This window comes from Lentzea xinjiangensis (assembly GCF_900110955.1).
GTDB lineage: Bacteria > Actinomycetota > Actinomycetes > Mycobacteriales > Pseudonocardiaceae > Lentzea > Lentzea xinjiangensis.
Genome location: NZ_FOFR01000003.1, coordinates 168,029 through 223,915, shown reverse-complemented (window position 1 = coordinate 223,915; position 55,887 = coordinate 168,029). Strand labels below are relative to the sequence as shown.

The following is a 55,887-nucleotide window of genomic DNA, read 5'->3' as shown; positions in this document are numbered from 1 at the left end:
CTAGTCGTGGACGACAACGAGGTCTACATGTTCCGCCACGCGCTGCTGCGCGAAGCGGTGTACGGCGACCTGCTGCCCGGCGAACGGGTGCGGGTGCACGCCGCCTACGCCCGGCACCTGGCGGAGCACCTCGACGAGCGCGGCGCCGCCGCGGCACTGGCCCACCACGCCTTCCAGAGCCACGACCTGGCGCAGGCGCTGACGGCGTCGATCAAGGCGGCCAAGGAGTCCGAACGGGCGGGCGCGCCCGCGGAGTCGTTGGAGCACCTGGAGAAAGCGCTCAACCTGTGGAACGCCGTCGCGCCGGCGGACCGTCCGTCCGATGTGGACGAGTACGTGCTGCTGAGGCGGGCGTCGTGGGTCGCGGGCACGGCCGGGCAGCCGGAACGAGCCGTGGCGTTCGGCCGCAGCGCCAAGGACGCGCTCGACGGCCAGTCGCCGGAGGAGCAGGCGGAGGTGCTGCTCCGGCTCTCGCAGGCGCTGGCGGTCCTCGACGGCAACGAACGCGAGCACCAGGAGGTGATGACCGGGGCGTGGGAGCTGGTGCGCGACCGGGACCCGAGTCCCACCAGGGCCCGCACGCTGGCCGGCATGGCGTCGATGCTGCGCCAGCAGAGGAAGCACGCGCAGGCCAGGGACTTCGCCGAGCAGGCCATCGCGGACGGCCGCCGGGCGAACGCGCCCGGTGCCGTCGCGGACGCGCTGGGCACGCTCGGCATCCTCGACGACCACGCGGGCCGGCACGACGAGGCGAGGACGCACTTCGAGCGGGCGATCGAGAGCGCGCGCGAGGTCGGGGCGGTCAACACCGAACTGCGCGCCTGGTACTACTTCGGCCTGATGTACTACGACTCGGGCGAGCTGGCCGAAGCCGCCCGCGTCTACACCCTCGCGGGCGAGCGCGCCCAGGAGACCGGCCTGACCTGGAGCACGTTCGGCCTGGAGATCCGCATCCTGCAGGTGCTCGTGCACTACTACTGCGGCGACTGGTCCGCCGCGGAGTGGGCGAGCGAACCGCCCGGCATGTCCGTGTCCTCCACGGTCCACGCGCGTCTCGCCGCCGCGGGCACGCACCTCACGGTCTCGCGCGGCGACCTGGCCGAGTCCGAACGCGTGATCACCAAGCTGCGCCACGACTGGCACCGCGACATCCAGATCGCACTGATCACCGGCGGCACCGGCGGTGAGCTCGCGCTGTGGCGCGGCCGGCCGGAGCTCGCCGTCGAACGGGTCGCGGACGCGCTGGCGTGGACGGGCAAGCTCGGCGGGCCGTGGGTGCTCGCGGACATCCGGATCGGCGCGGTCGGCGTCGCCGGGTACGCCGACCTCGCGGCCAAGGCCCGCCGCAAACGCGACGCGGAGGCCGAGCAGCGCGCCGTCGAGTCCGGCCGCGAGCTGGCCGAGCACGTCAGGCTCACCGCGAAGAACGGCGTCCCGCGCTCCGGCGAGCTCGGACCGGAGGGCAGGGCGTGGCTCGCCCGCGCGCTCGCCGAGGAGTCCCGGCTGACCGGTGCCGGAGACCCGGAGCTGTGGCGGGCCGCCGTCGACGGGTTCGGCTACGGCCTGGTCTTCGAGCAGGCGCTGTGCCGGTGGCGGCTCGCGGAGGCGTTGCTCGGGGCGGATCGCCGCGACGAGGCCGCCGAGCAGCTCCGCCTGGCCGGTGAGGTGGCGACCGGGCTGGGCGCCAAGCCGCTCGCGGAGGCCGTCGCGGCGTGCGCCAAGCGGGCCCGGATCGCCCTCAGGGCGGACGAACCCGTGCGGGAGCGGGCCGACCTCTTCACCCCGCGCGAACGGGCGGTGCTCGGGCTGGTGGCCGCCGGGCGCACGAACCGCGAGGTCGGCGAGGAGCTCTACATCAGCGAGAAGACGGTCTCCGTGCACCTTTCCCGGATCATGGCGAAGCTGGGCGCGTCCCGGCGGGCGGAGGCGGTGGCCATCGCGTACGACCGGGGTCTGCTGGAATAGCGCCGGTTGTCATACCTCAGGCTGATGCGCGACGCGTCGCCGAGTTGATGTCCGCGCACCCGGCGGACTCCTAGCTTCTTCCTCAGCAAGGAACATCCCCTGTGAGGAAGGCAAGCGACATGTCTGCACTGGTGTCCGATGTCGGAGCCGTCGGCACTACCGCCGCGACAGCCCACAACCTGGTGAAGGTCTACGGCAAGGGCGACACCGCGGTGAGGGCGCTGGACGGCATCAACGTCGCGTTCCAGGCCGGACGGTTCACCGCGATCATGGGCCCGTCCGGGTCCGGCAAGTCCACCCTGATGCACTGCCTCGCGGGACTCGACACCGTGGACAGCGGAGCCATCCACATCGGACAGACCGAGATCACCAAGCTCAGCGACAAGGACCTCACCAAGCTGCGCCGCGACCGCGTCGGCTTCGTGTTCCAGGCCTTCAACCTGCTGCCGACGCTGACCGCCGAGCAGAACATCCTGCTGGGTCTCGAGCTCGCCGGCCGCAAGCCCGACAAGCAGTGGTTCGACACGATCGTCGACGTCCTCGGACTGCGCGACCGCCTCACCCACCGCCCGACCGAGCTGTCCGGCGGCCAGCAGCAGCGCGTGGCCTGTGCCCGCGCCCTCGTCGCCCGGCCCGAGGTGATCTTCGCCGACGAGCCGACCGGCAACCTGGACTCCCGCAGCGGCGCCGAGGTCCTCGACTTCCTGCGCATGTCGGTCCGCAAGCTGGGCCAGACCGTGATCATGGTGACGCACGACCCGGTGGCCGCGAGCTACGCCGACCGCGTGGTGCTGCTCGCCGACGGCCGCCTCGCCGGCGAGATCCACCAGCCCACCACCGAGTCCGTCGTGAACGCCCTCACGCACCTGGGGGCGTGAGGTAGATGCTGAAGACCATCCTCGCGGGCCTGCGGGCCCGCACGGCGAGGCTGGTGCTGTCCAGCATCGCCATCGCGCTCGGCGTCGCGTTCGTGACGGGCACGCTGGTGCTCGGCGACGCCGTCGAGGCGCAGACCAGGGACAACTTCGCCCGCAGCGCCCGCAACGTCGACGCCGCGGTGCACCTGTCGGAGAACAGCCCGGACCGCGACAACGGCATCCCCGCCGAGTTCGTGCAGAAGATCCGCTCGACGCGGGGCGTGGCCGGCGCGGACGCCCGCGAGTTCGGCAGCGCGGCGCTGCTCGGCAGTGACGGCAAGGCGCGCAACGCGATGGTGCAGCCGCTGCCGACGACCGAGAAGCTGCGCGACTTCAACCTGAAGGACGGCAAGTTCCCGGTCAAGGCCGACGAGGCCGCGATCGACGTCAAGACGGCGCAGGTCGCGAAGATCAAAGTCGGGGACCGGCTCAAGCTGCTCGACGAGGAGAACGCCGAGCGCGCGTTCACCGTCGTCGGCACCTACCAGCAGGGTACGAGCAAGATCTCGACGTCCGGCATCGACCACGTCGTGGTGTCGCCGGAGGGCCTGCGCACGGTCATCCCCAAGCAGCACGTCTACGAGATCGTGGCCGTTGCCCAGGACGGCGTGTCCCAGCAGCAACTCGTCGACAACATCAAGGCCGCCATCGGCACCGGCTACGCGGTGCAGACCGGTGAGCAGCTCACGCAGGAGACGCTCGCGCAGGTCGGCGACGCCGCCGGCGAGATCAGGACCTTCCTGCTCGCGTTCGCCGCGATCTCGCTCATCGTGGCGGGCCTGGTCATCTACAACACCTTCACGATCCTCGTCGCCCAGCGCACGAAGGAGCTCGCGCTGCTGCGCTGCGTCGGAGCGGACCGCGGCCAGGTGTTCCGCAGCGTGCTCGCCGAAGCGGTCTTCATGGGCCTCGCGGCGTCCGTGCTGGGCATCCTCGGCGGACTCGGCGTCTCGGCGGGCCTGCAGGGCCTCATCAGCACGGTGGGCGGCCCCAGCGGGGACGACGTCGAGATCCGCCTGCCGATCTCGTGGGTGACGATCGCCGCCGGCTTCGGCGTCGGTGTCGTCGTGACGGTGCTTTCGGCCGTGCTGCCGGCACGCCGCGCCACGAAGGTCGCCCCGGTGGCCGCCCTGCGCTCGCAGCCGGACAGCCAGGACGACGTGGCCCGCACCGGCAAGGTCCGGATCGTCCTCGCGACGCTGATCGCGCTGGTCGGCGGCGCCGCGGGCTACTTCGGCCTGCAGCAGGAGAAGGAAGAACCCGCGCTGTTCATCACCGGTGGCGCCACGATGGTGCTGCTGCTCGCGGTGCTGTTCCTCGGCCCTCTCTACGTGGGTCCGATCAACCGGCTGTTCGGCAAGGCGCTGCGCGGCGTCCCGGCCAGGCTGGCCTCGGCCAACGCGGGCCGCAACCCCAAGCGCACCGCCGCCACCACCGCGGCGCTGATGATCGGCGTGACCATCGTCGCGATGGTCACGGTCGTGGCGGGCAGTGGCCGCGAGACGATGAACCAGCAGGTCGACAAGCGGTTCCCGGCCGACTACGAGATCACCTCGAACGTCTACAGCCAGCCGCTGACCCAGAAGCTCGCCGACGAGATCGCCAAGGTGGACGACGTCGCGAAGATCGCGCCGGAGCTCTCCGCGTCCACCGAGTCGCCGCAGCTCGAGTACGCCTACGTGACCGGCTACCCGGCCGACGCGATCGGCTCGCTGGTCCGCGCGGAGACGACCACCGGGCCTCTCGGCGCCGTGAAGGACGGCGAGATCGCGATGCGCGAGAAGGACGCCAAGAAGGCGGGCCTCTCGGTCGGGTCGACGGTGCAGCTCGGCGGCAAGGACTTCAAGGTCGTCTCGCTGCTCAAGGACGACGGCTTCGGCACGGGCATCGTGACGCTCGGCTCCGCTCAGGGGCTGGCGGTGGACGGGCCGAAGGGCTACCAGAAGCTGCTGGTGAAGCTCGCGCCCGGCACCGACATCACGGCGGCCCGCGCCAACCTGGAGCGCGCCATCGCCTCGTCGCCGGTCGCGGTGCTGAACTCCGCGGCGGAGACCAAGGCCGAGCTGAACGCGCAGATCGACCAGGTCCTGCTGTTCATCTGGGCGCTCGTCGGACTGGCGCTGGTCATCGCCCTGTTCGGCATCGCGAACACGCTCACGCTGTCGGTGCTGGAGCGGACCCGCGAGTCGGCCCTGCTGCGGGCGCTCGGCCTCACCAGAGGCCAGTTGCGCCAGATGCTGGTGGTCGAGTCGATCCTGATGGCGCTGATCGGCGCGGTCGTGGGGGTGGTGCTCGGCGCCGGGTTCGGGTGGCTGCTGGTCGAGGCGATCTCCAACGCGGAGTTCCGGATCAGCTTCTCCGTCCCGTTCGGCCAGATCGGGATCATGCTCGGGCTGGCCGTGGTCGCGGCCGTCCTCGCGGCGGCCCTCCCCGCTCGCCGGGCGGCCAGGAACTCCGTGGTCGCGGGCATGGCGGAGGCGTAGGACACCCCGTCCGCCCCTCGCTGTCGGGGGCGGGGCCGGACGGGTTCGGGCGTGCGGAACAGGGGCCGCACGACCGGGGGATCGGCGGAGGTCCGGTGCTGTCGGGGCACCGGGCCTCCGCTGTGCGCGCGGTGGGTCCGGCGTCCGGCGGACCCACCTGAAAAAATTTCGGGGACACGCGTCATCTTCTGCGCGAAACCCCCTCTACCTGGGGTGGGGGACGACCGGAGCGAGGGCCCGGTCGTCCCTCTTCGTCGTTCCCGCCGGTGGCCGGGGCCGGTCCGGTTGAGACGCTCACCGATCGGGCGAAGGTTTTTGTTGCCTACCTCGACAAAGTTACGGAACGATGTCGACCGCTTGACACCCGCGCCTCGCCGGTTGAGTGTGAGAGCGCTCTCACCACAGTTAGCTGCGCCACACCGGCGCCGTCGAGGAGGACGGATGAGCACAAGGCTGGTCGGCAGCGTCGCTGCGACCCTCGTGATGGTTCTGGCTGCCGGGTGCGGCGGGAGTTCCGGGGCCGACGGCAAGATCGAGCTGTCGCTGGGCCTCTTCTCCGACTTCGGGTACGACAAGCTCATCGAGGAGTACCAGGCCTCGCACCCGAACCTCAAGATCGAGCAGCGCAAGGTCAAGATGGAGCAGCACAACACGCAGCTCGCGACCCAGCTCGCGGGTGGCCGTGGCGCCGCGGACATCGTCGCTCTCGAAGAGGGCGTGGTCTCGCAGTTCCGCGCCTCCAAGGACAAGTTCGTGAACCTCGCCGAGTACGGGGCGAAGGACCTGAAGGACCAGTGGGCGGCCTGGAAGTGGAACCAGGGCACCGCCGACGGCGGTGAGTTCGTGCTGGGGCTGGGCACGGACATGGGCAGCCTCGGGCTCTGCTACCGCCGCGACCTGTTCGAGGCGGCCAAGCTGCCGACGGACCGCGAGGCCGTCGCGAAGCTGTGGCCGACCTGGGCCGACTACGCGAAGGTCGCGGACCAGTTCACGGCCGCCACGCCGAACGTGAAGTTCGTCGACACCGGCCGCAACGTCTACAAGGCCATCCTCGACCAGACCGAGGAGGGCTACTTCGCGAAGGACGACTCGTACATCGCGGAGAAGAACGACAAGGTCAAGACGGCCTTCGAGACGGCGGCGGCGCTGGGCGTCAAGCAGCAGACCGGTGCCCTCGAACCGTTCAGCCAGGAGTGGAACGTCGCGCTGAAGCAGGGCTCGTTCGCCACCACCACCTGCCCGGCCTGGGCGCTCGCGCTGATCAAGGCGGGTGCCGGCGACGCGGCGGCCGGGAAGTGGGACGTGACGACGGCGCCCGGTGGCGGCGGCAACTGGGGCGGCTCGTTCCTCGCGATCCCGAAGCAGGGCAAGCACCCCAAGGAGGCCTACGAGCTGGCCAAGTGGCTGACGGCGCCCGAGCAGCAGAAGCGGATCTTCAAGGAGACCGGCAACCTGCCGAGCCAGCCGAAGGTCTACCAGGACGCCGAGGTGCAGGCGACGGTCAACGAGTACTTCAACTCCGCTCCGGTGGGCAAGATCTTCGCCACCTCCGCCGAGTCGCTCAAGCCGACCTACCGCGGCACGAAGGACTCGAAGGTCGGACCGGTGTTCGCCACCGCGCTGACCCGCGTCGAGCAGGGCAAGCAGTCCACCGCCGAGGCCTGGACGCAGGCGCTCAAGGAAGCGACGGACGCCGCCAAGTGACGGCTGTCCGCACGGAGACCGAGGCGGCCCCGGCCGTCTCGGTCTCGTCCTCCAAGGAACCGAAGCGCTTCAGGCTGAGCCACTGGGACGCCAAGTACACGCCGTACCTGATCATCGCGCCGTTCTTCGTGGTGTTCGGGATCTTCGGGCTCTACCCGTTGCTGTACACGGCGTGGGTGTCGCTGCACGAGTGGCAGCTGATCGACGGCAACCAGGGATTCGTCGGTCTCGCCAACTACGCCGAGCTGTTCGGCGACCCGAAGTTCTGGAACGCGCTGGTCAACACGCTCAGCCTGTTCGTGCTCTCGACGGTGCCGCAGCTGCTCGCGGCACTGGGCCTCGCGGCACTGCTCGACCGCGGCCTGCGCGGGAGCGCGTTCTGGCGCGCCGGTGTGCTGCTGCCCAACGTCATCTCGGTCGCCGCGGTGGCACTGGTGTTCGCGCAGTTCTTCGGCCGCGACTTCGGCATCGTGAACTTCCTGCTGGGTCTCGTCGGCATCGACCCGGTCGACTGGCGCGCGGAGACGTGGGCCTCGCACCTCGCGGTGTCCACGATGGTGATGTGGCGCTGGACCGGCTACAACGCGCTGCTCTACTTGGCGGCCATGCAGTCGGTGCCCAGGGACATGTACGAGTCGGCCACTTTGGACGGTGCGTCGCGCTGGCGCATGTTCTGGTCGATCACCGTGCCGTCGATCCGCCCGACGATCCTGTTCACCGTCGTCACGTCGACCATCGGTGGTCTGCAGCTGTTCGCCGAGCCCGCGCTGTTCGACCCCGGGTTCGCCGCGAACAACTCGACCGGCGGCTCCGACCGGCAGTTCCAGACGCTGGTGCTCTACATGTACGAGAAGGGCTTCCGGTTGTTCGACGCCGGGTACGCGGCCACGGTCGCGTGGATGCTGTTCGTGGTCGTCCTGCTGGTCGCGATCGTCAACTTCACGCTGACGCGGCGCATCGCGGGCAAGGAGTGATCGCTCGATGAAGAACGCCAAGGCAGGACCGCTGCTCTACGGGTTCCTGGTCGCCGTGCTCGCGGCGTCGATCTTCCCGCTGTACTACTCGTTCATCGTGGCGTCGAAGGACAACTCCGTCCTCGGCGACAGGGTCCCGCCGCTGGTCCCCGGTGGCAACCTGGTCGAGAACGTCACCCGCGTCTTCGACACCGTCGACTTCTGGCTCGCCATGCAGAACTCCTTCGTGGTGGCCTCGACCGTGGCGATCTCGAACGTCGTGCTGGGCACGCTCGCGGGCTTCGCGTTCGCGCGGCTGCGGTTCCGGGGACGCGACTCGCTGTTCCTGGTCGTGCTCGGGACCGCGATGGTGCCGACGCAGCTCGGCGTGATCCCGCTGTACATGCTGATGTCGGACCTCGACTGGTACGGCACGCTGCAGGCGGTCATCGTGCCGGTGCTGATCGGGTCGTTCGCCGTGTTCTGGATGCGCCAGGCCTGCGAGGAGACCGTGCCGTACGAGCTGATCGAGGCGGCGCGCGTCGACGGGTGCTCGGTGCTGCGGACGTTCTGGCACGTCGGTTTCCCCGCGGTGCGGCCGCAGGCGGCGGTGCTGGGCATGTTCACGTTCATGACCTCGTGGAACGACTTCTTCTGGCCGTTGATCGTGTTGGACCCCAACGACAGCCCGACCGTCCAGGTGGCGCTGTCGACGCTGGCCAGCGGCTACTACACCGACTACTCGCTGATGCTCGCCGGCGCCACGCTGGCGGTGCTGCCGGTGATCGCGATCTTCGTCCTGCTGTCCCGCCAGATCGTCGGCGGCATCATGCAGGGCGCCGTCAAGGGATGACACACAGCAGCGACCAAGCCACGAGGGAAGTGAACGTATGACGACCGACTCGGAGGTCGAGGTCGGGCGCGAGGTGCTGGCGTTCCCGCCGGACTTCCTGTGGGGCGCCGCGACCGCGGCGTTCCAGATCGAGGGCGCGACCACCGCGGACGGTCGCGGCGCCTCGATCTGGGACACGTTCGCGGCGACGCCCGGCAAGGTGCTGGCCGGCGACACGGGCGACCCGGCCTGCGACCACTACCACCGCTACCAGTCCGATGTGGACCTCATGGCGTCGCTCGGGCTCGCCGCGTACCGGTTCTCCGTCGCCTGGCCCCGCGTTCAGCCCACCGGCAGCGGCGCGGTGGAGGAGCGCGGCCTCGCGTTCTACGACCGGCTCGTGGACTCGTTGCTGGAGAAGGACATCCAGCCGCTGGTCACGCTGTACCACTGGGACCTGCCGCAGGTGCTGGAGGACTTCGGCGGCTGGCGCAACCGCGACACGGCCTACCGCTTCGCCGAGTACGCCACCGTCGTGCACGACCGGCTCGGCGACCGGGTGCAGGCCTGGACCACGCTGAACGAGCCGTGGGTCTCGGCGTTCCTGGGCTACGGCAACGGGATCCACGCGCCGGGCATCACCGACGCCGTGGCGTCCCTGGAGGCGGCGCACCACCTGCTGCTGGCGCACGGTCTGGCCACGCAGGCGTTGCGGGCGCAGGCGCCCGAGTCGCACCGGCTGTCGATCGTGCTCAACTTCAGCACGGTCTGGGGCGAGGACGACTCGGAGGCGTCGCGGGAAGCGGTCCGCAAGGTCGACGGCCTGCAGAACCGCATCCTGCTCGACCCGGTCTGCGGGCGCGGCTACCCGCTCGACGTCCTGCAGGACACGGCGTGGCTCGGCGACTGGACGAACGTGGTCCGCGACGGTGACATGGAGACCATCGCGACCCCGGTCGACTGGATCGGCGTGAACTACTACAGCCCGACCAGGGTCGCGCCGGCCGATCCCGGCTTCGTGCCGGCCGGGCCGCACGCGGGGCTGCGCGGTGCGGTTGTGCAGCCGCCGCGGGGAGAGCTCACCGGCTTCGGGTGGGAGCAGAACGCAGACGCGTTCACCGAGCTGCTCGTGCGGCTGTCCCGCGACGCGGGCGGGGTGCCGCTCGTGGTCACGGAGAACGGGTCCGCGTTCCCCGACGTCGTCGACCCTGCGGGCCGCGTCGTGGACGTCCAGCGGACGAAGTACCTGGTGGACCACGTCCGCGCGGTGCACAGGGCGATCGCGGAAGGCGCCGACGTCCGCGGCTACCTCGCGTGGTCGCTGCTCGACAACTTCGAGTGGGCGGCCGGGTACTCGCAGCGGTTCGGGATCGTGCACGTCGACTTCGAGACGCAGCAGCGCACGGTCAAGGAGAGCGCGGTCACGCTCTCCCGGATCATCCGGCAGAACGGGCTTCCCGCCCACGGTTACACCGTCTGACGCACCTCATGGGACCGAGGGGGTCCGGCGCTCTCACCCGCGGGCACGGCCGCGCCGCAGGTGAGAGCGCTCTCTCGGTTATCGCCTGCGCAGCACGCGCGGGTCGGCGTGCAGGTTCTCCGCGAGCCGGACGGTGATGAACTCGTTGTCGTCCGGCCTGCCCGGCGTGCGGCCCGACGACGACGGGAAGTTGTTGTCGTTGAGCACGGCGATCGTGCGGTCGTCGAGGATCGTGACGTCCTCGATCGTCACGAACGGGAACCTGAACGGGTCCGCGTGCCCGCCGAGGCGCTTCGGGTTCGCGAGGTTCAGCAGGTCGGCGACCATCGTCTTGTCGAGCACGCCGTCGCGGTCGCGGTCGCGCTTGTCGGCGAGGTAGACGCGCTTGACGAGCGCGTCCGCGCCCTGGGCGCTGTCGCGTTCGATGACGAGCAACCGGTTGGCGTCGACGGCGATGGCGTCACCGATCGCGAAGTTCGGGTCCTCCAGCCGGTAGCGCCACGTCTTGCCGGTGAAGGCGTTGCCGGCGACGTCGAACTCGTTGAGCCGCAGCGTGCCCGGCGCGTCACCGGCGACGGTGCCCTCCAGCAGCGCGTTGAGCGTCTTCCCGTCGGGGGAGAGGGTCAGCCCCTCGAAGCCCTTGCTGCCGCCCAGGTTGGGGCTGCCGGCCGGGTTCTCGGGCGCGCGTACGCCGGGCAGCGGCACCGGCGGTGCCAGCAGGCGCCCGGCGCGGTCGAAGTGCAGCAGGTACGGGCCGAACTCGTCGCCCATCCAGTAGGTGCCGTCAGCTCCCCTGGTGACCGACTCGATGTCGATGTCCGCACCGGTGATCACCCGGTCCGGCCTGGTCAGCGGGAACGGGATGTGGCCGTTCGGGTCGGTCAGCGTGATGCCGCCGAGCACGTCGACGGTGTTCTTCGCGAAGTCGGGCGCGATGCGGTGGATGCGCAGCAGGAAGTCCGCGCTGTTGGCCTTCGTGCCGTACCCGTTGTCGGAGATGGCGTCGAAGGTGCCGTCGCTGTTGCGGACGAGACCGCTGAAACCCTGGACCGGCTGGTCCGCGAACGGCGGCGTGACGCCGTTGACCGGCGTCGTCCCCAGTGCCGCGCCGCTCGGTTCGCTGCCGGGGACGAAGGTCTGCGCCGGCAGGAAGGCGAAGCCGGTCAACGCGGCCATCCCCCGGCCCTTCCCGCTCGCCGCTTCCTCGGCGGCGGCGGTGGTGGGCGTGGCCAGCGCGGTGACGGTGAGCAGGGTGAGGCCTGCGGCCAGAGTTCTCCTCATACCGCGAACCCTATGTCGATCGATTTACGCGTGGTTCGCGTCGCGGCAACAAGTTCCATGAACTCTTGGTGCATGACGACGACCTGGCGCATGCGCTTCGAACTCAGCGACAGCCCCGGCGCGCTCGCGCGCGTGACCGTCCGGCTGGCGGCGGCCGACTGCAACGTCCTCGCGCTGCACGTGATCCCCGTCCCCGGCGGAGTGCTCGACGAGATCGTCGTGCGGGCGGGCGAGGGCGTCCTCCCCGCCGACCTGGTCGAGGCCGTGCGCGGCGAGGGCGCCAAGAGCGTCGGTATCACCGGCGCCGACCTGCGGGACCTCGTGGACGAACCGACGGCGGCGTTGCGCGCCGCGAGGACGGCCTTGACCGATCCGGAGAAGACGGCGGACGCGCTGCGCCAGGTGCTGGCCGCCGACGCGGTGACGGTCGGCGAGGCCGGTGCCGGCCAGGTCCAGCTCGGCCAGTGGGCGGCCCGCCGCGGCTGGGCCGGGTTCACCCAGGTGGAACTGGCGCGGGCGCGGGCGTTGCTCGACGTCGTGGACGCGCCGGCGCCCTCGCTGCGGGGAGTGCTGAGCGACGACGGTGTGGCGCTGGTCCTGCGCCCCGGCGGGAGCTCCGACGAGGACGCCGTCGCCGACCTGCACGCCCGCTGTTCCATGAGGACGTTGTTCAACCGCTACCACTCCGGCATGCGCACGGTGCCGCGCCGGTGGCTGCACCGCCTGCTCAACCCGCCCCGCGGCACCACCGTCCTCGCCCAGTGCGCGGACCGGGTCGTGGCACTGGGCCAGCTCATCCAGACCGGCACACCGGACTGCGCCGAGGTGTCGCTGCTGGTCGAAGACGCGTGGCAGCACCGGGGTGTCGGCACGGCCCTGCTCGGCGCACTGGCGGCGGACGCCCGCGCCGCCGGCTACTCCGAGCTCGTCGCGTGGTGCCTGCCGACGGAGACCGCCCTGGTGCGCACGGCCGCGAAAGCGGGCCTGCCCGCCACGACACGCCGGGAGGACGGACTGCTCCGGGTTTCGATCGCGCCGCGAGGGCGTGCCCTGAAGACGCCGATCACGGCGGACGCGGCCGAAAAAACACGGTGAACAGCGCGGAAACCCTCCTCGGAGATCGCTTGCGGCTAAGCTGACCTGCGACTCAAAGGTTTTCATCGAGGAGTGGTGGTGCTCGTGTCCAACCACGCGCGTCCGACGCTGGAGGACGTTGCCGCGCGGGCTGGGGTTTCCCGCGCCACGGCGTCACGAGTGCTGAACGCGTCCCCGCGGGTCAGCCCCGAGGCACTGGAAGCGGTCAACGCCGCCGTCCACGCCCTGGGCTACCAGCCGAACCGCGCAGCCCGCGCGTTGGTCACACGTCGCACGGGCGCCGTCGCGGTGGTGTTCTCCGAGCCGGAGCCCAAGATCTTCGACGACCCGCACTTCGCCCGCCTGATCCGTGCCGGTGCCCGTGCGCTGGCCGACGCCGACGTGCAGATGGTGCTCATGCTGGTGCACTCGCTCGACGACCAGGCCCGCGCGCACCGCTTCCTGGCCGGTGGGCACGTCGACGGCGCCCTGGTGTTCGCGCCGCACCGCAACGACCAGCTCGTGTCGATCGTGAAGAAGCTGCCGCTGCCGGTGGTCTACGCCGGCAAGCCCTGGGGTTCGCTGCGGGGCATGCACCTCGTGGACAACGACAACGAGGGTGGCGCCGTGCTGGCCACCGAACACCTGAAGTCGTTGGGGCGAAAGAAGATCGTGCACGTCGCCGGGCCCGCGGACGAGCTGTCGGCCATCGACCGGCTCAACGGGTTCAAGACCGCCCTGTCGCTGGACGACAAGGGGATCGCCCGGGTCACCGAGGACGGCGGGTTCACCCGCGAGGGCGGGCGCAAGGCGATGGCGGCGCTGCTGGCCAAGGTGCCGGCGCTGGACGCCGTGTTCGTCGCTTCCGACCTCATGGCCGCCGGGGCGCTGGAGACCCTGCAGGAGGCCGGGAAGCGGGTGCCCGAGGACGTCGCGGTGGTCGGGTTCGACGACCACGTCGCCATCGCCGAGCACACGTCCCCGCCGCTGACCTCCGTCCGGCAGGACTCCGACGAGCAGGTCAAGCACATGGTCGAGCACCTGATGAAGCTGCTCAGGGACGAGACCGTCAAGACCAAGAAGGAGATGCTGCCCACCGTGCTGGTGCGGCGGGAGTCCGCTTGATGCCACTCGGCGGTTGAGCGGGTGGTGCCGGGGGTCTGCCCCCAGCACCACCACTACTTCGGAGAAGCCGTCCAGCGCCGGCGGAGGGCCTACCTGCCGTCGCCCTGGTTCTTGCAGGTCGGCGGTGGCAGCGGGTTCAGCGGGCTGCACGGCCAGCCAGAGGAGGGCGGCACCGTCGTCGTCGACGTCGGGGGTGGCGGTGGCGGTTCCGGGTTCGTCACGGCCGGCGGCGGGGTGGTCCTCTTCGGGGGCTGCTGCGTGCTCGGGGGCGAGCTGGTGGAGGTCACCGGGGCGTCGCTGCTGCTGGGGACCGGGCTCGGCGTCGAGCTCGGCGGGGTGCTGGACGTGGACTGGATCCAGGTGGAGTCGGGCGTGCGGCTCAGCGGGTCGTCGCCGGCGACGCCGTGGATCGCCATGCCGACCAGCACTCCGAGCAACGCGGACCCGAGCACGGCGGAACCACCTGCGGCCCACAGTGCGCGCACAGCAGTCCTCCTCAATGCTCACGGTTGGAAGTCAGGCGATCACGCTGCACGGCACATTAGCGGGTAAACCGGTCGCAGGAGAACGCTCACCTGCCTGCCTTATCGGCGCCCCGGGGTTCGCGGTTGAGTGGTCGCTCCCACTGAACTGTCATCCGGGCGAGCACCAGACTGGCCCCGGAAAGGCCTGCCACCAGCACGGTTCCGGTCAGGTGCCACGTCGGAGCGTCACCCGTGCAGGTGAACACCTCGGTGAAGCGCTCCGTGGAGCAGGTGACGAACGGGACCGACGAGAGGGCGATCGAGGAGGCCGCCACGCCACCCAGGAGTGCGGAGCCGAAGGTGCGCATGAGGGGGAACGCGGCGTTGGCGGTGCCGATGGCGGCGATCGCGAAGAGCAGCGGGACCGGTCCGGGGAACAGGCCCGTCAGGGGGCAGCCGACCATCAGGACCCCGAGCACGGCCTGGCCGATCCTCGCCTGCGTCGCCACGACTGGGACCCTAACAACTCCGTAAGCTCTTTTCGGTCCGGTTCGGGCCAGTATTTTCGGTATGCCGAATCGTCGATTCCTGATCCCCGTCGCAGTTGTGCTGGTCGTCGCGCTCGGCGTCGGGTTGTACCTCTTCCAGCCGTGGCGCCTGATCACCGTCCGCGAAACGAACGAAGCGCTGCTCGTCCCGGCGTCCGCGGACCGGTCGGCATCTCAATTGACGGCTCAGTCAACGTCGTCCGGTGCGTCGGCGCCCGTAGCGGAAACGGCACGAGAGGTCGCTGCGGGTGAGTGGCGCTCTTTGGAGCACACGACCACGGGTAGGGCGAGCCTCATCGCGCTGCCCGGTGGCGGGCATTCGGTCCAATTCGCCTCGCTGAACACCAGCGATGGCCCTGACCTGTACGTTTACCTCTCGCCGCACGCCTCGAGCTCGGCGGAGAAAACTTTCGGCGAGGGATTCACGAACCTCGGTAAGCTGAAGGGGAACCGCGGTGACCAGGTGTACGAAATTCCGGCGGGCGTGGATGTCGCGGGCATTCGGAGCGTGGTGATCTGGTGCCAGCGCTTCTCGGCCGGCTTCGCCGTGGCTCCGCTGGAACGGGTCTGAGAATCCGGGGCCGGCGCACTTCCCGGCACTATTGACTTTCCTGGTCTAGACCACATAGCGTGAAGTGCACGGACACAACATCGTCCCTTGCCGATGGACGTGCGGAAGCCCCGTTGGCGAGGTGCACGGCTCACTGGGTGGGCCCACTGCGGCGGTGGCGCGGCTCCTGCTCTCCCCGGAGCCGCGCCACCGCCGTTGGCGTTCTAGTCTTGTTCGTGCACTCCCGGACCGTGGCGATCCACTACGTGCGCGCGGCACTGCGCGCGTGTCCGGAGCCGTCCACCGTCCTGCGGGAAGCGGGCATTCCGGCGAGCCTGCTCGCCGACGACCGGGCGCGCGTGACGCCCGCCCAGTACACGAGGTTCATCCAGACGCTCTGGGAAGTCCTCGACGACGAGTTCATGGGGTTCGGTCCCCGGCCGTCGAAGCGCGGCACGTTCGCGATGATGTGCCTGCTCGCCGTGCACTGCCCCGACCTCGAGTCGGCGCTGCGCCGCGGGCTCGCCTTCTACGCGCTCTTCGACCAGCCGTTGCGCCTGGCGCTCGACGACGGGCGCTTCTCACTCGACCTCCCCGGCGACCCCGACCACTTCCTCACCGAGTCGCTCCTCGTGCTGTGGCACCGCTTCTCGTCGTGGCTCATCGGCCGCCGCATCCCCCTGCAGGGTGCCGAGTTCGGCTATCCGGAGCCCGCGCACGCCGCCGAGTACCACCTGATCTTCGGCTGCCCGCTGAGCTTCGACGCGCCCGCCACCGCGATCTGGTTCGACCGGAGGTTCCTGCGCATGCCGGTCGTGCAGGACGAGGCGGGGTTGCTGCGCTTCCTGCGGCATTCGCCGGCGGAGCTGCTGTCGCGCCGCGACCACGGCGCCGACACGGCCGCGCACGTGCGGCGGTTGCTCGGGCGCGGGGTGACCGGGCTGGAGGCCGTGGCGGCCGCGCTCGGGGTGTCGGCGCCGACGTTGCGCCGCAGGCTCGCCGCGGAGGGCACGTCGTTCCGCGAGGTGCGGGAGCAGTTGCTGCGCGACCAGGCGGTGGCGTCGCTGGTGCGCGGCGGCGAGTCGGTGGAGGAGCTGGCGCTGCGCCTCGGGTTCTCCGAGGCGAGCGCCTTCCACCGGGCCTTCAAGCGGTGGACCGGGTCCTCACCCGGCTCCTACCGCGCCTAGAACCTGTCGCGCTCCCGCAGCGAGGCCGGCGGGCGGAACCGCTCGCCGTAGGTGTCGGCGAGGTAGTCCGCCCGCTCGACGAACGCCTGGACGCCGCAGGAGTTGATGAACTGCAGCGTGCCGCCGCTCCACGGCGCGAAGCCGAAACCGAAGATCGAGCCGATGTTCGCGTCCGCCACGGACGTCAGCACGCCCTCGTCCAGGCACCGCACGGTCTCCAGCGCCTGCACGAACAGCAGCCGGTCGCGGACGTCCTGTTCGGACACACCGGCGTCGGCCTTCGCGTACCGGGCCGTGAGCTCCGGCCACAGGAACTTCTTGCCGCCCTCGGGGTACTCGTAGAAGCCGGCGCCGCCGGACTTCCCGGTGCGCCCCAGGGACACCATCTCGCGGATGAGGTCGTAGGCGGGGCTCTCCGAGACGAGCGACGGGTCGTCGGCGAGCGTCTGGTCGTGGATCTTCAGCTGCAACGAGAGCGTCACCTCGTCCGACACCGCGAGCGGTCCGACGGCCATGCCGGCCTTCTTGGCGACGTTCTCGATGAACGCCGGCGCCACGCCCTCGGCCAGCATCGTGATCGCCTCGATCACGTACGTGCCGAACGTCCGCGAGGTGTAGAAGCCGCGCGAGTCGTTGACGACGATCGGCGTCTTCCCGATCTGCCGCACGTAGTCGAGCGCGCGTTGCAGCGTCTCCTCCGACGTCTTCTCGCCGCGGATGATCTCCACGAGCCGCATCTTCGGCACGGGGGAGAAGAAGTGCAGCCCGATGAACCGCTCCGGCGCCGTCACCGCGGAAGCCAGGCCGGTGATGGGCAGCGTCGAGGTGTTGGACGCGATCACCGCGTCCGGGAGCGCCCGCGCCTCGGCGGCGGGCAGCACCTCGTTCTTCAACTCGCGGTTCTCGAACACCGCCTCGATGACCAGGTCGCAGCCCGCGAGGTCGTCGTAGGACGCGGTCGGCCGGATGCCCGCCAGTCCCGCGGCGCCCTTCTCGGCGGCTTCCCGGGTCACGTCCTTCAGGACCACCTCGATGCCCGCCTTCGCCGACACCTCGGCGATCCCGGCGCCCATCATGCCCGCGCCCAGCACACCCAGCTTGGCGACCTTGCGGCCGGTGGCGGACGCGCGGCCGTTGACCTCGTTGAGGTGGAACCAGAACGCGGTGATCATGTTCTTGGAGACCTGGCCGGAGGCCAGCTCCACGAAGTAGCGGCCCTCGATCTTCAACGCCGTGTCGAAGTCGACGTAGGCACCTTCGACGGCCGTCGCCATGATCCGCTGCGGCGCCGGGTAGGCGCCGTGCGTCTTCTTGCTCAGCACGGCGGGAGCGGCGGCGAGCAGGCCGTAGCCCGCGGGGTCGCCGAACTTCAGGTCCGGCACGCCCGCGCCCGGCACGTCCCACGGCTGCACCGGAGCGGGGTTCGCCAGGATCCACGCGCGGGCCTCGGAGATCAGCTCCTCGCGCGTGTCGACGAGCTGGTCCACGATGCCCGCCTGCAACGCGCGTTCCGGCCGCAGCTGCTTGCCCTCCATGAGCAACGGCAACGCCTTCTGCACGCCCAGCAGCCGCACCATGCGCGTGACGCCACCGCCGCCGGGCAGCAGGCCCAGCGTGACCTCGGGCAGGCCGACGCGGATGCCGTTGTCGTTCAGCACGATCCGCCGGTGGGAGGCCAGCGCGATCTCGAAGCCGCCGCCCAGCGCCGAACCGCCGATCGCCGCCACGACCGGTTTGCCGAGCTTCTCCAGGCGCCGAAGCTGCGACTTGAGCTCCTCGACGCCCTCCAGCGCCTGAGCCGCGTTCTCCGGCGTGATCGCGATCAGCACGTTGAGGTCGCCGCCTGCGAAGAAGGTCTTCTTGGCGGACGTGATGACCACACCGGTGATGTCGTCGGCCTCGAGCTTCGAGACGGCGTCGCCCATCAAGTCCCGGTACTCGTCGTTCATCACGTTGGCGGAGCCGGACATGTCCATCGTCAGGGTGACGATGCCGTCGGAGTCCTTGTCGTAGTGGAACGCGCCCTTGTTCGACACGGTCAGACCCTCTCGATGATCGTCGCGATGCCCATGCCGCCGCCCACGCACAGCGTGGCGAGGCCGCGGCGCAGGTTCCGGCGCTCCAGCTCGTCGAGCAGCGTGCCCAGGATCATGCAGCCGGTGGCGCCCAGCGGGTGGCCCAGCGCGATGGCGCCGCCGTTGACGTTGACCTTGTCCTCGGGGACGTCCACGTCGCGCAGGAACTTCAGCACGACCGACGAGAACGCCTCGTTGACCTCGAACAGGTCGATGTCCTCGACCGAGAGCCCCGCCCGGTCGAGCGCCTTGCGCGCGGACGGCGCCGGTCCGGTCAGCATGATCGTCGGTTCGGTGCCCACCACGGCCACGGACACGATCCGGGCGCGCGGGGTCAGGCCCAGCGCCTTGCCCGCCGCCGCGGACCCGATCAGCATGGCCGCGGCGCCGTCGACGATCTGCGACGAGTTGCCGGGCGTGTGGACGTGGGTGATGCGCTCGACGGTGGGGTAGCGGTCGATCGCCACCGTGTCGTAGCCGAGGTCGCCGTGGAACTGGAAGCTGGGCTTGAGCTTGCCCAGCGACTCCACGGTGGACTCCGGGCGGATCGTCTCGTCCTCCTTGAGCACCACCGTGCCGTTCTGGTCGACGACCGGCACCACGGACCGCTCGAACCAGCCGTTCTTCTGCGCCTCGAACGCGCGGGCGTGCGACCGGGCGGCCCACGCGTCGACGTCCGCGCGCGAGTGGCCCTCCAGCGTCGCGATGAGGTCGGCCGACACGCCCTGCGGCACGAAGGAGAGGTCGAAGTTCGTCCGCGGGTCGATCGCCCACGCGCCACCGTCGGACCCCATCGGCACGCGCGACATCGACTCGACGCCACCGGCCACCACGAGGTCCTCGAACCCGGAGGCGACCTTGGCCGCGGCGAGGTTCACCGACTCGAGGCCGGAGGCGCAGAAGCGGTTGAGCTGGACACCGGCCGGGCGCTGGTCCCACCCGGCGGCCAGCACCGCGGCCCTCGCGATGTCGCCGCCCTGCTCGCCGAGCGGTGACACCACGCCGAACACGACGTCGTCCACCGCGGAGGTGTCGAGGGAGTTGCGTTCGGACAGCGCGCGCAGCACACCGGCGGCCAGCTCGACGGGCCGGACGCTGTGCAGCGACCCGCGCTTGCCCTTGCCGCGCGGCGTGCGCACCGCGTCGAAGATCAAGGCTTCGCTCATGGCACCACGCTAGGCCCGCTCACCGGAGCTGGCCATGACCGTGGGGGGTGACCGATTAGCTCACCTGGAACTCCATGTGCTCGGGTTCCTCCGCCTCGACGAACCCCAGCTTCCGGTAGAGGCGCCTGGCCGGCAGGTTGTCCTCCCAGACGCGCAGCCGCACGATGCGCCAGCCCTCCTCGGCCGCCCACGCGAGCACGGTCCCGACCAGGGCCTCGCCGATGCCGCGGCCGCGGTGCGAGTCCCGCACCCACATCGAGTAGAGGTACAGCCCCTCGGGCTTCCCGGTGGCCGCGACCAGGGCGACGGGGCCGGGGTCGAGCGCGACGACCTTGAGGCCGTCCTCGACGCGGTCCCGCCACAGGTCCTCGCCGTACGCCTGCTCCCGCGCCAGCACCGACCCGAACTCCGCGGGATCGCTCGCCAGCGCCTCCAGGCGGACGTCGCGCCACAGCCGCCACTCGTCCGGCGTGACCCGGTGAATCTGCATACCGAGCAGTCTGTCCGATGTGGGTGGGAATTTCGCTCAGTTTTTCGGGTGAGGGCCTGGCGCGCCGGTCATGGTGCGGACCACCGCCCGGTGGTTTCGTGGACCGCATGGCAGAGCGTCGATCGCGGTGGATGGACAGCGACCTGGACCAGTTGCGCCAGCTCGCCCGCACGTTCATGGAGAAGGAGGTCGTGCCGCACCAGGAACGCTTCGCGCAGCAGAAGCAGGTCGACCGCGACCTGTGGCGCAAGGCCGGTGAGCTCGGGCTGCTGTGCCTGAGCATCCCCGAGGAGTACGGGGGCGGCGGCGGCACGTTCGCCCACGAGGCCGTGCTGCTCGAAGAACAGGCACGCGCCGGCGACAGTTCGTGGGGCAACAGCGTCCACAGCGGCATCGTCGCGCACTACCTCAACTCCTACGGCACCGAGGAGCAGAAGCGGCGCTGGCTGCCCAAGCTCGCGTCCGGCGAGTACGTCGGCGCCATCGCGATGACCGAGCCCGGCGCCGGCTCGGACCTGCAGGGCATCCGCACGAAGGCCATCAGGGACGGCGACGAGTACGTCATCAACGGCTCGAAGACGTTCATCACCAACGGCGTGCAGGCCGACCTGGTGATCGTCGTGGCGAAGACCGACCCGGCGCAGGGCGCCACCGGCATCTCGCTGCTCGTCGTCGAGAACGACATCCGCCGCGGCCGCGTGCTCGACAAGGTCGGCATGAAGGGCCAGGACACCGCCGAGCTGTTCTTCGACGACGTGCGGGTGCCCGCCGCGAACCTCCTCGGCGCGCAGGAGGGCCTCGGGTTCGTCCAGCTCATGCAGCAGCTTCCGCAGGAACGCCTGATCATCGGCGTCTGCTGCGTCGCGGGCATCGAGGCCGCCGTCGACGTGACGCTGAAGTACGTGAAGGAGCGCACGGCGTTCGGCAAGGAGCTGGTGAAGTTCCAGAACACCAGGTTCAAGCTCGCCGAGTGCGCCACCGAGGCGGCGGTGACCAGGGCGTTCATCGACGAGTGCGTCGAGAAGCACCTGAAGGGCGAGCTGGACGTGCCGACCGCCGCCATGGCCAAGTGGTGGGCGAGCGACCGGCTTGGCAAGGTCGTCGACGAGTGCGTGCAGCTCTTCGGCGGCTACGGCTACATGAACGAGTACCCGATCGCACGCGCCTGGTCCGACGCCCGCGTCCAGCGGATCTACGGCGGCACGAACGAGATCATGAAGGAAATCATCGCGAGGTCCCTGTGAGCGGGCCGCTGACCGGCCTGCGGGTCGTCGAGCTCGCGGGCCTCGCGCCCGCGCCGTTCGGCTGCATGGTGCTCGCCGACCTCGGCGCCGACGTCGTCCAGGTGCACAAGCCGGGCAGCAGCCCGACCGTTCCCGGCGACTTCCTCGGCCGCAACCGGCGCTCGATCGCGATCGACACCCGCAGGCCGGAGGGGGCCGAGCTGGTGCTCGGCCTGGTCGAGCGGTCGGACGTGCTGGTCGAGGGCTTCCGGCCGGGCGTGACCGAACGGCTGGGCATCGGCCCGGCGCAGTGCCTCGCCCGCAACCCGCGCCTGGTCTACGGGCGCATGACCGGGTGGGGCCAGGACGGGCCGCTCGCCGACCGGGCCGGGCACGACATCAACTACATCGCCGTCGCCGGCGCGCTGGACCCCCTCGGGCGGGCCGGCGGACCGCCGGTCTTCCCGTTGAACCTCCTCGGCGACTTCGGCGGCGGAGGGCTGCTGCTGGCCCTCGGCGTGCTGGCCGCCCTGTACGAGCGCGAGCGTTCCGGCCGCGGCCAGGTCGTCGACGCGGCGATGGTCGACGGGGCGGCGCTGCTGACGACGTTCCTGCACGGGATGCGCAACGCGGGCATGTGGCCGGGCGGGCGGGGCGAGAACATGCTCGACGGCGGTGTGCCGTTCTACGACGTCTACGAGGCCGCGGACGGGCGGTACGTGGCCATCGGCGCGTTGGAGGAGAAGTTCTACGCCGATCTGGTGCGGGTGCTGGGCCTGGCGGACGCCCCCTCGCGCAACGACCCGGCGAACTGGCCTGAACTGCGCGAACGCATCGCGGCGGCGGTGAAGACCCGGACCAGGGACGAGTGGGCGGACCTCGCCCGCGGCACGGACGCCTGTCTGGCGCCGGTGCTGACCCCCGCCGAGGCGGCGCGGCACCCGTACAACGCGGCGCGGGCCACGTTCGTGGACGTCGGCGGCGTGCCGCACCCGGCGCCGGCTCCCCGGTTCGGCCGCACGCCGGCCGCCGTTCCGGTGCCGCCGGTTTCCGCCGGGGTGAACACCGGGGAAGTGCTTGCCGACATGGGTGTGTCCGACGCCCGAATTATGGAACTGCGGCGGTCTGGAGTAATTGGATGAATGTTCGGGTGCGCATTAAATGCGCCACGACGGCGTGACGGAGCGTGATGCCGGGTGTTCGGCATCCGGGTGAGGCCGGGTGCACCGGGGTCCGTCCAAGCTGTGGGATGCGAGGGAGTCCGCGTTCACCTCGTGCCCAGGACATCGGCGCTGGACAGGAACCTCTTTAGCCGCCATTCGGGTGACATTGGGCGCCGTGCAGGCGTGTGCCGTCGGTTGATCCTGGCGTGCGTTGGGCGTGGTCGTTGTTCATCGCAAGGGTGAATGAGGGAGCATGTCGGGTGACACGGCGGTCCGCCGCCTCAGCTGTGAGCGACATGGACGGAGAGGTACCTGTGAACCTCAAGAAGGTGCTAGTGCTGGCGAGCGTCGCGCTGGTGCTGTTCCTCCTGATCACCCAGCCCGAAGAGTCCGCGGCAGCGGTGCAGCAGGTGCTCGGCTGGCTGCGCCAGGGCGCCGAGTCGATCATCACCTTCGTCCGGAGCCTCTTCGGCACGGCGACCCCCGCGGTCTAGTCACGATCGGTGATCCTCGGCCCTCCGCGTTGAGCCGGACGGGTGGAATGAGGCCAATCACGCACTGGTAACGGGTGTTCTGGGGATTCAGGGTCTGGCGATTGTCAGACCTACCGAATACCTTCCGCTGCAATGGCCGATCCCCGACCGACGAGGAGGCATGGATGGTCGAGGACTCCGGGGTCCACGAGCTCTTGAAGCAGTGGGCGGCTGAACGGTCTGATGACGCGGAGATGCAGGAGGTGAACCGGATCAAGAACGCGTGGCTCGCGGAGGCTCCCCCCGCGGCGCCCGGCATCCCCGTGCAGCGGGGAGGCGGCAGGGGCGGGTCGCGTGGCTTGGTCAAGGTCGAGTCGGCGGATCCGGCCTACGTGGCCGCGATGCGCAAGCGGGCGCCGGAGGCACCCGAGGCGTTGCTCGCCGCCGCGGCGAGCTACTGGCAGCTGGTGGGCGACGTCGCCGAGGCCGAGCAGTGGTGGGACGCGGGCATCAGCCCGTTGGACCAGCGCGCGCTCGACTACCGCGCGGCGGGTCTGACCCCTGCCGACCTCGGACGGCGCCTGGGACCGATGACGGTTCTCCAGCACCTTCGTCGTGGCTCCGCCGCGGCGTGGTGCGTCGCACGTCTGCAGAGGCAGCGCCGGGACGGCGTGGCGTGAGGCTGCTCCCGGACGGGAGCAGGATGCTCGCGGGACGCGCTCTGCGCAGCTCGGACCGCGTGCCCGGTGGGGGCCGAGCCCCCACACACCCCAACGGGTCGGCCTCCAGCTCGGAGGCCCCACCCAAGTAGTGTGGAGGCCGTGCGCGGCCTCCTTACCCCCCAGCGGATCCTGATCGGGTTTCTGTGCCTGGTCGCTCTCGTCGCGTGTTGTGGGCTCGCGTACTGGCAGTGGCAGCGCTTCGAGTCCGCCAGCGGCACGTTCCAGAACCTCGGGTACGTGCTCCAGTGGCCGCTCTTCGGCCTCTTCCCCCTCTTCATGGTGTGGCGGTTCCGCCGTCTGGCGCGTCAGCGCCGTGACGAGGATCCGGTTGCGCCCGCTCCGGAGCCGGTGGCTACGGTTGACGCCGTCAAACCCGCGCCTGTCGAGCACTTCGACGACGAAGAAGACGCGGAGCTCGCGGCCTACAACCGCATGCTCGCGGACCTCAACGCGCGGGACGGTCGTTGAGCGAAGGCGGGCAGATGAAGGGTGCGTTGACCCGGTTCCGGGTCATGGCTTACGTGGTCGGTGTCTTCCTGCTCCTGCTGGTCGTGGCGATGGTGCTCAAGTACGCCGCGGACATGGGCGGGATGATGAAGGTCGTCGGCCCGGTCCACGGCTTCCTCTACGCCATCTACCTGGTGCTTTCCGTCGACCTCGCGCTGAAGCTGCGCTGGTCGATCAAGGGCACCGCTCTCGTGCTGGTCGCCGGGACGATCCCGTTCCTGTCGTTCTGGGCCGAGCGCAAGGTGGTCGAGAAGACCGCGCAGGGCGTGCCGCTGTGACGTTTGGCCTGCTAGCGTCTGGGGCTACCAACTGAACACGGCCGTCGATGTCGCGCGGAAGAGACCCCTCCCGAAGGGGCGCCGAAGGAGCAACTCCTCCCCGGAATCTCTCAGGCACAGATACCGCACGACGAAGGCAACTCTGGAAAGCAGGCTCATCAGCCTCGCCCACGGTGCAAGTCACTTCGGTGGCGAAGCTCTCAGGCTCATGACAGAGGGGGAGGCTCGCTCTGGTGAGGAGTCTCCGATGGACCGTGTCATTCTTCTGATGCCTCAGCCGGCCTGGTCCGGCTCTTCGGCGCACCCTGGAGGACCGTTCTGATGTCCCGCCTCACGCCTCTGAACGCCGAGCACGAGCAGCTCGGCGCGATGTTCACCGACTTCGCGGGCTGGCGGATGCCGCTGCGCTACTCGAGCGAGCTCGCGGAGCACCACGCGGTGCGCACCACCGCGGGCCTGTTCGACCTCACGCACATGGGCGAGATCGTCCTGACCGGCCCGCAGGCCGGCGAGGCGCTCGACCACGCGCTGGTCGGCCACATCTCGGCGCTGGCCGTCGGCAAGGCGCGCTACACGATGATCACGCAGGCCGACGGCGGTGTGATCGACGACCTGATCGTGTACCGCCTGGGCGACGAGGAGTTCATGGTCGTCGCGAACGCCTCCAACGCCACCGTGGTGGCCGAGGCGCTGGTGGAACGCGCGGCCGGCTTCGACACCGCCGTGGCGGACAGGTCCACCGACTACGCGCTGATCGCGATCCAGGGCCCGAAGTCGGTCGAGATCCTCTCCGGTCTGACGGAGACGGACCTGGCGACGGTGAAGTACTACGCGTCTTACCCCTCCACGGTCGCGGGCGTCGACACCCTGCTCGCGCGCACCGGCTACACCGGCGAGGAGGGCTTCGAGCTCTTCGTCGCGCCCGCCGACGCCTCGGCCGTGTGGGCCGCGTTGCTCGAGGCGGGCTCGCCGCACGAGCTCAAGCCGTGCGGTCTCGGCTGCCGCGACACGTTGCGCCTCGAAGCCGGAATGCCGTTGTACGGCAACGAGCTCACGACCTCGCTGACCCCGTACCACGCCGGTCTCGGCCGCGTCGTGAAGCTCGACAAGCCGGGCGACTTCGTGGGCCGCGACGCGTTGGCGAAGGTGTCGGAGTCCGGTGTGGACTCGGTCCTGGTGGGACTGAAGACCCCGGAGCGCCGCGCCCCGCGCCACGGCTACGCGGTGCTGAACGGCGACGAGGTCGTCGGCGAGGTCACCTCGGGCGCCCTGTCCCCGACGCTCGGCTACTCGGTGGCGATGGCCTACGTGACCCGCGCGAGCTCGGAGCCGGGCACCCCACTGCTGGTCGACGTCCGCGGCAAGAAGCAGCCGGTCGAGGTCGTCGCACTTCCGTTCTACAAGCGCGCCAAGTAGGGAGATCCTCCAGATGTCCGACCAGTTCAACGCCTCCCTCGCGGAGTACGACCCGGAGGTGGCCGAGGCGGTCGCCGCCGAGCTGGCGCGCCAGCAGGGCACCCTCGAGATGATCGCGTCCGAGAACTTCACGCCCGTCTCGGTCCTGCAGGCCCAGGGCTCGGTGCTCACCAACAAGTACGCCGAGGGCTACCCCGGCCGCCGCTACTACGGCGGCTGTGAGCACGTCGACGTGATCGAGCGCCTGGCCATCGAGCGCATCAAGGCGCTCTTCGGCGCGGGCTTCGCGAACGTCCAGCCGCACTCGGGCGCGCAGGCCAACGCCGCCGCCATGTTCGCCCTGCTCCAGCCCGGTGACACGATCCTGGGCCTGGACCTGGCGCACGGCGGCCACCTGACCCACGGCATGCGCATCAACTTCTCCGGCAAGCTCTACAACGTCGTGCCGTACCACGTGTCCGACTCGGACGGCCGCGTCGACATGGCCGAGGTCGAGCGCCTGGCCGAGGAGCACCGCCCGAAGCTGATCGTGGCGGGCTGGTCCGCGTACCCGCGCCAGCTCGACTTCGCCGAGTTCCGCCGCATCGCGGACGCGGTCGAGGCCTACCTGATGGTCGACATGGCCCACTTCGCCGGCTTGGTGGCGGCGGGACTGCACCCGTCACCGGTGCCGCACGCGCACGTGACGACGACCACGACGCACAAGACCCTGGGCGGGCCCCGCGGCGGCGTGATCCTGTCCAACGACGCCGACATCGCCAAGAAGATCAACTCCGCGGTGTTCCCCGGCCAGCAGGGCGGACCGCTGGAGCACGTGATCGCGGCCAAGGCCGTGGCGTTCAAGCACGCCGCCTCGCCCGAGTTCGCCGACCGCCAGCGCAGGACCCTGGAAGGAGCCCGGATCCTCGCGGACCGGCTGTCCCAGGCCGACGTCGCCGCGGCCGGGGTCAAGGTGCTCACCGGGGGCACCGACGTGCACCTGGTGCTCGTCGACCTGGTGTCGTCCGAGCTCGACGGCAAGCAGGCCGAGGACGTGCTGCACCGCATCGGGATCACGGTCAACCGCAACGCCGTGCCCAACGACCCCCGCCCGCCGATGGTCACCTCCGGGCTGCGGATCGGCACGCCGGCGCTCGCGACCCGCGGGTTCGGCGAGGTCGACTTCGCCGAGGTCGCCGATGTGATCGCCGAGGCCCTGAAGCCCGGGGCCGCTGTGGAGGAGCTGCGGGCACGGGTTGAGGTGCTGGCGGCCAAGCACCCGTTGTACCCGACGCTCTGACTGGTTGGGTTGTCGTTTGTGATCTTGTCGGACCCCCTGAGTAGCGTTTGGGCTCAGGGGGTCTTCGTTTTGGGGGGACGCCTGCGGTCGCTTGCCTTGGTGGGGTGGCGGTGTGTGGGTTGGGGCGCGTCGGTTTGGGTGGCTGCCTGTTGCGTTGGCGGGTGGCGCTTGGGTGGGTGGTGTTGGGGGCGCTGCCCCCAGGCCCCCGGCACTCCCGAAGGAGCCGGCCAGCGCCGTGGGTGGGCTGATGGCACGCCTGTTGGGTTGGGCGGGGTGCTGTTGCGTGGGTGGGTGCGTCTGCGGTGTGGCTCCCCCGTCCAGCGCACCGGAGGCAGCCACACCCGAGGGGTTAGGTCAAGTCGACGAAAAGCGTGTCGACTTGACCTAACCCCTCGGGCGCGGCAAAGGCTTCGGAGCGCTAGACGGGGGAGCCACACCGCCAGGTCGTGTTGCGGACGGCTCGCCTTCGGCATCGCCGGGGCTCGGCATCGCCGGGGCTCGGCTTCGCCGTCGCGGAGCTTGCCTTCGGCATCGCGTGGAGGAGGCTCGCCATCGCCATCGCCATCGCCATCGCCATCGCCATCGCCATCGCCATCGCCATCGCCATCGCCGTCGGCGTCGCGGGGGCGGCCCGCGCTTCGGAATCGCGGCGGAAGCGGTGCTCTGCTGCTGCGAAACGACGAGGGGCGCCACCGGAGTCGGTGGCGCCCCTCGTGCGACCCTGGAGCGAAGACGACGGGAACCCCGGCCCCTTCCCCAGGGCCGGGGCTTCACCGTGTCAGGGTGTTGTGTGTCTCAGATGGACCGTCCTAACGGGAGACTTGGGGTTACGCCGCCGGTGCCGTCACGCCGGGGGGCAGGCACTCGACGTTGCGCTTGCCGTCCGGCTGGATCACGAACCACGTGCCGCCTACGCCCTGGCCCTTCCAGGCGCCCGGCTTCGGGTCCTGGGAGTAGGCGTAGAGCGCCCAGCCGTCGATCGCGACCTGCTTCTTGCCGTCGGCGCGGGTGATCAGCGAGACCAGCTTCGAGTCGATGCCCTCGACCTGGGGGATCGTGTCCGACAGGAGCGGCGGCCAGGTCACGGCGCACTGGTTGTTGCAGTTGGACTTGCCTTCGGGCTTCGGGGTGTCCTTGTCGAAGCGGTACATCGTGCGGCCGTCGCCGTCCTGGACGACCAGGCCCATCTTGTCGACCGCCTTGCCGACCAGCTTCAGCGAGCTGGCGGGGGCGGCGGCGGGGGGCTGCGCGGCAGGGGGCTGCGCGGCGGGAGCCGGGGTCGGGGTTTCCGGTGCCTGTTGCTGCACAGGGGTTTCGGGCGCCTGAGCGGGCTCCTGGAGTACCGGGGGCTGACCCACGTCGCCGTAGTCACCGAGGACGCCCAGGTCGGTTTCGGTCTGTGCCACCGGCTTGGAGCTCGTGCCACCGCCCGTGGCGCTCCAGACACCCAGACCCAGCACAACTGCCAGTCCCGCGGCGAGCCCGATGGCAATGCGGTTACGTCGGATCACACTCATGTCCTCCTTGTCCATCTGTTCGCTCTATCGAAGCCATACGGGCGCGGTTGCGTCCCGGTTCAGAAACGAACCGAACCTCGTCCCGTCTCGAACGTCCGGCGGAGCCGGGGCGTGCGAGGGGTGCGGGGTGGTCGTCGCTGGTCAGTCGGCCGGGACGGCCGGGAAGGTGCCGGGGGATCGGGGTTCGGGTCCGGGGCGGAAGAGCGCGCGCCGCGGACGCGTTCGCCGATCGAGGCGCCGGCGGGTGCAGCCGGTCCGGGGTGCGGGGTGATCGCGGCAGGTGAGGCGTGTCGCGCGCGGCCACACCGGTGCGGGCGGGCGGGTTAGTGTTGGCGGGTGGGCAACGACATCTCCTTCCCGCGCCAACAGGCGCGCACCCAGCGGTTCACCGTCGGCGCACCGAGGACCTTCGCGGTGTCGGCGGACGGCGGTCGTGTCTTCTTCCTGCGCCCGGCCACGGCCACGAGTCGTGCGAACGGGCTCTGGGAGCTGAACACGGCCACCGGCGTCGAGAGGCTGCTCGCCGACCCGGCGGCGCTGCTCACCGACCCGGAGGACCTGCCGGCGGAGGAGAAGGCCCGTCGCGAGCGCACGCGTGAGTCGGGCGCGGGCATCGTCGGCTACGCCCTGTCCCGGGACGCGAAGGTCGCGTCGTTCGCGCTGTCCGGCCGGCTGTTCGTGGTCGACCTGCTCAACGGCGAGGCTCGTGAGCTGCCGACCGGCGGCGGTGTCGTCGACCCGCGCGTCGACCCGACGGGTGAGCGCGTGGCGTACGTCTCGCGCGGCACGTTGCGGGTGGTCGAGCTCAGCTCGGGTGAGGACTTCGCCGTCGCCGAGCCGGACGGCGAGGACGTGACGTTCGGTCTCGCCGAGTTCATCGCGGCCGAGGAGATGTCGCGCTACCGCGGCTACTGGTGGGAGCCGGACGGCAAGCGCCTCATCGCCGCGCGGGTGAACAACTCGCCGGTGCAGCGCTGGTACATCGCCGACCCGGCGAACCCCGGCACGGCGGCCACCGAGATCGCCTACCCGGCGGCGGGCACGGCCAACGCCACGGTGTCGTTGCACGTGGTGTCGCTGGACGCCACCTTCGTCCCGGTGCTGCTGGAGTTCGACTACCTCAACGACGTGCACTGGTCGTCCGGCGGAGCTCCGCTGATCACGACGCAGACCCGCGACCAGCGCACCCGCCGGATCCACGCGCTGGCCCCCGACACCGGCGCGGTCACCGAGATCGCCGTCGAGACCGACCCGGTCTGGCTCGAGGTCACCGACGGCGCCCCGGCGTGGACGCCGGACGGCCGTCTCGTGCGGATCGTGGGCTCCGGCGACGAGTACGCGCTGCAGGTCGGCGACGACGTCCTCACCAGCGGCCTCCAGGTGCGCCGGGTGCTCGACATCGCCGACGACTCCGTCCTGGTCGCGGCGTCGGCGGAGGACCCCACCCAGACGCACGTCTACTCGGTCGGCGCCCGGACCGAGCGGCTGTCCACTGAGGACGGTGTGCACTCCGCCCTGCGGGGCGGTGACACGGTTGTGCTCATCTCGTCCACTTTGGACAGGTTTGGCGCCAAGGTCACCGTGGGCGACCACGAGATCGAGTCGTACGCGGAGACGCCGGTGCTCAAGGCGGCACCGCGCATGCTGACCCTGGGGGAGCGGTCCATCCGCGCCGCGCTGCTGCTGCCGTCCGGTCACGTGCCGGGTACCAAGCTGCCCGTGCTGATGGACCCGTACGGCGGCCCGCACGCGCAACGGGTCATGTCGGCCCAGAACGTCTTCCTCGCTTCGCAATGGCTCGCCGACCAGGGGTTCGCGGTCGTCGTCGCGGACGGTCGCGGCACCCCGGGCCGCGGCCTCGCCTGGGAGCGCGCCATCGCGTACGACTTCGCCGGCGCCACGCTGGAGGACCAGGTCGACGCCCTGCAGGCGGCCGCCGCCGTCGAGCCCGACCTCGACCTCACGCGCGTCGCGATCCGCGGCTGGTCCTACGGCGGCTACCTGAGCGCCCTCGCCGTCCTGCGCCGCCCGGACGTCTTCCACGCGGGCATCGCGGGCGCCCCGGTCACCGACTGGCGCCTCTACGACACCCACTACACCGAGCGCTACCTCGGCCATCCCGACGACAAGCCCGAGGTCTACGACTCGAACTCCCTCATCGCCGACGCGGACAAGCTCTCCCGCCCGCTGATGATCATCCACGGCCTGGCCGACGACAACGTGGTGGCGGCGCACACGCTGCGCCTGTCCAACGCGCTGCTCGCCGCCGGTCGTCCCCACACGGTGCTGCCGCTCTCGGGCGTCACGCACATGACCCCGCAGGAACAGGTCGCCGAGAACCTGCTCCTCCTGCAGGTCGACTTCCTCAAACAGGCCCTGGCCTGACCGGGGCGGCCCGGCCGGTCCCGCGGCACGCCGGGGGCCGGCCGGAAGGTGGTATCGGCGAGTCCTGGTTGCCCCGCCGCACGAGGACCATGCTGGAGACGTGGCCCGCGACCGCCGGTCGCGGTGCTCACCGCGCTGGCTCGCGCGCTGCGGCTGACGGTCGACGAGCGCGACCACCTGTTGCGCCTCGCCGGCCACCACGCCCCGCCACGCGTCTGGGGTGACGGGCACGTCAGCCGCGGCCTCCTCAGGCTGCTGACCGGGCTGCGCGGTCTTCCCGCGCTGATCGCCTCCGACCTGGACGTCGTGCTCGCCCGGAACGCGATGGCCGATGCGTTGCTGGGGGAGCAGACCCGCTTTCCATGCCGCTGCCTACCTGAACAACGGCGCCAACCTGAGCGGCGAAGACTCGAGCCTCCTGTTCGCGGAGCTGCGGCCGGCAGCGGAAAGGGGCGCCTTCCCGCAGGAAGACGCCCCTCTCACGAACCCGGCTCAGGCCAGCGACTGCCGCACCCGGTAGGGCGGGATGCTGTTGCCCACCAGCGCCAAGTCGTCGATCGACTCCGGCTGGTAGCCGGCCGTCTCCAACCGCTCGACCATCAGCGCCGTCGGGTCCTCCACGACGTCGGCGCGTCCGAACAGGTACGCCCACTCGTGCTCGTCGGAGCCGTAGTAGGCGACGGTGTCGAACACCTCGTTGAACCGCTGCCACGAGCGGATCAGCGTGGTGTTGCGCCACATCGTCTGGCAACCGGACTGGTTGACGACGACGCCGCCGGGACGCAGCAGCGCCTTGCACATGCGCAGGAAGTCGGCGCCGTACAGGCGGTTGTGCTGCGCCTCCTCCTCGCGCTCGTCAGGCAGGTCCACCAGCACGATGTCGTACTTCTCCGACGTCGTGCGGATGTACTCGAACCCGTCGATGTACTGCACGCGGATCGGACCCTCGCCCTTCTCCGCGAGAGCCAGCTCTTCGAGCGTGTAGCCGTACGGCAGGTGCTCCGCGCACAGCTTCACGGCCTGCTCGTCGATGTCGATGTGGTCGACAACCGTCGCGCCGTGCTGCACGGCCATCTGGCACACGACGCCCTCGGAGGAGCCGATGACCAGCACGCGCTCGACGGTGTCGGCGAGCAGGAGCGCCGGCACCATCAGGGCCTCGTGGTAGGTCAGCTGGCTGAACTCCGTCGACTGGCGGTCGTTGTCGCAGAAGAGCGACACGCCCTGCGCCGTGCGGGCGATCACCAGGTGCTGGAAGTCGGTCTTGGTGTCGACCAGCACCTCGTCCACGCGCCAGTGGCGGGTCATGCCGTCGGCGAGCGGCTCGTTGATGGTGTTCACGCGGCGTGCTCCTTGATGCCACGAGTGACGAGGTCCGTGCTCACGTGAGCGGCGCCCAGGGCGTCAGCGAGTAGCTGGACGGCGAGCGCGGGTTTCGCACGAGTACCGCAGGTGAACACGTCGACGAACACCGAACCCACTTCGGGGTAGGTGTGGATCGAGGCGTGGGACTCCGACAGCAGGGCCAGCACGGTGACTCCTTGGGGATCGAACTTCTTGGAGATCACCTCCAGCACGGTCGCGTCGGCCTGCGTGAGAACCTCACCGAGGGCGTGTCGCAAGAACTGCTCGTCGTCGAGCAGATCGGCACTCACACCCGAAAGCTCTGCAAGTACGTGCTGTCCCGCGAACAGGCCGACGGTTTCCTCAGCCTGACAGGGCGCTTCGGACATCAATCACTCCAAACTATGTGAATTGCAACGGACTTCAGACGCAGTACGTGGCCAGCGGCGGGAAGCCGTTGAAGCACACGGACGAATAGGAGGAGGTGTAGGCGCCCGCGTGGAGGATGTCCACGTGGTCACCGGCTTCCAGGTCGAGCGGCAGGTCGTAGCGGGTGTGCTGGTAGATCACGTCGTCCGCGTCGCACGTCGGGCCGGCCAGCACGATCGGGCCCACCGGGCCGCCGTCGCGCGAGGTGCGCAGCGGGTAGGCGATCGCCTCGCCCTCGGTCTCGGCGAGCCCCTGGTAGCGGCCGATGTCGAGGTACACCCAGCGGCGTTCGTCCGAATAGGACTTGCGTGACACGAGCACGACGGAGGAGCGGATCATCCCGGCCTCGGCGGAGATCGCCCGGCCCGGCTCGATCATCACACGGGGACGCGCGGCGCCGAAGTGCCGTGTGACCGAGGCCTCGATGGCGGCGGCGAAAGCGTCGAGCGACGGCGTCGAGGCCTGGTACACGGCCGGCAGCCCGCCGCCCAGGTTCACCGTTGACGTCTCGATGCCTTCGGCGCGCAGCTTCGCCGCGATCATCGCGGCGTCGGCGATGCCGGAGTCCCAGCCGTCCACGGACAACTGCTGCGAGCCCGCGTGGAAGGCGATGCCGAGAGGAACGAGCCCCAAACCGTGCGCCAGCCGCAAGAGATCCGTCGCCATCTCCGGATCGCAACCGAACTTGTTGCCGAACGGGTAGGTGGAACCCTTGCCGTGGACGAGAATCCGCACCAGGACGGACGAACCGGGCGCGTGCTCGGCGACGAACCGCACGTCCTGCTCGCTGTCCGACACGAACATGCGCACCCCGCGTGAGAAGGCGTACGCGATGTCCGCGGCCTTCTTGATGGGGTTGCTGTACGAGATGGACGACGGTGCGGCACCGCGGGCCAGGCACAGGTCGATCTCCGCCGGCGACGCCACGTCGAAGTGCGCGCCCTCCACGACGAGCGTGCCGACCACGTCCGGCTCGGGGTTCGACTTGACGGCGTAGAAGATGTCGACGGACGGCAGTGCCGCGTGAATCGCCTGGTAGCGCGCGCGGATGGTCTCGAGGTCGATCACCAGACACGGTGTCGACGGGTTCTCCTGGTCCAGGAAACGCCGAATACGAGCCTCTGCCTCGTAACGCCGGTCAACGGCGAAGCTCTCGGTCATTTCCCCAGGGTTCCCCCTTCATCCGCCTCGCGGTCCGTACGCGGGCACGGCCGTCCACTCTACGGCCTGGATGGCGAAAGTGCGCAATCCAGTTCGGCGAGTGTGACTTACCCGGCAGAACGCAGCTCGACCACCGTGATGTCCGGAGGCGCGCCCACCCGCACCGGTGGTCCCCAGAAACCCGCGCCACGACTGACGTACAGCCACGTGTCGTCCACCTTCGACAACCCCGCGACGCTGGGTTGCTGCACCGGCACGACGAAGTTGAACGGCACCATCTGTCCACCGTGTGTATGACCGGACAACTGGAGGTCGACGCCGCGTGAAGAGGCGTCGCCGACCTGCACCGGCTGGTGTGCCAGCAGGACGAGCGGGTTGTCGGGGTTCCTGCCGCTCAGCGCGCGGTCGAAGTCCGGTCCGTCGGCGTAGGCCTTGCCGGTGACGTCGTTCACGCCGGCCAGCTCGATGCCGCCGGCGACCGTCAACCCCTCGTTGCGCAACGGGTTCACGCCCAGCCTGTCCAGCTCCGCGATCCACTGCTCGTGACCGGAGAAGTACTCGTGGTTACCCGTCACGAAGAAGCTGCCGTGCTTGGACACGAGGTCCCGCAGCGGCGCCGCCGCCTCGCCGAGCTCGGCGACCGTGCCGTCCACCAGGTCGCCGACGATCGCGACGAGGTCCGCCTCCTGCTCGTTGATCATCCGCACGATCCGCTCGGTGTGCGAGCGGCCGAGCAGCGGGCCGAGGTGGATGTCGCTCACGACCGCGATCCGGAAGCCCGACAGCGAGGGCCGGAGCTTGTCCAGCACCACCGGCACGTTCAGCAGCTTCGGGTCGCCGAGCGCCTGCGTCATGCCGTAACCGACCACGCCGCCGGCGGCGATGCCCGAGCCGATCGCGACCGACCGCGAGATGAACAGCCGGCGCGACGGGTCCGGCACGACGTCGGCCGGTTCGGCGGGCTCGGAACCGGTGCCGGCGGCCACCGGCGCGACGCCGGCCCGCCTGAGCAGGACCCGGCGCGGGACCTCCGCGATCCCGAGCGCGATCACCAGGTAGAACAGCACGGCGAGCCACACGAACCCCGGCCAGGCGAAGAACTTCCCGTACTCCGGCGGTACCCGGCGCGTGACGACCAGCGCGCTCATGAGCACCAGGAACGCGCCGATGACCGCCAGCGTGCCGATGCGGCGACCGAGCGTGCGCGGCCGCGTCGTGTCCACGACCAGCCGGCGCCACAGGTACAGATGGCCCAGGGCGGTCGGAACTCCGAGGAGCAACAGGAAAATCACGGCACAAGTATGCGTTTCCGCAAGTGCGTGCAACCTGCCAGGCCCCTGGTGGCGTGACTGACCCGGCACCGCAGAAGGAGGACACCTGATGAGTGACCGGAACGCCGCGTTCCAGGAGTACTTCGCGGCGCGTTCCGACGCCATGCGCGGCACGGCGTAACTGCCGTGCGGGGACTGGCACCGCGCGGAGGACCTCGTGCGGCAGGCCTTCACCAAGCTGTACCTGGTGCGGACGTTCCTGTCCGGGCGGCGGCGCGGGTGGTTCCGGTTCGAGTCGGCGAGCGACGACATCGCCGACTCGGCTGCTCCGCCAGGGGTCCGGCCCGAGGAACGGATCGTGCTGCTGGAGGCGCCGGCGAAGGTGCCTCCGAAGCAGCGCGCGTGCTCGTCCTGCGGTACTGGGAGGACATGTCCGTCGAGCAGACGGCCGCTGTTCTCCGGTGTTAGGAGGGAACGGTCAGAGCCAGGCCGCGCGGGGGCTGCAGGCGCTGCGCGGCCTGCTCTCACGGCAGGAGAGGGTTCGTTGAACGAACAAGACCTCAAGAACGCTTTCGAGCATGTGCTGGTGATCGGGTTCGGGGTCGGCTCGGCCTTCGCGCTGAACCCGGTCTCGGCCGGCAGCTCGCGAAGGGGGCGGGGCAGCTCCTGCCGTCGTCGGTCTGGGGACCGGAGTGGCCGGCCGGGCAGACCGATCGCACCGCCACGAACGGGCCGCAGACCGACCGGGCGCAGAGGTTGCCCGGCGAGCTGAAGGGCGTGGTGCCGGCCGGGTACGAGGCACCGCAGCTCAGGTCCCGCGAGTCCGGTCAGACCTACGACCTGCAGAGGACCCGGGGACAGGTGGCGTCCGACCACGGTGACGCCGTCGAGGTGTGGGAGTACATGGCCCAGACGCCGGTGCGCAAGGACGGCGGGGTGGGCTGGCTGCTCGTCGAGGTGTCCACGCCGAACCCGGCGCTGCCCGCTGACCCGTGTGCGCTCGCCAGGGGGTTCTGGAACATGGGCGGCCCCTGCCAGGTGTACGACGTCCGAGGTCTCCGGGTCGGCGTCGTGCTGAGCAACCCGAGCGGGCGCGACCAGCTCGACAAGTGGGCGACCTACCGGGCGCAGGACGGCTCGACCGTGACGATCGCCCAGGACGACGCGTACCGGGGCAGCGGTCACCCGGCGCTCGGCGGGCCCGTCTTTACCGAGCGGGAGCTGGCCGAGCTGGCGACGGACCCGCGGTTCCGCGTCAGCGGCTGAGCTCACGCCGGGACACGAGGGCGGCCACGGTCCGTGACCGCCCTCCCTCGTTCCTCCGATCGGGTGTTTTGCCAGGTAGAGTGCCGTCCGCAATGCGGACTCTGCTCATCGACAACTACGACTCCTTCACGTTCAACCTCTTCCAGCACCTGGCCGAGGTCAACGGGGTCGCGCCCGTGGTCGTCCACAACGACGACCCGCGCTTCCGGCTCGCCTCGCTGCGGTCGTTCGACAACGTGGTGATCTCGCCCGGCCCCGGCCGCCCCGGCAACCCCGCCGACTTCGGGCTCTGCCGGGCGGTGATCGAGCACGCCGAGCTCCCGTTGCTGGGGGTGTGCCTCGGCCACCAAGGGCTGTGCCTGTCGTACGGCGCCGTCGTGGGACCCGCACCCGAGCCTCGTCACGGGATCGTTTCCCCGGTCACGCACACGGGCGCCGACCTGTTCGCCGGGCTGCCGTCGCCGTTCGACGTGGTGCGCTACCACTCGTTGGCGGTCACGGAGCTGCCTTCTTCTTTGGAGGCCATCGCGTGGAGCGATGACGCCGTCCTGATGGGTGTGCGCGCTCTCGACCGCCCGGCGTGGGGCGTCCAGTTCCACCCCGAGTCGATCTGCACGGACTTCGGGCGCGAGATGCTCGCGAACTTCGGCGCCCTGACCCCCACCCGGACCGCCGCCGTGCCCGAACCGGTGGTGGTTCGCCCGAAGCCCCAGAAGCGACCTGTGCACGTGCGGAAGCTCGACGTGGCCGCGGACGCGGAGGAAGCGTTCGCGGCTCTCTACGGGGCTTCTCAGACCGCGTTCTGGCTGGACAGCGGCTCCGGCGGCCGCTTCTCGTTCATGGGGGACGCCTCCGGGCCACTCGCGCGCGTTGCGCAGTACTCCGTGCCCGACCAGGTGCTCACGCTCGACGGCGCACGTCTGCCGTGTCCTTCGTTCTTTTCCTGGCTGGACGAAGACCTCTCATCGTGGGGTGTGGAGCAGCCCGACGTGCCGTTCGACTTCGCGCTGGGATGGGTCGGATACCTCGGTTACGAGCTGAAGGCGGAGTGCGGCGGCGACTTCGCACACCGAGCGGAACAGCCCGACGCGTCGTTCCTGTTCGCGGACCGTGCCGTCGTCTTCGACCACGTTGATGAGCACGTCTATTTGCTGTCGTTGGTCGACGACCCGTGGTTCGACGAGGTTTCGGCGGTTCTGGCAGATCTGCGGCATTTGGCCGAACCTTCACAGCCTGTCGTGTCCGGCGTGACGTTGCGCCATCCCCGCGCGCACTACCTGAAGCTGATCAGCGCGTGCCAGGAAGCGATCACGGCGGGGGAGACGTACGAGGCTTGCTTGACGAACATGATGACGTGGCGAGCCTCGCTCGACCCGTGGGACACTTATCGGCTGCTTCGCGCCGCAAATCCCGTTCCGTTCGGCGCGTTGCTGCGTTTCGGTGACCTGTCCGTGCTCAGCACGTCACCCGAACGATTTATCCGGATCGACCGGAGTGGTGTCGTGGAGTCATCCCCGATCAAGGGGACGCGCCCCCGGGGTGGTGATCCGGCGGCCGACGAGATGTTGCGCACAACGCTGGCCCGTTCGGTCAAGGACCGGGCGGAGAACCTGATGATCGTGGACCTCGTCCGCAACGATCTCGGCACCTGCGCGGAAGTGGGCTCGGTCGAGGTGACGCGGTTGTTCGACGTCGAGACCTACGCGACCGTGCACCAATTGGTGAGCACCGTGCGGGCCCGGCTCCGGCCCGGCAGTTCCGCGGTGCGTTGTGTTCGAGCCGCGTTTCCCGGTGGTTCGATGACCGGTGCGCCGAAGATCCGGACCATGCAGATCCTCGATGGCTTGGAAGCCGGTCCACGTGGGGTGTACTCGGGAGCGCTCGGTTACTTCTCGCTCAACGGAGCGGCCGACTTCAGCATCGTCATCCGAACGCTGGTCGCGAACGGCGACCAGGTGAGTTTCGGTGTCGGCGGAGCAGTCATCTCGCTGTCCGGCGCCGACGAGGAATTCGAGGAGACGGCGGTCAAGGCCACTGCGGTGTTGCGCCTGTTCGGAGCGGACTTTCCTGGTCGTTGATCCCACGTTCCGGGGATGGTGTGAACGAACCGGAACGCCTTTGCCGCCGACGGGTCCACACGCCGGCCGGAACACCGGCCGGCGTGGGAAAACCTCGCTGTTGGCGCAGGTCAGGAGGCGTGGGCTTCCTGGAACTGCACGACCAGGTTCTGCGGAATGCGACCGCGGTCCGAGATCTGGTGCCCCTGCGCGCGAGCCCAGTCACGAATGCGCTGCGCCTCGGCCTTGTCGCTGGCCTTCACGGTGGACTTGCCGGTGCCCTTGCGCTGCTTGCGGCCACCCGCACGACGAGCCTTGGCGACGAAGTCCGCCAGCGACTCACGAAGCCGCTCCGCATTTCCCTTCGACAGGTCGATGGCGTACTCGACACCGTCAAGTGCGAAGGTCACGGTCTCGTCGGCTTCTCCGCCGTCGAGGTCGTCGATGAGTTGGACGACGGTCTGCTGTGCCACTGTTCCTCCGTTGGGTACTCACATAGCACGCGGATCCTCGACGTAACCGCGTGCTCCGGCAACACCATAGTCCACACGACGAAAAACGGCGAACCTTTCGCCGCTAAAATGTGACCCCAACCGCCCGGTCGGGTCATTTCCCCGGTAAACCACAGGGGTGTTATGGGTCCAAAATGTGAGCTAGTGGGTCTCACTTCGTCCCGTTGCTGGGCTTGCTGGACGCTTCGACATTCCCGCTGACGGAGCAGCGCCGGACATAACGCGCCCCCATCCGGTGCGGGTATCCTCGACATACCCGCCAGGGGTAGGGAAGGTCAGGAGCCGATGCACGGGTACACCTCGGACAAGGACGCATACCTCAAGCGACTGCGCCGCATCGAGGGACAGATCCGCGGCCTCCAGCGCATGGTCGAGAACGACGAATACTGCATCGACGTGCTCACCCAGATCAGCGCCGCCACGAAGGCGCTGCAGGCGGTGTCGCTGGGCTTGCTCGACGAGCACCTGAAGCATTGTGTGGCCCAGGCGGTCGCCGAAGGCGGCCCGGTGGCCGAGGAGAAGCTGGCGGAGGCGTCGGCGGCGATCGGCCGCCTCGTCAAGTCGTAGGGGTCCACGAGAAACTCGCTGGGGAGATCCGCTAGAGTTCACCTCGCCACGCCCCCGTAGCCCAATCGGCAGAGGCAGCGGACTCAAAATCCGTCCAGTGTGCGTTCGAGTCGCACCGGGGGCACTTAACTGATCAAGAATTTTTGCAGCTCAGGCCTGTTCCCCCTGCTGAATTGCTGGAACCTCGTCCGAGCGTGCCGCGGAGCGGGCGCGTTCGCTCCGCGTTCGCTCCGCGGCACCCGAAGCACCGCCGGGCTCAACGCCGCCAGGGGCGGTAGGCGTCGTTCACGTCGACCGGGCTGCCGCCGCCCGCGGTGCCGCCACCGGGGATGTCGATAGTGCTGCCCACCGCGACGGCCGCCGTGCCGTGGCGTGGCACCGCCATCGGCGTGAGCCGCTGCCACCGGTCGCGCGTGGTGTCGTAGGCCTCGTTCTCGGCGAAGACGCTGTTCGAGCCCTCGGCGGGGTTGCCCTCGCCGCCGAACGTGTAGATCGTGGTGCCGACGAGCGCGGACGCGATGCCGCCTCGGGCGGTCGGCATCGGGGCGCGCTCGGTCCACCGGCGGTCGCGGAAGTCGAAGGCGTAGACGGTGTCGCGTACGTTCACCTGTCCGCGGTCTCGGCCGCCGAGCACGTAGAACGTGTTCCCCACGACGGCTCCGCCGACGTGGTCACGTGCCTGGGGCAGGCTGGGCAGCGTCTCCCACCGGCCGGTCACGACGTCGTAAGACGACACGGTGTCCACGGTGTCCTGCAGGCCGCCCGAGCCGGGCGTCAGCGTTCGCATGCCGCCTGCCAGGTAGATCTTCATCCCGCGCACGCCGATCGCGGCGCTGCCCCGTTCGGTGCCTTCGGGCATCGGGGCGATCTCGGTTCACCGGTCCGTTCGGGGGTCGTAGGCGTAGCTGTCGCGCAACGCCTGCCAGGACGCCCCGCCGGACAGCCCGCCGATGACGTAGATCCGGCCGTCGACGGCAGCCACATTGGGGTGGTTCATCGCGATCGGGAGGGGCGCAGCCTGCGACCAGATTCCACGCCGACCGCGGGTCGCAAGGCAAGCACCTCCGGGCTGTTCCGCTCCGCCCTCGCCGGTCACGGCATCCGGCCGTCGGTGGCACGGGCCGGGTCGTGCTTCGATAACGCCGTCGCGGAGTCGTTCTTCGCCACCCTCAAGACCGAGATCGGCACGGCGGTCGAGGACACCCGTGACGACGCCCGCCGGGATGTTTCCGCCTACCTGGGCTACTACAACCACGACCGTCTACATTCGACACTCGGCTACCGCACCCCGCACGAAACCCGCATCAGCTATCGTCATGGCCTCGCCCTCGCGGCATGAAATCCGGTGTCCGGTCTCCGGGGACAACCCCAATCCGACTACGTGTCGGACCGTTCGCAACCACGCTGGGCAGTACGACTAGTCGGGGTGCGGCGTGAACTCCTGGGTGCCGATGACAGCGAGCAGCTCCAGTTTGTCGACGCTGTCGGTGCCCAGCGCGGGGGTGAACCACAGCAGGCGCTGACGACCGTCCTCGCTGAACAGGGTGAGGCAGTTGACCTCGACCAGGCCGAGCACGGGATGGTCGATGCGCTTGCGGTCGTCGCGGCGGAACGCCACGTCGTGCTCTGCCCACAGCCCGGCGAACTCGGCGGAGCGGTCGAGGAGTTCGGCGACGAGCTCGCTCGCCCCGGTGTCCTTGGCGTCCCGGCGTGCGGCGGCGGCCCGCAGGTCGGCGGCGAACGCCCTGGACTGGGTCGGGTGGTCCTCCTCGGGGTAGAGCCGCCGCGCCTCGGGGTCGGTGAACCAGCGGTGCACGAAGCTGGCTTCCTTGCCCCGGAAGCGGGAGTGGTCACCGAGCAGCGCGATGGCGAGCGGGTTCTGCACGAGCGTCACGTGCAGGTCGGTGATCACCTGCGCGGGGGTGGAGGTCAGCCGGGTGAGCAGGTCGAGCATTCCGGGGTGCACGTGCGAGCCCGCGCCGCCACGCGGCACCGGCCGGTTGGCCAGGTGGTAGAGGTGGTCGCGCTCGTCGGCGGTCAGGCGCAACGCACGCGCCAGCGCCGCCAGCATCTGTTCCGACGGCTGCGCCCCGGCTCCGCGTTCCAGCTCGTTGTAGTAGTCCGCCGACGCCCCGGCGAGGTGGGCGACCTCCTCGCGGCGCAGTCCCGGCACGCGCCGCCGCGGCCCGGAGACCAGTCCGACCTCCTCGGGGCGGATGCGCTCGCGCCGCGAGCGGAGGAAGGCGCCCAGCTCGGCGTACTTCATCGAGTTCATGTACTCCAGTCTGCAGCGGAACGGGCCACGGACACATGGGACGGCGTCCCCTGTCACCGGTCCGCACGGTCCTGCACGGTGGAGACATGACAAACACCGACCCCACTGTCGGACGAGTCGCCATCGTCACCGGGGGTTCGCGCGGTATCGGCCGGGCGGTCGCCCGCAGACTCGCCGCGGACGGCCTGGCCGTCGTCGTCAACTACGCCGGGGACGACGACGCCGCGGCGGAGACCGTGCACGCGATCACCGCCGCGGGTGGGAACGCGACCGCGGTCCGCGCCGACGTGGCCGACGAGACCGCGGTGGCGAAGCTGTTCGACCGCACCGAAACCGAGTACGGGGGCGTTGACGTCGTGGTCAACTCCGCGGGCCGCCTCGCCCTGTCCCCCATCGCCGAGCTTGACCTGGACGTGCTGGACCGGTTGCACCGCGTCAACATCCGCGGCACCTTCGTCGTCGCGCGGCAGGCCGCTCAACGGTTGCGCACGGGCGGCGCCTTCGTCAGCTTCTCGACCTCCGTGGTGGGCACGCAGTTCCCCGGCTACGGGGCGTACGTCGCGAGCAAGGGCGCTGTCGAGGCGATCACCCTGATCCTCGCCCGCGAGCTGCGCGGACGTGGGATCACCGTCAACGCGGTCGCGCCCGGACCGACGGCCACCGAGCTGTTCCTGGACGGCAAAACCGAGGAACAGGTGGCGGCGCTGGCCAAGGCGCCGCCACTGGAGCGACTGGGCACCCCGGAGGACATCGCGGGCGTCGTCGCCTTCCTGACCGGTCCCGAGGGCCGCTGGGTCAACGGCCAGGTCCTGCGCGCCAACGGCGGCCTGGTTTGACACCGCACTGAACAACAACGAGGAGAACACCTGTGCCATTCGCCAACTTCAAGGTCCCTTCGGGCACCATCAGCGCCGAGGACAAGAAAAAGATCGTCGAACGAACCACCGAGCTGTACGTCGAGATCTACGGAGAACGCGCCCGGCCGACCACGGTCGTGCTCGTCGACGAGGTCGAGGACGGTGGCTGGGGCGTCGGCGGCAACGTCCTGACCGCCGCGATGCTCAACAGCGACGCCTGACACGCCCCCACGTACGAAGGCGGACGGCCCGACGTCCCACCTGACGCCGGGCCGTCCGCCGTCGGCTCGCCCCGTTTGACGGACACCTGAGATCAGGGACGCGTGTGTTCCCGGGATGGGATGTCCATATTGGAAGCTATGGGCAAGAAGAAACCTCGGCGCAGGGCCCGGCGTGGATTCACGCCGGAGGATCTCGTTCGCTCGTGGACGTGCCCGACCGTCTCCCGCCATCGACCGCGCTCCATCATCAGCGGCACGCGTGTTGCGATGACCAGCGGTTTCTTAGTTGGGCTGGGCCAGGACACCCGCGGTTGAGTGGGTCTTGTGTCCGTGTGCTTCCTGTCGGAGCCGGACCGGGGGCATCGTTCGACCAGGCGGTCGCCGTTCACGGAAAACGTGAACGGCGACCGCCTGAGTGCTTTCCGGGGTGCCGTCCCCGGCGGATGCCGGGGACGTGTGGTCGTCGCGGCCCGCGACACCGGGTCATCGGCGCGGCTGCTCCCGTTCGGAGGACGCGCCCCCGCCGGTTCCCCGTGCACGGCCCTGGGACTTCCCGGCTCCCGGCAGCGACGCGCTGCCGAACACCTTCTCGCCCTCGACGGCGAAGCGCGGCAGCAGCCGCCCGAACACCGCACGTTCCTCGGGCGTCCAATCGGCGCAGATGCGCCGGATCAACGCCCGGTTGCGCACCCGCATGTCGTCGAGGAAGTCCTGGGCCGCCGGGGTCAGGCTCGCCACCAGCGCGCGCCGGTCCCGCTCGTCGGGCTGCCGGGTCGCCAGGCCGCGGGACTCCAGGTCGTCGAGGTGGCGGGTGACCGTCGTCCGGTCCAGGCCGAGCTCCTCGGCGAGCTGCGACACGCGCAGTGGTCCGGTCCGGTGCAGCACGAACAGCGGTGAGGCGGTGCCGCGGCGCAGTCCCGGCGAGATGCCGCCGGCCGTCCGCTCGAAGAAGTCCTCCGTGGTCCGCGTGAGCAACGCCATCGCGTCGAAGACCTGGTTCTCGAGTGTCTGGCGCGCCATGACCTGCTCCGCTCTCCTCCGTCCCGGCCCGTCGAGGACGGCGGGGCAGGGGCCGGAACAACCTGTGCCCTGATGCGAATTCACGTGTACCTCGCCGCACAAAGCAATGTACGCGCGCGCCGGTCCCGATCCGCGGCCGACTCGGCCGGCGGCGCCGGGCCGCCACCAAGATGCGTGTAGACCGCATCATAAATTGCGTGTACTGTGCCTCCTATCTGAACCGCGGTCGCCGCTCTTGACGACCATGCCGGAGCACGTCACCACTCGCGCCACCACGGAAGGAAACCGCACGTGGAACCGAACTACCCGCTGCACCTGCCGGACTTCTACATCGGCGACCCAGGACCGGCCTACCGGGACCTGCGCCACAACTCCCCGGTGCACTGGACCAGCGCCAACGGTGGGTTCTGGGGCATCACGCGCTACGCGGACGTCAAGTTCATCGGCTCACGGCCGCACCTGTTCTCATCGGCGAACGGGGTGCTGATGCCCGACGGCAAGCCCCGGACGGCCGACCCGCGCCCGATGCTCATCACGACCGACCCGCCGCGGCACAAGGCGATGCGCACGCTGATCTCGAAGGGCTTCACCCCGAAGCACATCAACGCGATGGAGCCCGAGGTCCGCGAGATCGTGCGCGGTGTGCTGGACTCCGCGGAACCGGGCATCGAGGTGGAGTACGCCGAGGGGCTCGTGGCGAAGGTCCCGGTCCGCATCATCGCGGACCTGCTCGGGGCGCCGGCCGAGGACTGGGAGCAGTTCCGCGCCTGGTCCGACGCCTCCGTCGGCTCGGCCGACCCCGGCGTCGAGCTGAGCTCTCAGGAGGCGTTCGGGGCGCTGACCACCTACTTCCGCCGGCTGATCGCCCTGCGCGAGCAGCACCGCACCAACGACCTCATCTCGCTCCTCATGGACGCCGAGGTCGACGGTGAGAGCCTGTCCCACGACGAGCTCATGGCGTTCCTGCACCTGTTGCTCGTCGCCGGCAACGAGACCACGCGCAACCTGATCGCGTTGGGCACCATCGCCCTGATCAACCACCCTGAGCAGCTGCGGATGCTCGTCGACGACCCGAGCCTGATCCCGGCCGCCATCGAGGAGATGCTGCGCCACATCTCCCCGGTCACGCACATGACCCGCTGGGCCACCGAGGACGTCGAGCTGCGCGGCAAGACCATCAGGAAGGGGCAGGCGGTCGTGCTGCTCTACGGTGCCGCCAACCGCGACGAGGACGTCTTCGGCGAGACCGCCGAGCAGTTCGACATCACCCGCCGGCCCAACCCGCACCTGGCGTTCGGCACGGGTGAGCACGCCTGCCTGGGCCTGTCGCTGGCCCGGCTCGAGGCCAGGGTGTTCTTCGAGGAGCTGCTGGCCCGCTTCGACCGCATCGAGCTCACCGGTGAGGTGCTGCGGATGCGGTCCACCATGGTGCCCGGTGTCCGGACCATGCACGTCCGCCTCGGTGCCGCGGACGACAGGGCCGGTGTCCGATGAGGATCGTCCTGGACCGGGCCAGGTGCACCGGTATCGGAATCTGCGAGTCCTTCGCGCCCACCGTGTTCGAGGTGGACGACAACGGTGAGCTGGTCGTGCTGTCCGCCGAGGTGCCCGAAGGCGCCTTGGACGAGGTGACCGCGGCCGTCGAGGGGTGCCCCGCCCTGGCGCTGAGGCTGGAGCCGTGAGCGCCACGACCGTCCACACCGGACCGAACTCGCTCGTGGTCGTCGGCGCCTCGCTCGCCGGCCTGCGTGCGGTCGAGGCCGCGCGCAAGGCCGGGTTCGCGGGCCGCGTCACCCTGATCGGCGACGAGCCCCACCTGCCCTACGACCGGCCGCCGTTGTCGAAGCAGTTGCTGGCGCCAGGGGGTTCGACCGACCCGGTGACCTTCCGCAGCCGTGCGGAGCTCGTCGACGAGCTGGGCGTGGAGCTCCTGCTCGACGCCCCGGCCACCGGACTCGATCCGGACGCCCGGATCGTGCACGTCGGGGGCGCGGAGGTGGCCTACGACGCGCTGGTCATCGCCACCGGCGCCGTGGCCCGCGGCTTGCCGGGCACCGAGAACTTGGCGGGTGTGCACGTCCTGCGCACGCTCGACGATGCCCGCGCGGTCCGCCGTGCCCTCGACGAAGGTGCCCGCACCGTCGTCGTGGGGGCCGGTTTCATCGGGTCCGAGGTCGCCTCGGCCGCCCGCGCGCGCGGCTTGCCGGCCACGGTCGTGGAGGCGCTGCCGGCCCCGCTGGTCCGGTCCGTCGGGTCCGGCCTCGGTGCCGGGCTGTCGGCGCTGCACACGCGCAACGGCACCGTGCTGCGCTGCGGCCAGGCCGTGGCCGCGGTGGAGGGCACGGGCCGGGTCGAGCGCGTCCGCCTCACCGACGGCACCGCGATCGAGGCCGATCTGGTCGTCGTCGGTGTCGGAGCGGTGCCCGGCACCGGCTGGCTCGCCGGTAGCGGACTGCCCGTGGCCGACGGCGTGGTTTGCGACGAGTTCCTCCGCGCCGGCGCCCCCGGTGTGTACGCCGCGGGAGACGTAGCCCGTTGGCACAACCGCCTGTTCGACCGCTCGATGCGGGTGGAGCACTGGTCCGCTGCCGCCGAGCAGGGGGCGCTCGCCGCGCGCAACGCGGTGTCACCTGCGGACGCCGTGCCCTACGTGACGGTCCCGTACTTCTGGTCGGACTGGTACGGCTCGCGCATCCAGTTCGCCGGTGTCGCCGGCGGCGACGGTCACGAGATCGTCTCCGGCGACCCGGCCGGTGACCACTTCGTCGCGCTGTACCGCGAGGGCGACCGCCTGACCGGCGTGCTCACGCTGAACGGGCAGCGCCACGTCATGAAGTACCGCCGGCTCATCGCTCAAGGCGCCTGCTTCGACGAAGCCGTCGCGTTCGCCCGGACGCCGGCGCATGGCGCGACCGCCGCTTCCTGATCTTCCTCCGCCAACGCCGGGACACCGCCGGAAAGGACGAATCGACCATGCCCGAGTTGCAGCAGCACGACACGATGGACGACGACGACACGATCTCACCCGCAGGCACGGCTCCCACCCGGGAGGAAGCGCTGCTCGCCCGCATGGGAACGCGGATGGGCTTCGTCTACTCCGCCATCCCCGTCGTGGTGTTCGTGACAGCGAACCTCTTCCTCCCGTTGGCGGTGACGCTCACCGTCGCACTGCTGGCGGGGGCCGGGCTGATGGTGTTCCGGCTCGTGCGCGGCGAGCGCTGGATCTCCGCTGCCGGCAGCCTGGCCGGTGTCACGATCGCCGCGGCGGTCGTGGCCCTGACCGGGTCGGCGAAGAACTACTTCATGGTGGGGATCTGGGCCTACCTGGCGGGCTTCGTGATCACCCTCGGCTCGGTGCTGCTGCGCAGGCCGGTCACCGGCGTCATCTGGAACTTCGTGCACGGCGGCAAGCACCCGTGGCGGACCGATCGGAAGGTCCTGCGCGCCCACATCGCCGCCACCCTCGCCGCCGCCGGGGTGCTGGGCGCCCGGTTCGGCCTCCAGCAGTGGCTCTACCTCAACGACAACACCAGCGCGCTCGGGGTCGCCCGCGTCGCGATGGGCACGCCGCTGTCGGCGCTCGTCGTGGTCGTCATCGTGTGGGCCTTCCGGCGCAGCAGCAAGCGGTTGCTCCCGAAGACCGCGGATGCCGGCGAAGGCATCGCAACCCCCGCTCACAAGCCGGCGGAGTGATCCCGTGAGCCGGCCGGAACCCGTGACGTCGCCACCGAGGGCGCTCATCGTCGTGCTCGCATTCGCGGGGATCACGGTGTCGTTGCAGCAGACCTTCGTCATCCCCTTGCTCCCCCGGTTGCCGGCGTTGCTGCACGCGACGCCCGACACCGCCTCGTGGGCCGTGACGGCCACGTTGGTCGCGGGGGCGGTGTCCATCCCGATCGTCGGGCGGCTCGCCGACATGTGGGGCAAGCGGCGCGTTCTGCTGTTCTGCCTCACGTTCCTGGCCGCGGGTTCCGCGGTGGTGGCGCTCAGCACCTCGCTGGGCTGGTTCGTCACCGGTCGCGCCGTGCAGGGCACCGCCGCCGGTGTGGTGTCCCTGGGCATCAGCATCCTCCGCGACCACCTGCCCCCGCACCGGCTGGCGTCCGCGGCGTCGGTGATGAGCACCTCGCTCGGCGTGGGGGCCTCGCTGGGCATCCCGCTGTCGGCGTTGCTCGCGCAGCACACCGGCTGGCGGGTGCTGTTCTGGACCGCGGGCGGGCTGGCCGTCGTGGCTGGTGCGCTCGTCCTGCTCGTCGTGCCCCGTACGGAGCGGCCGGCGGGCGGCCGGTTCGACCCGCTGGGGGCGCTGCTGCTCTCCGGCGCGCTGGTCTGCCTCTTCCTCGCCGTTTCCCGGGGCGGCGCCCAGGGGTGGCCCGGCGGCCTCGTCCTCGGATCGTTCGCGGGCGCGGCCGCCCTGCTGGTGCTGTTCGGTGCGTGGGAGCTGCGCACCCCGCAGCCGCTGGTCGACCTGCGGGTGAGCCGCCGGCCGCAGGTCCTGCTCACCAACACCGCCTCGCTGGTCTTCGGCTTCGCCATGCTGACCAACGCGCTGGTGTTCACCCAGTTGGTGCAGATGCCCGTGGCGGCGGGGTACGGGTTCGGCGAGTCGATGCTCGTCGCCGGCCTCCTGCAGGCTCCCGGCGGGATGTGCATGGTCGCCATGTCACCGGTGTCGGCCAGGCTGACCGTCCACTTCGGACCAAAGACGCCACTCGTGGTCGGTGCCCTTGTTCTCGCGGGCAGCTACGGCTTCGCGGCGCTGCTGCACACCGAGCTCTGGCAGTTGCTGCTGTGCACCGTCCTCGTGGGATCCGGTATCGGGCTCGCCTACGGGGCGATGCCCTCGCTCATCATGAGCGCGGTCCCGGCCGGTCAGACAGCGGCGGCCAACGGCCTGAACAACCTCTGCCGGTCGCTGGGCACGTCCGCCGCGGGCGCGGTGACGGGGCTGCTCCTCGCCGCCACGACCACGACGGTGAGCGGACACGTCGTCCCGGACCCGACCGCGATCACCACCGTCCTGGTGATCGGCGCCGCGGCGGCGCTGCTCGCCTCGGTCATCGCCGCTTTCCTCCCGCGCAGCCGCCCGGCGGCGACGGCTGACCTCCCGTCCGCCTTGCGGCACGAACCGAGCACCGCGTGATGCCGCGCTGTCCCGGCCGGCGTCACGCGCCTGCTGTGAGCTGATCTGCCCACAGCAGAGAAAACGGCGAAGGCCCCGCCGGACCCGGCATCGTCGGTGCCATGACGAACAACGAGAAGCTGTTCAGCCCTGGGCTGCGCGAACGGTTCTTCGGTCAGCGGGTGCTGATTCTCGACGGCGCGCTCGACGACGACAACGGCACGGTGCTGGCCACGCAGATGCTGTCGCTCGCGAGTGAGGACCCGCGGCAGGACATCGCGCTGTGGATCCACTCGCCGGGTGGTTCGGTACCCGCGATGCTGGCCATCCGCGACGTCATGCGGCTGGTCCCGTGCGACGTGGCGACGCTGGCGCTGGGACTCGCGTGCAGCGCCGGGCAGTTCCTGCTGTCGGCGGGCACCAGGGGCAAGCGGTTCGCCCTGCCGCACGCGCGGATCCTGATGCACCAGGGGAGCTCCGGGATCGGCGGCTCGGCGGTCGAGGTCGAGGTGCAGGCGGACGACCTGCGGCACACCAGGGACACCGTGCTCGGGCTCATCGCCGAGGACACCGGGCAGCCGTTCGACCGGATCTTCACCGACTCGCTGCACGACCGGTGGTTCACCACCGCGCAGGCGCTCGAGTACGGGTTCATCGACCACGTCGTCAGCGACCTCGGCCAGGTCGTCCCCGTCCGGATGCACAAGCTGGGCCTGCACGCGGGAGCCGTCGCATGAGCACCTACACCATTCCCAACGTCATCACCCGGGACGCTCGCGGCGAGCGGGTCATGGACGTCTTCTCGCACCTGCTGTCCGAGCGGATCGTCTACCTGGGCACCGGGATCGACTCCGGCGTCGCCAACGCGCTGATCGCGCAGCTGTTCCACCTGGAGGCGGACAACCCGGACCTGGAGATCAACCTCTACATCAACTGCGAGGGCGGCGATCCGTCGGCGATGCTCGCGCTGTACGACACCATCCGCTACATCAAGGCGCCGGTCGCGACGACGTGCGTGGGGCAGGCGGTCGCGGCCGGCGCGGTGCTGCTCGCGGCGGGGGCGGAAGGGCGCCGGTCGGTGCTGCCGCACTCCAGGGTCGTGCTGCACCAGCCGGCGGCGCAGGGACGCGGCACGATCCCGGACCTCATCCTCGCGGCGGACGAGGTGGTGCGGGTGCGCACGCAGCTCGAGGAGATCCTGGCCCGGCACACCGGCCGGAGCGTGCAGGAGCTGCGCCACGACACCGACCGGGACCGCGTGTTCGACGCACCCGGCGCCGTCCAGTACGGACTGGCCGACCGGGTGCTCGACCACCGGCCCTAGCCATCGCTCCTAGGCGGCCATCAGGACCGGACCCGACGGGCGGCCGGTGGGGCGGGACGTGTGGAAGTGGCTGCGCGCCGGGTGGTGGTGGCGCACCTGGCCGGCGATGCCGATCAGCAGGTCGGCCAGGTCGACACCCAGCGCCCCGGTCACGGCGGCGATCATCTCGCTCGACGGTTCCTTGCGGCCGCGTTCGATCTCGGACAGGTACTGCACCGAGATGCCGGCCCGTTCGGCGACGTCGACGAGGCGGTCGCCGCGCTCCTCCCTCGTCTCGCGCAGCTTGCGGCCCAGGGCCTCACGCCACAACGGTTCGGGAGTGCGCTTGAAGTCCAGGATCTCCGCCATGTCGTCATGGTGACAGCACCCCGGCCGACGAAAAGGGCCGTTCTGCTACCAGCAGAACGGCCCCGGACCCGCCGGCGCGTCACACCAGCGACTCCTCCTTCTTGCGCCGCAAGCGCAGCACGAACGCCACCGCCAGCAGCACGACGAGCACGCTGTACGCGACCGCCGCGAACGGGCTGGTGACCAGCGCGCTGAGCGAGCCCTCGCTGATCTGCAGCGTGCGCCGCAGCTGCTCCTCCGCCATCGGCCCGAGGATCAGGCCGACGACCAGCGGCGCGACCGGGTAGCCGTGCCGCCGCATGAAGAAGCCGATCACCCCGATCACCAGCAGCACGATCAGGTCGTCCACGACGAAGTTCACCGCGTAGGTGCCCAGCGCCGCGAACAGCAGGATGCCCGCGTACAGGTAGGGCCGCGGGATGCGCAGCACCTTCACCCAGATCTTCACCAGCGGCAGGTTCAGCACGAGCAGCATCACGTTGCCGATGTACAGCGACGCGATCAGCGCCCACACCATCGCCGAGTTGTTGGTGAACAGCAACGGGCCCGGCTGGATGCCGTAGCTCTGGAACGCCGCCACGATCACCGCCGCGGTCGCGGTCGTCGGCAGGCCCAGCGTCAGCAACGGCACCAGGACGCCGGCCGCGGCGGCGTTGTTCGCCGCCTCGGGTCCCGCCACGCCCTCGATCGCGCCCTTGCCGAACTCCTCCGGCCGCTTCGAGAGCTTCTTCTCCGCCGCGTACGACAGGAACGTCGACACGTCCGCGCCACCGGCCGGCACGGTGCCGATCGGGAAGCCGATGAGCGTGCCGCGCAGCCAGGGCTTCCACGAGCGCTTCCAGAACTCGCCCGTCATCCACCTGCCACCGACGGGGATGACCTCGATCGGCCCGTGCCGCAGCCTCGATGCCACGTACAGCGCCTCGCCGACGGCGAACACGCCGACCGCCACCACGACCACGTCGACGCCGTCGGCCAGCGTCGGCACCCCGAGGGTGAAGCGCTGCTGCCCGGTCAGCGTGTCGGTGCCGACCAGGCCGATGAACAGGCCGAGGCCCAGCGAGGCCAGCCCGCGCACCGGCGACGAGCCGAGCAGTGCCGCCACCGTCGTGAACGCCACCACCATCAGTGCCACGTAGTCGGCCGGGCCAAGCTGCACGGCCAGATCCGCGATCGTCGGCGCCAGCAACGTGAGCAGCACCGTGGCGATCGTGCCCGCCACGAACGACCCGATCGCCGCCGTGGCCAGCGCCGCCGCGCCACGTCCGGCCTTCGCCATCTTGTTGCCCTCTAGGGCGGTGACGATGGACGACGACTCACCCGGCGTGTTCAGCAGGATGGAAGTCGTCGAACCGCCGTACATCCCGCCGTAGTAGATGCCCGCGAAGATGATGAGCGCGGCCGTCGGGTCCAGCGAGTACGTCAGCGGCAGCAGCAACGCGACGGTCATCGCCGGTCCGATGCCCGGCAGCACGCCGACCGCGGTGCCGAGCGTGACGCCCAGCAGCGCGTACAGCAGGTACTCGGGCTGTGCGGCGGTCGCGAAACCCTCCAGGAGGGCGGTGATGCTATCCATCGAGGAACGGCACCCCTTCGAAGATCCCGGCGGGCAGCGACAGCCCGAGGCCGGTCGCGAACACCACCTGCACGACGAGCGCCAGCACCACCGCGATCGGCAGCGCACGCCACCAGACCGCGCCGAGCGACCACGCCGCACCGAAGAACAGCAGCGTCGCGGCGACCGGCCAGCCGACGACGTCGATCAGCACCAGGTGCGCCACGAGCACCGCGACCAGCTTGCCCACGGTGACCCAGTCGGTGCGGACCCCCGCGTCGACGTCCTCGGCCTCCTCCGCCTGGCCGAGCTTGCCGCGCGCGGTCGCGATGATCGCCGCCAGGCCGGCCAGCACGAGCAGAGCGCCCACGACGTAGGGGAACGCGCGGGGCCCGACGGCGTTCTCGTCGCGCGCGGCGATCGTGGTCGCGTCGGCCAGGGTGAACACCCCGACCGCCGCGACCAGACCGCCGAACGCGTATTCCTCGACCTTCTCGGCAATCACTTCACGAGCCCGATGTCCTGCAGTGCGGGCTTGACGCGACCGATCTCCTTGAACAGGAACGTGGAGAACTCGGTGCCGGTCAGGAAGGTGTCCGTCCAGCCCTTCTTCGCCATCTCGTCCTTCCACGCCTGGCTGGCGTGCATGTCGGTGACGAGCCTGGTCAGCCGGGTCTTGGCCTCCGCGGAGATCGAGCCGGGAGCCACGACGCCGCGCCAGTTGATCAGCTCGACGCCGAGGTCCTTGAACGTCGGCGCGTTCAGCTCGGGGTGCGGGTTGGGCCCGGAGGTGCCCAGCGCGCGCAGCTTGCCCGCCTTGATCTGCTCCTTGTACTCGCCGATGCCCGAGATGCCGGCGTCGACCTTCTTGCCGAGCAGGGCCGCCAGCGACTCGCCGCCGCCGGAGTGCGCCACGTAGTTCAGCTTCGACGACTCGATGTTCTTCGACTTGAGCAGCATCCCGGCGAGGATGTGGTCGGTGCCGCCGGCCGAGCCGCCGGTGATCGACACCCCCTTGCCCTTCTCGTTGACCGCGTTGAGCAGGTCAGCGATCGTCTTGTACGGCGAGTCCGCCGGCACCACGACCACCTCGTCCTCGGCGGTCAGCCGGGCGATCGGGGTCGTCTCCTCCAGCCGTGCCTGCGACGCGTTGGTCTCCACCGCGCCGACCATGACCAGGCCGGTGATCATCAGGAACGACTCGGAGCGTTCCGAGGTGAGCTTCTGCAGGCCGACCGTGCCACCGGCGCCACCCACGTTGCTGACCTGGACGGAGTTCACGAGCTTGGCCCCGGTCACCGCCGCCTGCATCGCCCTGGCGGTCTGGTCCCAACCACCGCCGGGGTCGGCGGGGGCCATGATCTCCAACTTGGCGATGGAGTCGCCACCAGCGCTCTTGGCCGACTGACCACACCCCGCGAGCACCAGTCCGGCAGCGGCCACCGCCACTGCTCGTCTCCAGCCCGTACCCATCCAGAAACTCCTCGCTTCGACGCGAACGTTGCGCGGGCACGCTAGGTAAGCGTGGGTGCACACGTAAGTGTTCGGTCGTAAGAAGCGTATTGGTCGTTTAGGTCGTGACTTGATTCACAGTTGATACGTCAGAATGCCATCCATGTTTCGCCGGTCTGTTTCCTTCGGCGCCTTGCTGCTGGCGTTGCAGGTGGTCATCGTGCTGATGACCACCTGCACCGCCGGCCTGCTCGCAGCCAAACTGCAGAGCGACCGGATCACCGAGGCCTACAAGGACAGGATGCTGTCCGTCGCGGAGAGCGTGGCGCGGCTACCGACGGTGATCGCGGCGTTCGACACCGTTGACCCATCCGCGACCATCCAGCCGTTGGCCGAAGTGATCCGCAAGGCGTCCAACGTGACGTACGTGGTCGTCGCCGACGGCCAAGGCGTCCGCTACGCCCACCCCGACCCCAAGCGCATCGGCGAACGGGTCTCCACCGACCCGAGCACCGCCCTGTCCGGCGAGGTCTTCGTCGGCACCGAGACCGGCACCCTGGGCACGTCGTTGCGCGCGAAGGTGCCGGTGCGGGCCGAGGACGGGCGGATCATCGGGATGGCGTCCGTCGGCGTCCTGGAGAGCCAGTTGTCCGCGGACCTCGCCGAGGACCTGCCGGAGCTGATCGGCTGGCTGGCCGCCGCCGCGCTCATCGGCGTGCTGGGCGCGGCGCTGGTCACCCAGCACGTGCGCCGCCGCATGTTCCGGCTCGAACCCGCCGAGATCGCGCAACTGCTGGAGACCAGGGACGCGATGCTGCACGGCATCCGCGAGGGCGTGGTCGCCGTCGACGACCGGGAGAGGCTGGCGCTGGTCAACGACGAGGCGATGCGGCTGCTGGGGCTCGTCGAGGACCCGCGCGGCAGGCCGGCGGCGGAGGTCCTCGACGACGGCCTGCTCGACCTGGCGCGCGACCACGACGACGTCGCGGACCGGCTCGTCCTGGCCGGGGAACGGGTGCTGGTCGCCAACCGGATGACAGCGAAGACGCACGATCGCGCCGTCGGCGTGGTGCTGACGTTGCGCGACCGCACCGAGCTGCACGACGCGCTGCGCGAGCTGGACGGCCAGCGCACCGTCACGGAGGTGCTGCGCGCACAGGCCCACGAGTTCTCCAACCACCTCCACGTCATCGGTGGCCTGCTCGACCTGGACCGCGGTGCCGACGCCGTGGCCTACATCGAACGGGTCGGCGGCGCGGGCTCCGTGACCGCTGACATCATCGACGGTGCGAACGCGGACCCGGCGCTGGCGGCCCTGCTGCTGGCCAAGTCCTCGACCGCGCACGAACGCGGGGTCCAGCTTCGGCTGGACCCGGACAGCTCGGTGGACACCCGCGCGGGCGACGACGCGTTGACCGTGCTGGGCAATTTGCTGGACAACGCGGTGGACGCAGTGGAGACAGGGGGGATCGTGCGCGTGCTGGTGCGCTCGTCGGCGACCGGGGTGCGGGTGGTCGTGGACGACGACGGGCCGGGAGTGGCCGAGGCGGACCGCGGCCGGATCTTCGACCTGGGCGTGAGCTCGAAGGACGCCCAGGGCGCCCACGGCAGGGGGATAGGACTCGCATTGGTGTCGAGGGTGGTCACCCGGCGCAGCGGCCGGGTGGCGATCACCGACTCGGAGCTCGGCGGCGCGTCGTTCGACGTGTGGCTGCCGGAAACGGGGAACCGATGAGCGTGCGGACGCTCGTTGTCGACGACGACTTCGCCGTGGCCGCGATCCACCGCGGCTTCCTGGAGGCGATGCCCGAGTTCGAGGTGGTCGGCGAGGCGCACCGCGGCGGTGAGG

Annotated in this window: 55 protein-coding genes, 1 tRNA gene and 2 riboswitches (2 of these 58 only partly in view); of the genes, 37 read left to right on the top strand and 19 right to left on the bottom strand. The window is 70.2% G+C overall.

Annotation, left to right across the window (positions count from 1 at the left end; genetic code table 11):
- The 7 genes from BMW88_RS10730 to BMW88_RS10700 all read left to right on the top strand — a co-directional run.
- On the top strand, positions 1 to 1,965 hold the 3' portion of the coding sequence (locus tag BMW88_RS10730; protein ID WP_089950493.1) for a helix-turn-helix transcriptional regulator. The gene continues 999 nt to the left of window position 1, outside the view; 1,965 of the gene's 2,964 nt are visible here — the last part of the coding sequence; its start codon lies off the left edge, out of view; it ends in the stop codon at positions 1,963 to 1,965.
- A gap of 119 nt (positions 1,966 to 2,084) precedes the next feature.
- Positions 2,085 to 2,843, top strand: a complete 759-nt coding sequence (locus BMW88_RS10725) for an ABC transporter ATP-binding protein (RefSeq protein WP_089950492.1) — start codon at positions 2,085 to 2,087, stop codon at positions 2,841 to 2,843.
- A gap of 5 nt (positions 2,844 to 2,848) precedes the next feature.
- Positions 2,849 to 5,365 (top strand): ABC transporter permease, encoded by a 2,517-nt coding sequence (locus BMW88_RS10720; protein ID WP_089950491.1) that lies wholly within the window; start codon positions 2,849 to 2,851, stop codon positions 5,363 to 5,365.
- Positions 5,366 to 5,806: 441 nt separating this feature from the next.
- Positions 5,807 to 7,069 (top strand): ABC transporter substrate-binding protein, encoded by a 1,263-nt coding sequence (locus BMW88_RS10715; protein ID WP_089950490.1) that lies wholly within the window; start codon positions 5,807 to 5,809, stop codon positions 7,067 to 7,069.
- Positions 7,070 to 7,143: 74 nt separating this feature from the next.
- Positions 7,144 to 8,043: a carbohydrate ABC transporter permease gene (locus BMW88_RS10710; protein ID WP_342715051.1), complete on the top strand. Its 900-nt coding sequence runs from the start codon at positions 7,144 to 7,146 to the stop codon at positions 8,041 to 8,043.
- Positions 8,044 to 8,050: 7 nt separating this feature from the next.
- On the top strand, positions 8,051 to 8,875 hold the full coding sequence (locus BMW88_RS10705; RefSeq protein ID WP_089950489.1) for a carbohydrate ABC transporter permease: 825 nt from the start codon (positions 8,051 to 8,053) through the stop codon (positions 8,873 to 8,875).
- A 37-nt stretch (positions 8,876 to 8,912) separates the two neighbouring features.
- A complete protein-coding gene (locus tag BMW88_RS10700; RefSeq protein ID WP_089950488.1) occupies positions 8,913 to 10,334 on the top strand; it encodes a GH1 family beta-glucosidase in 1,422 nt (473 codons plus the stop codon).
- Positions 10,335 to 10,412: 78 nt separating this feature from the next.
- Here the strand turns inward: BMW88_RS10700 and BMW88_RS10695 are convergent, their stop codons facing one another.
- On the bottom strand, positions 10,413 to 11,615 hold the full coding sequence (locus BMW88_RS10695) for an esterase-like activity of phytase family protein (protein WP_089950487.1): 1,203 nt from the start codon (positions 11,613 to 11,615) through the stop codon (positions 10,413 to 10,415).
- A 72-nt stretch (positions 11,616 to 11,687) separates the two neighbouring features.
- Between BMW88_RS10695 and BMW88_RS10690 the strand changes: the two genes are divergently transcribed.
- The 3 genes from BMW88_RS10690 (at position 11,688) to BMW88_RS10680 (ending at position 14,366) form a co-directional block, all read left to right on the top strand.
- Positions 11,688 to 12,710, top strand: coding sequence for a GNAT family N-acetyltransferase (locus tag BMW88_RS10690; RefSeq protein ID WP_245777696.1), 1,023 nt, complete (start codon positions 11,688 to 11,690; stop codon positions 12,708 to 12,710).
- A 78-nt stretch (positions 12,711 to 12,788) separates the two neighbouring features.
- Entirely contained in the window at positions 12,789 to 13,814 is a 1,026-nt protein-coding gene (locus BMW88_RS10685; protein ID WP_089950683.1) for a LacI family DNA-binding transcriptional regulator, read from the top strand.
- A gap of 21 nt (positions 13,815 to 13,835) precedes the next feature.
- Positions 13,836 to 14,366, top strand: coding sequence for a hypothetical protein (locus tag BMW88_RS10680; RefSeq protein WP_089950485.1), 531 nt, complete (start codon positions 13,836 to 13,838; stop codon positions 14,364 to 14,366).
- 19 nt (positions 14,367 to 14,385) lie between these two features.
- On the opposite strand, the gene BMW88_RS10675 is transcribed toward BMW88_RS10680, so the two are convergent.
- The gene (locus BMW88_RS10675; protein WP_089950484.1) at positions 14,386 to 14,787 is read right to left on the bottom strand and encodes a hypothetical protein; all 402 of its coding nucleotides are present in this window, start codon (positions 14,785 to 14,787) and stop codon (positions 14,386 to 14,388) included.
- 61 nt (positions 14,788 to 14,848) lie between these two features.
- Here BMW88_RS10675 and BMW88_RS10670 point away from each other — a divergent pair, with 61 nt between their 5' ends.
- Entirely contained in the window at positions 14,849 to 15,397 is a 549-nt protein-coding gene (locus tag BMW88_RS10670; RefSeq protein ID WP_089950483.1) for a DM13 domain-containing protein, read from the top strand.
- Positions 15,398 to 15,612: 215 nt separating this feature from the next.
- Positions 15,613 to 16,563, top strand: coding sequence for an AraC family transcriptional regulator (locus tag BMW88_RS10665; protein WP_089950682.1), 951 nt, complete (start codon positions 15,613 to 15,615; stop codon positions 16,561 to 16,563).
- Here the strand turns inward: BMW88_RS10665 and BMW88_RS10660 are convergent.
- Genes BMW88_RS10660 through BMW88_RS10650 form a run of 3 tightly spaced genes read right to left on the bottom strand, consistent with a single transcriptional unit; the run spans position 16,560 to position 20,294 of the window.
- A complete protein-coding gene (locus BMW88_RS10660; RefSeq protein WP_281249385.1) occupies positions 16,560 to 18,599 on the bottom strand; it encodes a 3-hydroxyacyl-CoA dehydrogenase NAD-binding domain-containing protein in 2,040 nt (679 codons plus the stop codon). The two genes, BMW88_RS10665 and BMW88_RS10660, sit on opposite strands and share 4 nt — an antisense overlap.
- Positions 18,600 to 18,601: 2 nt before the next feature.
- Positions 18,602 to 19,804 (bottom strand): acetyl-CoA C-acetyltransferase, encoded by a 1,203-nt coding sequence (locus tag BMW88_RS10655; RefSeq protein ID WP_089950481.1) that lies wholly within the window; start codon positions 19,802 to 19,804, stop codon positions 18,602 to 18,604.
- Between the two features lie 55 nt (positions 19,805 to 19,859).
- Positions 19,860 to 20,294, bottom strand: a complete 435-nt coding sequence (locus BMW88_RS10650; RefSeq protein ID WP_089950480.1) for a GNAT family N-acetyltransferase — start codon at positions 20,292 to 20,294, stop codon at positions 19,860 to 19,862.
- Between the two features lie 107 nt (positions 20,295 to 20,401).
- On the opposite strand from BMW88_RS10650, the gene BMW88_RS10645 reads away from it, so the two are divergent.
- From BMW88_RS10645 to glyA, 8 genes are all read left to right on the top strand, one after another.
- On the top strand, positions 20,402 to 21,538 hold the full coding sequence (locus tag BMW88_RS10645) for an acyl-CoA dehydrogenase family protein (protein ID WP_089950681.1): 1,137 nt from the start codon (positions 20,402 to 20,404) through the stop codon (positions 21,536 to 21,538).
- Complete coding sequence (locus BMW88_RS10640) at positions 21,535 to 22,659, top strand: CaiB/BaiF CoA transferase family protein (protein WP_089950479.1); 1,125 nt, start codon at positions 21,535 to 21,537, stop codon at positions 22,657 to 22,659. The genes BMW88_RS10645 and BMW88_RS10640 overlap by 4 nt, the downstream gene beginning before the upstream one ends.
- Before the next feature lie 335 nt (positions 22,660 to 22,994).
- On the top strand, positions 22,995 to 23,174 hold the full coding sequence (locus tag BMW88_RS10635) for a hypothetical protein (RefSeq protein WP_425434642.1): 180 nt from the start codon (positions 22,995 to 22,997) through the stop codon (positions 23,172 to 23,174).
- A gap of 164 nt (positions 23,175 to 23,338) precedes the next feature.
- The gene (locus BMW88_RS10630) at positions 23,339 to 23,833 is read left to right on the top strand and encodes a transcriptional regulator (protein WP_089950477.1); all 495 of its coding nucleotides are present in this window, start codon (positions 23,339 to 23,341) and stop codon (positions 23,831 to 23,833) included.
- A 141-nt stretch (positions 23,834 to 23,974) separates the two neighbouring features.
- Entirely contained in the window at positions 23,975 to 24,343 is a 369-nt protein-coding gene (locus BMW88_RS10625; protein ID WP_089950476.1) for a hypothetical protein, read from the top strand.
- Between the two features lie 14 nt (positions 24,344 to 24,357).
- Complete coding sequence (locus BMW88_RS10620) at positions 24,358 to 24,660, top strand: DUF3817 domain-containing protein (protein WP_089950475.1); 303 nt, start codon at positions 24,358 to 24,360, stop codon at positions 24,658 to 24,660.
- 45 nt (positions 24,661 to 24,705) lie between these two features.
- A riboswitch (glycine riboswitch) is annotated at positions 24,706 to 24,796 on the top strand.
- A 1-nt stretch (position 24,797) separates the two neighbouring features.
- Positions 24,798 to 24,882: riboswitch (glycine riboswitch) on the top strand.
- Positions 24,883 to 24,981: 99 nt separating this feature from the next.
- On the top strand, positions 24,982 to 26,076 hold the full coding sequence (gcvT, locus tag BMW88_RS10615) for a glycine cleavage system aminomethyltransferase GcvT (RefSeq protein ID WP_089950474.1): 1,095 nt from the start codon (positions 24,982 to 24,984) through the stop codon (positions 26,074 to 26,076).
- A gap of 13 nt (positions 26,077 to 26,089) precedes the next feature.
- Complete coding sequence (gene glyA, locus BMW88_RS10610; protein ID WP_089950473.1) at positions 26,090 to 27,355, top strand: serine hydroxymethyltransferase; 1,266 nt, start codon at positions 26,090 to 26,092, stop codon at positions 27,353 to 27,355.
- An 827-nt stretch (positions 27,356 to 28,182) separates the two neighbouring features.
- Here the strand turns inward: glyA and BMW88_RS10600 are convergent.
- Complete coding sequence (locus tag BMW88_RS10600; protein WP_245777695.1) at positions 28,183 to 28,872, bottom strand: COG4315 family predicted lipoprotein; 690 nt, start codon at positions 28,870 to 28,872, stop codon at positions 28,183 to 28,185.
- Positions 28,873 to 29,208: 336 nt separating this feature from the next.
- Here BMW88_RS10600 and BMW88_RS10595 point away from each other — a divergent pair, with 336 nt between their 5' ends.
- Complete coding sequence (locus BMW88_RS10595; RefSeq protein ID WP_089950471.1) at positions 29,209 to 31,257, top strand: S9 family peptidase; 2,049 nt, start codon at positions 29,209 to 29,211, stop codon at positions 31,255 to 31,257.
- Between the two features lie 492 nt (positions 31,258 to 31,749).
- Here the strand turns inward: BMW88_RS10595 and BMW88_RS10585 are convergent, their stop codons facing one another.
- From BMW88_RS10585 to BMW88_RS10570, 4 genes are all read right to left on the bottom strand, one after another.
- Positions 31,750 to 32,565, bottom strand: coding sequence for a spermidine synthase (locus BMW88_RS10585; RefSeq protein WP_089950679.1), 816 nt, complete (start codon positions 32,563 to 32,565; stop codon positions 31,750 to 31,752).
- A gap of 29 nt (positions 32,566 to 32,594) precedes the next feature.
- Entirely contained in the window at positions 32,595 to 32,990 is a 396-nt protein-coding gene (speD, locus tag BMW88_RS10580; protein ID WP_089950470.1) for an adenosylmethionine decarboxylase, read from the bottom strand.
- Between the two features lie 34 nt (positions 32,991 to 33,024).
- Positions 33,025 to 34,191 carry a type III PLP-dependent enzyme gene (locus BMW88_RS10575; protein ID WP_089950469.1) on the bottom strand — a complete coding sequence of 389 codons (1,167 nt, stop codon included), beginning with the start codon at positions 34,189 to 34,191 and terminating at the stop codon, positions 33,025 to 33,027.
- A 107-nt stretch (positions 34,192 to 34,298) separates the two neighbouring features.
- Entirely contained in the window at positions 34,299 to 35,483 is a 1,185-nt protein-coding gene (locus BMW88_RS10570) for a metallophosphoesterase (protein WP_342715013.1), read from the bottom strand.
- Between the two features lie 735 nt (positions 35,484 to 36,218).
- On the opposite strand from BMW88_RS10570, the gene BMW88_RS10560 reads away from it, so the two are divergent.
- Positions 36,219 to 36,728 (top strand): hypothetical protein, encoded by a 510-nt coding sequence (locus BMW88_RS10560; RefSeq protein WP_089950468.1) that lies wholly within the window; start codon positions 36,219 to 36,221, stop codon positions 36,726 to 36,728.
- A 92-nt stretch (positions 36,729 to 36,820) separates the two neighbouring features.
- Positions 36,821 to 38,806 (top strand): aminodeoxychorismate synthase component I, encoded by a 1,986-nt coding sequence (gene pabB / locus BMW88_RS10555; protein ID WP_089950467.1) that lies wholly within the window; start codon positions 36,821 to 36,823, stop codon positions 38,804 to 38,806.
- Positions 38,807 to 38,916: 110 nt separating this feature from the next.
- Here the strand turns inward: pabB and BMW88_RS10550 are convergent, their stop codons facing one another.
- Positions 38,917 to 39,258 carry a histone-like nucleoid-structuring protein Lsr2 gene (locus BMW88_RS10550; RefSeq protein ID WP_030466676.1) on the bottom strand — a complete coding sequence of 114 codons (342 nt, stop codon included), beginning with the start codon at positions 39,256 to 39,258 and terminating at the stop codon, positions 38,917 to 38,919.
- 324 nt (positions 39,259 to 39,582) lie between these two features.
- On the opposite strand from BMW88_RS10550, the gene BMW88_RS10545 reads away from it, so the two are divergent.
- Together BMW88_RS10545 and BMW88_RS10540 are read left to right on the top strand one after the other, a co-directional pair.
- Positions 39,583 to 39,864, top strand: a complete 282-nt coding sequence (locus BMW88_RS10545; RefSeq protein ID WP_089950466.1) for a metal-sensitive transcriptional regulator — start codon at positions 39,583 to 39,585, stop codon at positions 39,862 to 39,864.
- A 50-nt stretch (positions 39,865 to 39,914) separates the two neighbouring features.
- Positions 39,915 to 39,988: transfer RNA gene (locus BMW88_RS10540), tRNA-Leu, on the top strand.
- Positions 39,989 to 40,120: 132 nt separating this feature from the next.
- On the opposite strand, the gene BMW88_RS10535 is transcribed toward BMW88_RS10540, so the two are convergent.
- Together BMW88_RS10535 and BMW88_RS42690 are read right to left on the bottom strand one after the other, a co-directional pair.
- On the bottom strand, positions 40,121 to 40,723 hold the full coding sequence (locus tag BMW88_RS10535; protein ID WP_218148030.1) for a Kelch repeat-containing protein: 603 nt from the start codon (positions 40,721 to 40,723) through the stop codon (positions 40,121 to 40,123).
- Positions 40,724 to 40,738: 15 nt separating this feature from the next.
- Positions 40,739 to 40,846: a kelch repeat-containing protein gene (locus tag BMW88_RS42690; RefSeq protein ID WP_218148029.1), complete on the bottom strand. Its 108-nt coding sequence runs from the start codon at positions 40,844 to 40,846 to the stop codon at positions 40,739 to 40,741.
- Positions 40,847 to 40,852: 6 nt separating this feature from the next.
- Here BMW88_RS42690 and BMW88_RS43970 point away from each other — a divergent pair, with 6 nt between their 5' ends.
- Positions 40,853 to 41,203, top strand: coding sequence for an integrase core domain-containing protein (locus BMW88_RS43970; RefSeq protein ID WP_281249384.1), 351 nt, complete (start codon positions 40,853 to 40,855; stop codon positions 41,201 to 41,203).
- 78 nt (positions 41,204 to 41,281) lie between these two features.
- Here BMW88_RS43970 and BMW88_RS10525 read toward each other — a convergent pair whose 3' ends face one another.
- Positions 41,282 to 42,139, bottom strand: a complete 858-nt coding sequence (locus BMW88_RS10525; protein ID WP_342715012.1) for a helix-turn-helix transcriptional regulator — start codon at positions 42,137 to 42,139, stop codon at positions 41,282 to 41,284.
- An 86-nt stretch (positions 42,140 to 42,225) separates the two neighbouring features.
- Between BMW88_RS10525 and BMW88_RS10520 the strand changes: the two genes are divergently transcribed.
- Together BMW88_RS10520 and BMW88_RS10515 are read left to right on the top strand one after the other, a co-directional pair.
- A complete protein-coding gene (locus BMW88_RS10520) occupies positions 42,226 to 42,975 on the top strand; it encodes an SDR family oxidoreductase (protein WP_177221038.1) in 750 nt (249 codons plus the stop codon).
- Between the two features lie 32 nt (positions 42,976 to 43,007).
- Positions 43,008 to 43,217 (top strand): 4-oxalocrotonate tautomerase family protein, encoded by a 210-nt coding sequence (locus tag BMW88_RS10515; protein ID WP_089950464.1) that lies wholly within the window; start codon positions 43,008 to 43,010, stop codon positions 43,215 to 43,217.
- Between the two features lie 483 nt (positions 43,218 to 43,700).
- Here the strand turns inward: BMW88_RS10515 and BMW88_RS10510 are convergent, their stop codons facing one another.
- Entirely contained in the window at positions 43,701 to 44,237 is a 537-nt protein-coding gene (locus BMW88_RS10510) for a MarR family winged helix-turn-helix transcriptional regulator (RefSeq protein ID WP_089950463.1), read from the bottom strand.
- Positions 44,238 to 44,528: 291 nt separating this feature from the next.
- On the opposite strand from BMW88_RS10510, the gene BMW88_RS10505 reads away from it, so the two are divergent.
- The 7 genes from BMW88_RS10505 to BMW88_RS10475 all read left to right on the top strand — a co-directional run bounded on the left by BMW88_RS10505 (position 44,529) and on the right by BMW88_RS10475 (position 50,683).
- On the top strand, positions 44,529 to 45,731 hold the full coding sequence (locus BMW88_RS10505; protein ID WP_218148028.1) for a cytochrome P450: 1,203 nt from the start codon (positions 44,529 to 44,531) through the stop codon (positions 45,729 to 45,731).
- Positions 45,728 to 45,919: a ferredoxin gene (locus BMW88_RS10500; protein ID WP_089950462.1), complete on the top strand. Its 192-nt coding sequence runs from the start codon at positions 45,728 to 45,730 to the stop codon at positions 45,917 to 45,919. Before BMW88_RS10505 ends, BMW88_RS10500 begins: the two co-directional genes overlap by 4 nt.
- Entirely contained in the window at positions 45,916 to 47,163 is a 1,248-nt protein-coding gene (locus BMW88_RS10495; protein ID WP_089950461.1) for an NAD(P)/FAD-dependent oxidoreductase, read from the top strand. Before BMW88_RS10500 ends, BMW88_RS10495 begins: the two co-directional genes overlap by 4 nt.
- Positions 47,164 to 47,210: 47 nt before the next feature.
- Positions 47,211 to 47,930 carry a DUF3159 domain-containing protein gene (locus tag BMW88_RS10490; protein ID WP_089950460.1) on the top strand — a complete coding sequence of 240 codons (720 nt, stop codon included), beginning with the start codon at positions 47,211 to 47,213 and terminating at the stop codon, positions 47,928 to 47,930.
- 4 nt (positions 47,931 to 47,934) lie between these two features.
- A complete protein-coding gene (locus BMW88_RS10485; protein WP_089950459.1) occupies positions 47,935 to 49,380 on the top strand; it encodes an MFS transporter in 1,446 nt (481 codons plus the stop codon).
- A gap of 101 nt (positions 49,381 to 49,481) precedes the next feature.
- Positions 49,482 to 50,096, top strand: a complete 615-nt coding sequence (locus BMW88_RS10480) for a ClpP family protease (protein WP_089950458.1) — start codon at positions 49,482 to 49,484, stop codon at positions 50,094 to 50,096.
- Positions 50,093 to 50,683: a ClpP family protease gene (locus BMW88_RS10475; RefSeq protein WP_089950457.1), complete on the top strand. Its 591-nt coding sequence runs from the start codon at positions 50,093 to 50,095 to the stop codon at positions 50,681 to 50,683. The genes BMW88_RS10480 and BMW88_RS10475 overlap by 4 nt, the downstream gene beginning before the upstream one ends.
- Before the next feature lie 9 nt (positions 50,684 to 50,692).
- Here BMW88_RS10475 and BMW88_RS10470 read toward each other — a convergent pair whose 3' ends face one another.
- The 4 genes from BMW88_RS10470 to BMW88_RS10455 form a co-directional block, all read right to left on the bottom strand.
- Positions 50,693 to 51,031, bottom strand: coding sequence for a helix-turn-helix domain-containing protein (locus BMW88_RS10470; protein ID WP_089950456.1), 339 nt, complete (start codon positions 51,029 to 51,031; stop codon positions 50,693 to 50,695).
- A gap of 79 nt (positions 51,032 to 51,110) precedes the next feature.
- Entirely contained in the window at positions 51,111 to 52,607 is a 1,497-nt protein-coding gene (locus BMW88_RS10465; RefSeq protein WP_089950455.1) for a tripartite tricarboxylate transporter permease, read from the bottom strand.
- The gene (locus tag BMW88_RS10460) at positions 52,600 to 53,091 is read right to left on the bottom strand and encodes a tripartite tricarboxylate transporter TctB family protein (RefSeq protein ID WP_089950454.1); all 492 of its coding nucleotides are present in this window, start codon (positions 53,089 to 53,091) and stop codon (positions 52,600 to 52,602) included. Before BMW88_RS10460 ends, BMW88_RS10465 begins: the two co-directional genes overlap by 8 nt.
- Entirely contained in the window at positions 53,088 to 54,059 is a 972-nt protein-coding gene (locus BMW88_RS10455; RefSeq protein WP_089950453.1) for a Bug family tripartite tricarboxylate transporter substrate binding protein, read from the bottom strand. The genes BMW88_RS10460 and BMW88_RS10455 overlap by 4 nt, the downstream gene beginning before the upstream one ends.
- Positions 54,060 to 54,201: 142 nt before the next feature.
- Here BMW88_RS10455 and BMW88_RS10450 point away from each other — a divergent pair, with 142 nt between their 5' ends.
- Positions 54,202 to 55,773: an ATP-binding protein gene (locus BMW88_RS10450; RefSeq protein WP_245777694.1), complete on the top strand. Its 1,572-nt coding sequence runs from the start codon at positions 54,202 to 54,204 to the stop codon at positions 55,771 to 55,773.
- Positions 55,770 to 55,887, top strand: partial view of a response regulator gene (locus tag BMW88_RS10445; protein ID WP_089950451.1) — the start only. Its footprint extends 554 nt past the window's final position; 118 of the gene's 672 nt are visible here — the first part of the coding sequence; it begins with the start codon at positions 55,770 to 55,772; the stop codon falls past the right edge of the window. The genes BMW88_RS10450 and BMW88_RS10445 overlap by 4 nt, the downstream gene beginning before the upstream one ends.

Bases quoted from the DNA above. Each gene is read 5' to 3' on its own strand.
- BMW88_RS10645 (WP_089950681.1), top strand. From the start codon at position 20,402: ATGGCAGAGCGTCGATCGCGGTGGATGGACAGCGACCTGGACCAGTTG.
- BMW88_RS10470 (WP_089950456.1), bottom strand. From the start codon at position 51,031: ATGGCGGAGATCCTGGACTTCAAGCGCACTCCCGAACCGTTGTGGCGT.
- BMW88_RS10490 (WP_089950460.1), top strand. From the start codon at position 47,211: ATGCCCGAGTTGCAGCAGCACGACACGATGGACGACGACGACACGATC.
- BMW88_RS10620 (WP_089950475.1), top strand. From the start codon at position 24,358: ATGAAGGGTGCGTTGACCCGGTTCCGGGTCATGGCTTACGTGGTCGGT.
- BMW88_RS10705 (WP_089950489.1), top strand. From the start codon at position 8,051: ATGAAGAACGCCAAGGCAGGACCGCTGCTCTACGGGTTCCTGGTCGCC.
- BMW88_RS10655 (WP_089950481.1), bottom strand. From the start codon at position 19,804: ATGAGCGAAGCCTTGATCTTCGACGCGGTGCGCACGCCGCGCGGCAAG.
- BMW88_RS10715 (WP_089950490.1), top strand. From the start codon at position 5,807: ATGAGCACAAGGCTGGTCGGCAGCGTCGCTGCGACCCTCGTGATGGTT.
- BMW88_RS10650 (WP_089950480.1), bottom strand. From the start codon at position 20,294: ATGCAGATTCACCGGGTCACGCCGGACGAGTGGCGGCTGTGGCGCGAC.
- gcvT (WP_089950474.1), top strand. From the start codon at position 24,982: ATGTCCCGCCTCACGCCTCTGAACGCCGAGCACGAGCAGCTCGGCGCG.
- BMW88_RS10585 (WP_089950679.1), bottom strand. From the start codon at position 32,565: ATGACCCGCCACTGGCGCGTGGACGAGGTGCTGGTCGACACCAAGACC.
- glyA (WP_089950473.1), top strand. From the start codon at position 26,090: ATGTCCGACCAGTTCAACGCCTCCCTCGCGGAGTACGACCCGGAGGTG.
- BMW88_RS10690 (WP_245777696.1), top strand. From the start codon at position 11,688: ATGACGACGACCTGGCGCATGCGCTTCGAACTCAGCGACAGCCCCGGC.
- BMW88_RS10510 (WP_089950463.1), bottom strand. From the start codon at position 44,237: ATGGCGCGCCAGACACTCGAGAACCAGGTCTTCGACGCGATGGCGTTG.
- BMW88_RS10545 (WP_089950466.1), top strand. From the start codon at position 39,583: ATGCACGGGTACACCTCGGACAAGGACGCATACCTCAAGCGACTGCGC.
- BMW88_RS10600 (WP_245777695.1), bottom strand. From the start codon at position 28,872: ATGAGTGTGATCCGACGTAACCGCATTGCCATCGGGCTCGCCGCGGGA.
- BMW88_RS10535 (WP_218148030.1), bottom strand. From the start codon at position 40,723: ATGCCCGAAGGCACCGAACGGGGCAGCGCCGCGATCGGCGTGCGCGGG.
- BMW88_RS10720 (WP_089950491.1), top strand. From the start codon at position 2,849: ATGCTGAAGACCATCCTCGCGGGCCTGCGGGCCCGCACGGCGAGGCTG.
- BMW88_RS10475 (WP_089950457.1), top strand. From the start codon at position 50,093: ATGAGCACCTACACCATTCCCAACGTCATCACCCGGGACGCTCGCGGC.
- BMW88_RS10725 (WP_089950492.1), top strand. From the start codon at position 2,085: ATGTCTGCACTGGTGTCCGATGTCGGAGCCGTCGGCACTACCGCCGCG.
- BMW88_RS10695 (WP_089950487.1), bottom strand. From the start codon at position 11,615: ATGAGGAGAACTCTGGCCGCAGGCCTCACCCTGCTCACCGTCACCGCG.
- BMW88_RS10575 (WP_089950469.1), bottom strand. From the start codon at position 34,191: ATGACCGAGAGCTTCGCCGTTGACCGGCGTTACGAGGCAGAGGCTCGT.
- BMW88_RS10500 (WP_089950462.1), top strand. From the start codon at position 45,728: ATGAGGATCGTCCTGGACCGGGCCAGGTGCACCGGTATCGGAATCTGC.
- BMW88_RS10455 (WP_089950453.1), bottom strand. From the start codon at position 54,059: ATGGGTACGGGCTGGAGACGAGCAGTGGCGGTGGCCGCTGCCGGACTG.
- BMW88_RS10700 (WP_089950488.1), top strand. From the start codon at position 8,913: ATGACGACCGACTCGGAGGTCGAGGTCGGGCGCGAGGTGCTGGCGTTC.
- pabB (WP_089950467.1), top strand. From the start codon at position 36,821: ATGCGGACTCTGCTCATCGACAACTACGACTCCTTCACGTTCAACCTC.
- BMW88_RS10520 (WP_177221038.1), top strand. From the start codon at position 42,226: ATGACAAACACCGACCCCACTGTCGGACGAGTCGCCATCGTCACCGGG.
- speD (WP_089950470.1), bottom strand. From the start codon at position 32,990: ATGTCCGAAGCGCCCTGTCAGGCTGAGGAAACCGTCGGCCTGTTCGCG.
- BMW88_RS10670 (WP_089950483.1), top strand. From the start codon at position 14,849: ATGCCGAATCGTCGATTCCTGATCCCCGTCGCAGTTGTGCTGGTCGTC.
- BMW88_RS10630 (WP_089950477.1), top strand. From the start codon at position 23,339: ATGGTCGAGGACTCCGGGGTCCACGAGCTCTTGAAGCAGTGGGCGGCT.
- BMW88_RS10525 (WP_342715012.1), bottom strand. From the start codon at position 42,139: ATGAACTCGATGAAGTACGCCGAGCTGGGCGCCTTCCTCCGCTCGCGG.
- BMW88_RS10450 (WP_245777694.1), top strand. From the start codon at position 54,202: ATGTTTCGCCGGTCTGTTTCCTTCGGCGCCTTGCTGCTGGCGTTGCAG.
- BMW88_RS10480 (WP_089950458.1), top strand. From the start codon at position 49,482: ATGACGAACAACGAGAAGCTGTTCAGCCCTGGGCTGCGCGAACGGTTC.
- BMW88_RS10465 (WP_089950455.1), bottom strand. From the start codon at position 52,607: ATGGATAGCATCACCGCCCTCCTGGAGGGTTTCGCGACCGCCGCACAG.